This window comes from Streptomyces bambusae, from assembly GCF_020532645.1.
Classification (GTDB): domain Bacteria; phylum Actinomycetota; class Actinomycetes; order Streptomycetales; family Streptomycetaceae; genus Streptomyces; species Streptomyces bambusae.
This window is the reverse complement of sequence record NZ_JAJAUZ010000009.1, coordinates 113,263-170,345: the sequence shown is the minus strand read 5'-3', so window position 1 is coordinate 170,345 and position 57,083 is coordinate 113,263. Positions and strand designations below refer to the sequence as shown.

General features: G+C 73.4%; 53 protein-coding genes and 1 pseudogene (2 of these 54 only partly in view). 34 read left to right on the top strand and 20 right to left on the bottom strand.

Annotated elements, in window-relative coordinates:
* A protein-coding gene (locus tag LG634_RS09505; protein WP_226733234.1) for an ATP-binding protein crosses the window boundary here: on the bottom strand, positions 1–1,061 show its 5' portion. It extends 931 nt beyond the left edge of the window; only the first 1,061 of its 1,992 coding nucleotides appear in the window; the start codon lies at positions 1,059–1,061; its stop codon lies beyond the left edge, outside the window.
* A 242-nt stretch (positions 1,062–1,303) separates the two neighbouring features.
* Between LG634_RS09505 and LG634_RS09500 the strand changes: the two genes are divergently transcribed.
* Positions 1,304–1,756 (top strand): hypothetical protein, encoded by a 453-nt coding sequence (locus LG634_RS09500; RefSeq protein ID WP_226733233.1) that lies wholly within the window; start codon positions 1,304–1,306, stop codon positions 1,754–1,756.
* A gap of 86 nt (positions 1,757–1,842) precedes the next feature.
* Here the strand turns inward: LG634_RS09500 and LG634_RS09495 are convergent, their stop codons facing one another.
* Positions 1,843–3,291 (bottom strand): hypothetical protein, encoded by a 1,449-nt coding sequence (locus LG634_RS09495; protein WP_226733232.1) that lies wholly within the window; start codon positions 3,289–3,291, stop codon positions 1,843–1,845.
* Between the two features lie 542 nt (positions 3,292–3,833).
* Here LG634_RS09495 and LG634_RS09490 point away from each other — a divergent pair.
* Both LG634_RS09490 and LG634_RS09485 read left to right on the top strand, forming a co-directional pair.
* Positions 3,834–4,376, top strand: coding sequence for a hypothetical protein (locus tag LG634_RS09490; protein ID WP_226733231.1), 543 nt, complete (start codon positions 3,834–3,836; stop codon positions 4,374–4,376).
* A gap of 278 nt (positions 4,377–4,654) precedes the next feature.
* Positions 4,655–5,275, top strand: a complete 621-nt coding sequence (locus tag LG634_RS09485) for a GNAT family N-acetyltransferase (RefSeq protein ID WP_226733230.1) — start codon at positions 4,655–4,657, stop codon at positions 5,273–5,275.
* A gap of 7 nt (positions 5,276–5,282) precedes the next feature.
* Here the strand turns inward: LG634_RS09485 and LG634_RS09480 are convergent, their stop codons facing one another.
* Both LG634_RS09480 and LG634_RS09475 read right to left on the bottom strand, forming a co-directional pair.
* Positions 5,283–6,047, bottom strand: a complete 765-nt coding sequence (locus tag LG634_RS09480; RefSeq protein WP_372482397.1) for an NPP1 family protein — start codon at positions 6,045–6,047, stop codon at positions 5,283–5,285.
* Between the two features lie 384 nt (positions 6,048–6,431).
* Positions 6,432–7,349 carry an NAD-dependent protein deacetylase gene (locus LG634_RS09475; protein WP_226733228.1) on the bottom strand — a complete coding sequence of 306 codons (918 nt, stop codon included), beginning with the start codon at positions 7,347–7,349 and terminating at the stop codon, positions 6,432–6,434.
* Positions 7,350–7,396: 47 nt separating this feature from the next.
* On the opposite strand from LG634_RS09475, the gene LG634_RS09470 reads away from it, so the two are divergent.
* The gene (locus tag LG634_RS09470; protein WP_226733227.1) at positions 7,397–7,765 is read left to right on the top strand and encodes a hypothetical protein; all 369 of its coding nucleotides are present in this window, start codon (positions 7,397–7,399) and stop codon (positions 7,763–7,765) included.
* Between the two features lie 6 nt (positions 7,766–7,771).
* Here the strand turns inward: LG634_RS09470 and LG634_RS09465 are convergent, their stop codons facing one another.
* The 3 genes from LG634_RS09465 to LG634_RS09455 all read right to left on the bottom strand — a co-directional run bounded on the left by LG634_RS09465 (position 7,772) and on the right by LG634_RS09455 (position 9,763).
* Positions 7,772–8,287 (bottom strand): hypothetical protein, encoded by a 516-nt coding sequence (locus tag LG634_RS09465; protein WP_264202899.1) that lies wholly within the window; start codon positions 8,285–8,287, stop codon positions 7,772–7,774.
* A gap of 94 nt (positions 8,288–8,381) precedes the next feature.
* Complete coding sequence (locus tag LG634_RS09460) at positions 8,382–8,744, bottom strand: hypothetical protein (protein ID WP_226733225.1); 363 nt, start codon at positions 8,742–8,744, stop codon at positions 8,382–8,384.
* Positions 8,745–8,758: 14 nt separating this feature from the next.
* Complete coding sequence (locus LG634_RS09455) at positions 8,759–9,763, bottom strand: helix-turn-helix transcriptional regulator (RefSeq protein WP_226733224.1); 1,005 nt, start codon at positions 9,761–9,763, stop codon at positions 8,759–8,761.
* 94 nt (positions 9,764–9,857) lie between these two features.
* Between LG634_RS09455 and LG634_RS09450 the strand changes: the two genes are divergently transcribed.
* The 4 genes from LG634_RS09450 to LG634_RS09435 all read left to right on the top strand — a co-directional run bounded on the left by LG634_RS09450 (position 9,858) and on the right by LG634_RS09435 (position 11,578).
* On the top strand, positions 9,858–10,310 hold the full coding sequence (locus LG634_RS09450; RefSeq protein WP_226733223.1) for a DUF3224 domain-containing protein: 453 nt from the start codon (positions 9,858–9,860) through the stop codon (positions 10,308–10,310).
* A 93-nt stretch (positions 10,311–10,403) separates the two neighbouring features.
* Positions 10,404–10,727, top strand: a complete 324-nt coding sequence (locus tag LG634_RS09445; RefSeq protein WP_226733222.1) for a hypothetical protein — start codon at positions 10,404–10,406, stop codon at positions 10,725–10,727.
* A gap of 10 nt (positions 10,728–10,737) precedes the next feature.
* Entirely contained in the window at positions 10,738–11,178 is a 441-nt protein-coding gene (locus LG634_RS09440) for a GNAT family N-acetyltransferase (RefSeq protein WP_226733221.1), read from the top strand.
* 13 nt (positions 11,179–11,191) lie between these two features.
* Positions 11,192–11,578: a hypothetical protein gene (locus tag LG634_RS09435; RefSeq protein ID WP_226733220.1), complete on the top strand. Its 387-nt coding sequence runs from the start codon at positions 11,192–11,194 to the stop codon at positions 11,576–11,578.
* A gap of 28 nt (positions 11,579–11,606) precedes the next feature.
* Here LG634_RS09435 and LG634_RS09430 read toward each other — a convergent pair whose 3' ends face one another.
* The 3 genes from LG634_RS09430 to LG634_RS09420 all read right to left on the bottom strand — a co-directional run bounded on the left by LG634_RS09430 (position 11,607) and on the right by LG634_RS09420 (position 13,698).
* On the bottom strand, positions 11,607–12,149 hold the full coding sequence (locus tag LG634_RS09430) for a Clp protease N-terminal domain-containing protein (RefSeq protein WP_226733219.1): 543 nt from the start codon (positions 12,147–12,149) through the stop codon (positions 11,607–11,609).
* Entirely contained in the window at positions 12,149–12,358 is a 210-nt protein-coding gene (locus tag LG634_RS09425; RefSeq protein ID WP_030315760.1) for a helix-turn-helix domain-containing protein, read from the bottom strand. The genes LG634_RS09430 and LG634_RS09425 overlap by 1 nt, the downstream gene beginning before the upstream one ends.
* Positions 12,359–12,450: 92 nt before the next feature.
* Entirely contained in the window at positions 12,451–13,698 is a 1,248-nt protein-coding gene (locus LG634_RS09420) for a geranylgeranyl reductase family protein (RefSeq protein ID WP_308072387.1), read from the bottom strand.
* A gap of 232 nt (positions 13,699–13,930) precedes the next feature.
* Between LG634_RS09420 and LG634_RS09415 the strand changes: the two genes are divergently transcribed.
* Positions 13,931–14,506 (top strand): hypothetical protein, encoded by a 576-nt coding sequence (locus tag LG634_RS09415; RefSeq protein ID WP_226733218.1) that lies wholly within the window; start codon positions 13,931–13,933, stop codon positions 14,504–14,506.
* 366 nt (positions 14,507–14,872) lie between these two features.
* Positions 14,873–15,229: a hypothetical protein gene (locus LG634_RS09410; RefSeq protein ID WP_226733217.1), complete on the top strand. Its 357-nt coding sequence runs from the start codon at positions 14,873–14,875 to the stop codon at positions 15,227–15,229.
* Between the two features lie 12 nt (positions 15,230–15,241).
* Here LG634_RS09410 and LG634_RS09405 read toward each other — a convergent pair whose 3' ends face one another.
* Entirely contained in the window at positions 15,242–16,174 is a 933-nt protein-coding gene (locus LG634_RS09405; RefSeq protein WP_226733216.1) for an ADP-ribosylglycohydrolase family protein, read from the bottom strand.
* A gap of 203 nt (positions 16,175–16,377) precedes the next feature.
* On the opposite strand from LG634_RS09405, the gene LG634_RS09400 reads away from it, so the two are divergent.
* The 3 genes from LG634_RS09400 (at position 16,378) to LG634_RS09390 (ending at position 18,789) form a co-directional block, all read left to right on the top strand.
* Positions 16,378–16,956: a sigma-70 family RNA polymerase sigma factor gene (locus LG634_RS09400; protein WP_226733215.1), complete on the top strand. Its 579-nt coding sequence runs from the start codon at positions 16,378–16,380 to the stop codon at positions 16,954–16,956.
* On the top strand, positions 16,953–17,681 hold the full coding sequence (locus LG634_RS09395) for a zf-HC2 domain-containing protein (protein ID WP_226733214.1): 729 nt from the start codon (positions 16,953–16,955) through the stop codon (positions 17,679–17,681). The genes LG634_RS09400 and LG634_RS09395 overlap by 4 nt, the downstream gene beginning before the upstream one ends.
* Positions 17,682–17,841: 160 nt before the next feature.
* Positions 17,842–18,789, top strand: coding sequence for an SCO0930 family lipoprotein (locus LG634_RS09390; protein ID WP_226733213.1), 948 nt, complete (start codon positions 17,842–17,844; stop codon positions 18,787–18,789).
* A 12-nt stretch (positions 18,790–18,801) separates the two neighbouring features.
* Here LG634_RS09390 and LG634_RS09385 read toward each other — a convergent pair whose 3' ends face one another.
* From LG634_RS09385 to LG634_RS09375, 3 genes are all read right to left on the bottom strand, one after another.
* Positions 18,802–19,779, bottom strand: a complete 978-nt coding sequence (locus LG634_RS09385) for a hypothetical protein (protein WP_226733212.1) — start codon at positions 19,777–19,779, stop codon at positions 18,802–18,804.
* A gap of 245 nt (positions 19,780–20,024) precedes the next feature.
* A complete protein-coding gene (locus LG634_RS09380; RefSeq protein ID WP_226733211.1) occupies positions 20,025–20,963 on the bottom strand; it encodes a helix-turn-helix domain-containing protein in 939 nt (312 codons plus the stop codon).
* 189 nt (positions 20,964–21,152) lie between these two features.
* Complete coding sequence (locus LG634_RS09375) at positions 21,153–22,247, bottom strand: peptidoglycan recognition protein family protein (RefSeq protein WP_226733210.1); 1,095 nt, start codon at positions 22,245–22,247, stop codon at positions 21,153–21,155.
* 156 nt (positions 22,248–22,403) lie between these two features.
* On the opposite strand from LG634_RS09375, the gene LG634_RS09370 reads away from it, so the two are divergent.
* The 3 genes from LG634_RS09370 (at position 22,404) to LG634_RS09360 (ending at position 23,795) form a co-directional block, all read left to right on the top strand.
* On the top strand, positions 22,404–22,814 hold the full coding sequence (locus LG634_RS09370; RefSeq protein ID WP_226733209.1) for a VOC family protein: 411 nt from the start codon (positions 22,404–22,406) through the stop codon (positions 22,812–22,814).
* Between the two features lie 80 nt (positions 22,815–22,894).
* Positions 22,895–23,308: a VOC family protein gene (locus LG634_RS09365; protein WP_226733208.1), complete on the top strand. Its 414-nt coding sequence runs from the start codon at positions 22,895–22,897 to the stop codon at positions 23,306–23,308.
* A gap of 34 nt (positions 23,309–23,342) precedes the next feature.
* Entirely contained in the window at positions 23,343–23,795 is a 453-nt protein-coding gene (locus LG634_RS09360; RefSeq protein ID WP_226733207.1) for a YdeI/OmpD-associated family protein, read from the top strand.
* Here LG634_RS09360 and LG634_RS09355 read toward each other — a convergent pair.
* Positions 23,788–25,434: a transposase gene (locus LG634_RS09355; protein WP_226733206.1), complete on the bottom strand. Its 1,647-nt coding sequence runs from the start codon at positions 25,432–25,434 to the stop codon at positions 23,788–23,790. The genes LG634_RS09360 and LG634_RS09355 overlap by 8 nt on opposite strands.
* Before the next feature lie 393 nt (positions 25,435–25,827).
* Between LG634_RS09355 and LG634_RS09350 the strand changes: the two genes are divergently transcribed.
* The 5 genes from LG634_RS09350 (at position 25,828) to LG634_RS09330 (ending at position 28,642) form a co-directional block, all read left to right on the top strand.
* A complete protein-coding gene (locus LG634_RS09350; protein WP_226733205.1) occupies positions 25,828–26,382 on the top strand; it encodes a hypothetical protein in 555 nt (184 codons plus the stop codon).
* Positions 26,383–26,530: 148 nt separating this feature from the next.
* Complete coding sequence (locus tag LG634_RS09345) at positions 26,531–27,643, top strand: GNAT family N-acetyltransferase (RefSeq protein ID WP_226733204.1); 1,113 nt, start codon at positions 26,531–26,533, stop codon at positions 27,641–27,643.
* Positions 27,644–27,717: 74 nt separating this feature from the next.
* Positions 27,718–28,104, top strand: a complete 387-nt coding sequence (locus LG634_RS09340) for a hypothetical protein (RefSeq protein ID WP_226733203.1) — start codon at positions 27,718–27,720, stop codon at positions 28,102–28,104.
* An 85-nt stretch (positions 28,105–28,189) separates the two neighbouring features.
* The gene (locus LG634_RS09335) at positions 28,190–28,462 is read left to right on the top strand and encodes a hypothetical protein (protein ID WP_226733202.1); all 273 of its coding nucleotides are present in this window, start codon (positions 28,190–28,192) and stop codon (positions 28,460–28,462) included.
* 21 nt (positions 28,463–28,483) lie between these two features.
* The gene (locus LG634_RS09330) at positions 28,484–28,642 is read left to right on the top strand and encodes a hypothetical protein (RefSeq protein ID WP_226733201.1); all 159 of its coding nucleotides are present in this window, start codon (positions 28,484–28,486) and stop codon (positions 28,640–28,642) included.
* A 13-nt stretch (positions 28,643–28,655) separates the two neighbouring features.
* On the opposite strand, the gene LG634_RS09325 is transcribed toward LG634_RS09330, so the two are convergent.
* Positions 28,656–29,723: a hypothetical protein gene (locus LG634_RS09325; RefSeq protein WP_226733200.1), complete on the bottom strand. Its 1,068-nt coding sequence runs from the start codon at positions 29,721–29,723 to the stop codon at positions 28,656–28,658.
* 153 nt (positions 29,724–29,876) lie between these two features.
* Positions 29,877–32,459, bottom strand: a complete 2,583-nt coding sequence (locus LG634_RS09320; protein ID WP_226733199.1) for an FG-GAP repeat domain-containing protein — start codon at positions 32,457–32,459, stop codon at positions 29,877–29,879.
* Between the two features lie 260 nt (positions 32,460–32,719).
* On the opposite strand from LG634_RS09320, the gene LG634_RS09315 reads away from it, so the two are divergent.
* The 9 genes from LG634_RS09315 to LG634_RS09275 all read left to right on the top strand — a co-directional run bounded on the left by LG634_RS09315 (position 32,720) and on the right by LG634_RS09275 (position 49,547).
* Positions 32,720–36,061 (top strand): S8 family serine peptidase, encoded by a 3,342-nt coding sequence (locus tag LG634_RS09315; protein ID WP_226733198.1) that lies wholly within the window; start codon positions 32,720–32,722, stop codon positions 36,059–36,061.
* 230 nt (positions 36,062–36,291) lie between these two features.
* Positions 36,292–40,767: a tetratricopeptide repeat protein gene (locus LG634_RS09310; RefSeq protein WP_226733197.1), complete on the top strand. Its 4,476-nt coding sequence runs from the start codon at positions 36,292–36,294 to the stop codon at positions 40,765–40,767.
* 162 nt (positions 40,768–40,929) lie between these two features.
* On the top strand, positions 40,930–41,499 hold the full coding sequence (locus LG634_RS09305) for a hypothetical protein (protein WP_226733196.1): 570 nt from the start codon (positions 40,930–40,932) through the stop codon (positions 41,497–41,499).
* Positions 41,500–41,798: 299 nt separating this feature from the next.
* Positions 41,799–43,223, top strand: a complete 1,425-nt coding sequence (locus LG634_RS09300) for an amino acid permease (RefSeq protein ID WP_226733248.1) — start codon at positions 41,799–41,801, stop codon at positions 43,221–43,223.
* A gap of 315 nt (positions 43,224–43,538) precedes the next feature.
* Complete coding sequence (locus tag LG634_RS09295; RefSeq protein ID WP_226733195.1) at positions 43,539–44,360, top strand: helix-turn-helix domain-containing protein; 822 nt, start codon at positions 43,539–43,541, stop codon at positions 44,358–44,360.
* Between the two features lie 343 nt (positions 44,361–44,703).
* Positions 44,704–46,191, top strand: coding sequence for an FAD/NAD(P)-binding protein (locus LG634_RS09290; RefSeq protein ID WP_226733194.1), 1,488 nt, complete (start codon positions 44,704–44,706; stop codon positions 46,189–46,191).
* Positions 46,192–46,298: 107 nt separating this feature from the next.
* Positions 46,299–47,534, top strand: coding sequence for an ATP-grasp domain-containing protein (locus LG634_RS09285; RefSeq protein ID WP_226733193.1), 1,236 nt, complete (start codon positions 46,299–46,301; stop codon positions 47,532–47,534).
* Positions 47,535–47,548: 14 nt separating this feature from the next.
* A complete protein-coding gene (locus LG634_RS09280) occupies positions 47,549–48,505 on the top strand; it encodes an EamA family transporter (protein WP_226733192.1) in 957 nt (318 codons plus the stop codon).
* Between the two features lie 181 nt (positions 48,506–48,686).
* Positions 48,687–49,547, top strand: a complete 861-nt coding sequence (locus LG634_RS09275) for a hypothetical protein (RefSeq protein ID WP_226733191.1) — start codon at positions 48,687–48,689, stop codon at positions 49,545–49,547.
* Positions 49,548–49,598: 51 nt separating this feature from the next.
* Here the strand turns inward: LG634_RS09275 and LG634_RS09270 are convergent, their stop codons facing one another.
* The gene (locus tag LG634_RS09270) at positions 49,599–50,909 is read right to left on the bottom strand and encodes an SgcJ/EcaC family oxidoreductase (RefSeq protein WP_226733190.1); all 1,311 of its coding nucleotides are present in this window, start codon (positions 50,907–50,909) and stop codon (positions 49,599–49,601) included.
* Between the two features lie 97 nt (positions 50,910–51,006).
* On the opposite strand from LG634_RS09270, the gene LG634_RS09265 reads away from it, so the two are divergent.
* Positions 51,007–51,537: a MarR family winged helix-turn-helix transcriptional regulator gene (locus tag LG634_RS09265; RefSeq protein WP_226733189.1), complete on the top strand. Its 531-nt coding sequence runs from the start codon at positions 51,007–51,009 to the stop codon at positions 51,535–51,537.
* A gap of 26 nt (positions 51,538–51,563) precedes the next feature.
* Positions 51,564–52,211 (top strand): hypothetical protein, encoded by a 648-nt coding sequence (locus LG634_RS09260; protein WP_226733188.1) that lies wholly within the window; start codon positions 51,564–51,566, stop codon positions 52,209–52,211.
* A 147-nt stretch (positions 52,212–52,358) separates the two neighbouring features.
* Here LG634_RS09260 and LG634_RS09255 read toward each other — a convergent pair whose 3' ends face one another.
* A complete protein-coding gene (locus LG634_RS09255; RefSeq protein ID WP_226733187.1) occupies positions 52,359–55,706 on the bottom strand; it encodes a hypothetical protein in 3,348 nt (1,115 codons plus the stop codon).
* 101 nt (positions 55,707–55,807) lie between these two features.
* Between LG634_RS09255 and LG634_RS09250 the strand changes: the two genes are divergently transcribed.
* Entirely contained in the window at positions 55,808–56,344 is a 537-nt protein-coding gene (locus LG634_RS09250) for a hypothetical protein (RefSeq protein ID WP_226733186.1), read from the top strand.
* Positions 56,338–56,493: pseudogene (locus LG634_RS38420) on the top strand (orotidine 5'-phosphate decarboxylase / HUMPS family protein); the annotation flags it as partial. The gene LG634_RS09250 and the pseudogene LG634_RS38420, both read left to right, overlap by 7 nt.
* Before the next feature lie 156 nt (positions 56,494–56,649).
* On the opposite strand, the gene LG634_RS09240 reads toward LG634_RS38420, so the two are convergent.
* Positions 56,650–57,083: the 3' portion of a fumarate reductase/succinate dehydrogenase flavoprotein subunit gene (locus LG634_RS09240; protein ID WP_264202913.1), read on the bottom strand. It continues 2,287 nt past the right edge of the window; only the last 434 of its 2,721 coding nucleotides appear in the window; its start codon lies off the right edge, out of view — the gene reads right to left on this strand; its stop codon occupies positions 56,650–56,652.

The following is a 57,083-nucleotide window of genomic DNA, read 5'->3' as shown; positions in this document are numbered from 1 at the left end:
GAGCCGGGGCCCTCGTGGCGTTCGGCCAGCGCGAGGAGGTCCGGCAGGTCGGGTGCCGCGGCCGGGACGATGGTGAGCGCGTCGAGGCCGGCGGGCGCGCTGCCGGCCGCGGTGACGGGCGCCAGCAGCGGGCCCACCAGCGGGCTGTCCCGGTGCAGGTAGGCGAAGTCGGCTAGGACGGTGCGCTGCCGGGCCCGGTCCTCGCCGTCGGTGAACAGCTGCTGGTAGTACGCGCTGGCCCGGCGCCGCAGCTCGGTGCGGCGGGCCGGGTGGCGCCAGCCGAGTTCGGCGTCGAGGACGGACCGGGCCAGGTCGTGCGGGCGGATCCCGCGGCTGCCGTACTCGGTGACCGACAGCGTGCACAGCCACTCGAACAGGCCGCTCGCGTCCGGCACTCCGACCAGCGCCGCGAGCAGCGGCTCGGTCGTGACGAGGACCTGCGCGTACGCCTCCAGGGCCGCCCGGTGCTGCGGGCTCGGCACGACGTCGAGCAGCGCCGCGAGCAGGGTGTTCACGACGCGCGGCGGCGACGCCGGGCCGGTGCCGCCGCGCGCGCCGTGCACGCGTACGTCGGCCATGAGGGCGAGCGCCAGCGGATGCCCGTGCGTGAACGCCAGGACCTGCGGGTGCTCCGCCTCGGGTACGCCGCGTCGTACGAGGAGTTCGGCGCTCTCCACGGCGCCCAGCGGTGCGAGCGGCATCGGGTGCAGCAGGCCGAGCCAGGCCGGGTCGGTGCGCCAGGCCAGCGGCGGCGGTTCGCGGTCGGCGAGGGCCAGCACGGCGTCGTCGGGGACGTGGGCGAGCAGCCGTTCGGCGGCCGGGACGGCGCCGGGCACGTCGACCACGACGAGGCTGCCGGGGGCGATGCGGGGGAGCGGCGGGTCGGCGGCCGGCTCGTGGGCGAGCACGGTCACCGGCCGGCCGGCGCTCCGGGCCAGCCACGCGAACTGGTGCAGCAGCGTCGACTTACCGATGCCCGCCGAGCCGTGCACGTGCACGACCGCGCCGCACCCCTCGGCCAGGATCCGGCGGAACTCCGCCACCTCTGCCTGCCGTCCCACGAAACCCCTGGCCCGTGCCGCGGCAAAACGGTCGGCCATCCGCTGCGGTGCCTGCTGTCCCCCCACGGGACGGTGATACCACCGGGTGGACGGGGAGCGGGCGCAACGAGCGCGATCCGAGCGGAAGTCGGTCACTTTCCGGCGTGTCGGACGGAAGGCGACCGCTCCTACGGTGGGCAGTGCCCGGGGGGAACGAGGCCCGGGGCGAACCGGTCATCACACACCATCAGGAGGGGATCGCCATGTCCACGCCCGCCACCACCACGCCCGCCGCCATCACGCCCGCCGCCACCACGTCCCGCCCCCGCATCCGCGCCCGGCTCACCGCCGCCGCCTCGGTCGCCGCGGCCTGCGCCGCAGTGCTGCTGTCGGCGGCCGGGCCGGCCTCCGCCAGCCAGTTCTTCGGCGGCACCCTGCACCCGGGCGAGCAGCGCTGCGTCCAGCAGTACGCCTCGTACCAGGTCCGTGCCGACGGCCGGGCCACCGGGCAGGGGGCGAAGTTCAAGCTCCAGTACAACGGGGTGACGGTCCCCGGCACCGGCTCCCCGGGCCTGGTCACCTACTGGGCCGCCGACCTGCGCACGGTGTGGGGCACGTTCCCCGGCGCCGGCTACTACACGGCCTGCGTCACCAACAACGGCACGGCCGACACCAACGTCCGGCTCGAACTGAAGACGGACGGCGAGGTCTTCTGACCTCCGCCCGCCCGGGAAACGCACGGGTCCCCGCGCCGTCCTGGCGCGGGGACCCGCACGTGTCCCGCGGACGTCCCGCGGGCGTCTCACGGACGCCGCAGCACGGTGGCGGCGCGCAGTTCGCGGGTCACCGCCTCGATGTCACCGGCCAGTCCGGACCCGAAGACGAGCACGGTGCCGATGCTGTCCGCGTCGGCCCACGTGCAGCTCGCGGCCACGGGCACGGGCACCCCGGGCATCCCGTACGTGCCGCACTCCACCCGGCCGCTGCCGCCGGCTCCGGCCGCGGGCCGCCACGTGCGTTGGCCGACCATCCCGCTCGGCTCCATCCCGCGCCGGAACCGGTCGGCCACGGAGGGGAACGCGCGGCCCGACACCTCGCGCATGTCGCCGAAGGCCCCCGCGACCGTCACGAATCCCTGCACGCCCTCGGGACCGCTCAGCGACTCCTCGGCCCAGGTCCGGCCGAACGGCACGGCATCCTCGCCCGCGATACCCGACACGGTCGACGCCACGTCGCCCCCGAAGAACGCGTCCGGACCCGCCGGCAGCCCCCGGAAGGTCGTAGGCGCCACCACCGTCGCACCGGAAGGCCGTCCCGAGGGCGGCTCCTCGCTCCACAGCACCCCCGCTCCGGTGACGGAACACAGCAGCAGCAAGGCGGCGGACCAGAGGGCGGCCCAGTCGCGGGAGGCGGGCTGCGCGTGCGGGGGGAGTGCGGGCCGCTCAGGCAGCTCCGGCCCCGCGACCGCCTCGCCGGCGCGGCGCCGGGCCCGTACGAGCAGGAAGTCGAGCAGCACGCGCGGCACGGCCGACACCAGCACGGCGAGCGGCACCGGCCAGAACCGTTCGAGGACCGCCGCACCCCAGATCACCGCCGACAGCAGTACGGCATGCCCGAGCGCGGCCGGGAACAGGTGCCGCGACCACAGGACCAGCAGCCGCCGGCCCGGCCGCTCCAGCGCCGTCAGGCTCTCGGCGAGCACGCGCCGCCGCAGGTCGCCGGGCCACCGGCCGGCCTCGGCCCGGGCACGTTCGGCGGCCTGCGGGAGCGGCGCGGCGAGCAGGGCGGTGCGGAGGTCGAGGCGCTGCATCCGAGCCGGCCCGGGCTCCTGTTCGTCGCCCGACCCCGGCAGCCACGGCCTCGCCGCGACCCGCTCCAGCCGCTGCGCGTACGGCGATCCGGGTGCCAGCTCGGCCACCTTCGCGGCGAGTACGGGCCCACGGCCGTGCCTCGCAGGCCGGTCGGCGAAGTTCGCCTTCAGGCACAACTCGGCGTACACGGTGAGCAGGTCGAGCCGGTCCGGGAACGCTTCGAGCCCCTCCCGGTACACCTGCTCGGCGAGGTCGTCGTGATCGTCGTCGTTCTCGGCCACGTGCGTCCAGGCCAGCAGGAGGAACAGCTCGGCATCCGCCCCGTACACGTCCAGCGCCTGCCGGGCCGCACTCCGCGCCTCGCCGAGCCGCCCCGCGGAGGCCAGCCGCCGTGCCTCGTCCACGGCCGCCCGCAGTGCCGCTGCACCGTCGTCGACCACGGGGACCCAGCCCCCACCGGCCCAGGCACCCCCACCCGGACCTGCACACACCCCGCCGAAACCCACGAATCCCCCATCCGGATGCGGCACAGCCGCGCAACCGCGACACTCTCACCCACCACCCGGACGCTGTCAATCCACTTCCGCTCGGCCCCGCCGGCACGGCGGGCGCCCGCTCGGCCCACCGCGCGGCTGCGGTGCACCTCACCCGTCTCCGCGTCCACGTGGAAGTCGTCTCGGAGGCGTCCCCCGGCCGGGATCCGGACGACCCACTCCGCCCGCCAGGAACCGTCCCGCTGAACGGCCGTCAGCGCGATCCCGTGTCCCGTCACCCCGTCGGGCACGGAGACCTCCTCCGGCACCCGCCCCGAAGCGGGACCCCGCGCGGGAGGGAAGCGTTGGGCATATCGGGCTAGCCGGTGGTGCGGCTGCCGGGTGTGCGGGCGCCGGTGGCCCATAGTCGTCCCTGGCAGCCGCCTGGTTGCCGCCCGAGTGCCGCGCGTCCCGCGGCCGGGCGGACGTCTGCGTAGAGGAGCCGGCTCATGCTGAAGCCCACCAGGACCATCCTCACCCTCGTCACCGGAAGCCTGGTGCTCGGCCTGGCCGGCACGGGGGCCGCGGTGGCGGACCGGGGCCCGATGTCCCACCAGCCGTCGCACCAGGTCACGGTGCGCGACGACGGCGACGAGATGGACGGGAACGGTTCCGACGAATACGGGAAGGACCGGCACGCCCGCGGCGTGGTCGTCTCCAAGGGCGCGCTGACCGTGCGCAGCAAGCCGAACACCCACTCCCGCTCGCTCGGCAAGGTCCACCCGCACGACAAGCTCGACATCAAGTGCAAGGAGCGCGGCGAGAACGTCCGCGGGAACAACCTCTGGTACCTGCTGGAGCACGAGAACGGCGACAACGGCAACGGGAACGGCCGCGGCGACGACGACATGGAAGAGAACAACGTCATGCCGGACGACGAGAACGTCTCGAACGGCGACAGCGGCTACGACCACGACCATGGCCGCACCGACCGCTGGGTCGCGGCCCGCTACGTCAAGAACCTCACCCCCGTGAAGTGGTGCCGCTCCTGACGTGCCGCTCCTGACCTGCACCCGGGCGGCCCCTCAGGGGGCCGCCCAGCGGTCCGTCACAGCACGTTCATCAGGATGATCGCCGCGAGGTCCAGCAGGATCACGGTCACGACGAAACCGAGCGCGAACCAGGCTCTGCGTGATTCGTCCATGGGTACGCGTCACCTCCGGGCGGCGGCGGACGGCTGTGCGGATGCGGCCCTTCCGCCATCATGACCCCGTTCGGGGCGGAGCACAGTTCGAGGCGGACCGGGGGCCGGGTCTCCTAGCATGGGCCGATGCCGTCCCTGCCTTCCGCGCCGTCCGCGCAGCCCGAGCCGTCCCTGCCGTCCGCGCAGCCCACGGCCTCCGCGCCGGCCGCGCCGTCACGCGTCGAACTGCGCCCGCTCACCCTCGCCGACCAGGACGAGTTCTGCTCGCTCGTACGGGCCAGCGCCGCCCTCCACACGCCGTGGATGCAGCTGCCCGCGACCGGGGAGGCGTTCCGGGAGTGGATGCACCGCTTCGACGACGGCACCAACCTCGGCTTCCTGATCCGCGTACGCGAGACCGGGGCCGCCGCCGGCATGGTCAACATCAACTCGGTCATCCGGGGCCGCTACCAGGGCGCGTCCCTCGGCTACGCGGCCTTCGCCCCCTCCGCGGGGCGCGGCTACATGGCCGAAGGACTGGCCCTCGTCCTGCGGTACGCCTTCGAGGACCTGCGGCTCCACCGGCTGGAGGCCAACATCCAGCCGGGGAACGAACCCTCCCTCGCCCTGGTCCGGCGCCTGGGCTTCCGCCACGAAGGGCTGTCGCCCGCCTACCTCTACATCGACGGCGCCTGGCGCGACCACGAACGCTGGGCCCTCACCGCGCCGTCCCCGTGGACGCCCGACCCGTCGCTGCCCGAGGTGTAGGGCGGGGTCACGCGTACGGATCGAACGGGATGCCCGCCGGCTTCGCCTTCGCCAGGTGCGAAGCGAACGCGCTGTCCTTCAGCCCGAAGTGCGCACTGCCGAAATCGGCCTGGCTGAGCTTGTCGCGCACGCCCGGCGGGTAGCCGTCCCAGCCCACGAGGGTGGGGAACTGCCAGGTGCCGCGGTGGTTCTCCGGCGGCTCGTCGTTGGTGTTCGCCGCGCGGAAGCAGTGCGTGCTGACGCCGTCCTTGTGGTAGACGACCTTCGGATGGGTGCCGTCCCAGCGGATCCGGTCCCGCGCGTGGACCTCGAAATCGCCGTGGGCGGAGGTGGCCACGTACTTGGCCTCGTTGTTCTGGATCCACACCACGACGTGCTCCCAGTCGTGGCGGTGCCCGCCCAGACTGATGCCGGGGATCGCCTGGTCCTTCTCGAAGTAGAGGCCGTACAGGACCGCGCACCAGCCGTTGTTGCACTTCGCGCGGGAGTAGCCGTTGGTGTTGCCGAGGTCGTAGGCGTCCCGGCAGCTGCCGTTGAGGGCGCCGGTCGGGCTGAGGCCGCCGTTCAGCACGCCGTTCGAGCCGATGGCGGGCGTGGGGTAGCACCCGTCCGTGTCGTAGTCGTAGGCCGGCTGGAACGTCGCCTCCAACGCCGAGGCGTTCCCCGGCAGCGCCGGCGGCGGTGCCGCGAACGCCACGCCCGGCACGGCGACGACCAGCGCGAACGCGGCCGCGACGACGGCCGCCGATCTCCGTATGTGCTGACTCCGCAGCAACGCAGGCCTCCTGAGGCTCCGTCACACACCCTGCCGCACCCCGGCCCGGCCGGCCGGAGCGCCCGGAGCATCATTGGCGAGCGGCGACGACACAGCAAGACCCTGCGCAACTCCCGTCCGGTGTGGGCGGGTTGTCGGGTTGAGGGGTGGCGGCGGTGTGTCGGGGAAGTGGCGGGCGCGCGTCGTGACGGCAGCCGGGCCGCACCGCGCCGGCATGCCGCACCGCGCCGGCATGCCGCACCGCCCCGGCGGGGAGTGGACGTACGGCTCGCCCCGGGGCGGCGGCACGGGCGGAACGGGGCGGAGGACCGCCGGATCACGGACGTGCGCGACCCCTGGCAGGTGTCACCTGCGGTTCGTGGGGGTGCCGGGCGGCCGGGATCAGGCCGTCGTGCGGTCGTTCTCCGTCGGCTCGCCGTCGAGCGGGACGCCCAGCCGGCCGGCCACGGTCGTCAGGGCCGCGCCCAGCGGGAGGGCGACGCGGGTGGTGGCGTGGCGGTCGCCCCGGGTGGCGTCGCGGTTGACGATCACGACCGGCTTGCCGGCCTCGGCGGCCTGGCGGACGAAGCGGAGCCCGGACATCACCGTCAGTGAGGAGCCCAGTACCAGCAGCGAGGCCGCCGAGCCCACCAGATCGCGGCAGTGCGCGACCCGCTGCGGCGGAACGTTCTCCCCGAAGAACACCACGTCCGGCTTCAGTACCCCGCCGCACGCCGCACACGGCACCACGCGGAAGTCCCCGACCTGCTCGTCGGTGAGGTCGGCGTCACCGTCCGGATTCAGCGCGGCCGCCACCGGCGCGAAGCCCGCATTGGCCTCCTCCAGCCGCCCGGCCAGCTCCCGCCGTGACGTCGACGCCCCGCAGGACAGGCAGACCACGCGCGCCAGGCTCCCGTGGAGTTCCACCGCCTCCGCCGTCCCGGCGGCCTGGTGCAGCCCGTCGACGTTCTGCGTGATCACCCCGGCGAGCAGCCCGTGGTGCCCGAACGCGGCCACCGCCCGGTGCCCCGCATTGGGCCGCGCCCGCCCGAACGTCCGCCACCCCAGATGGCTGCGCGCCCAGTACCGCCGCCGGGCCTGCGTGCTCCCGGTGAACTCCTGGTACGTCATCGGCGTGTGCCGCCGCAGGCTCCCGCCCTCGCCCCGGTAGTCCGGGATGCCCGACTCCGTCGACAGGCCCGCCCCGCTCAGCACCAGCACACCCCCCGCCCCCAGCACCTCGGCCACCGGCCCCGGATCCGTCGTACCGGGCGGCAACTCCTCCGACGGAGTCCAGCTCAGAGTGGGACGCATACGCATGCGGCCAGCGTACGACGCCACTGGCGGAACGAGGCGAGACTGTTGGCATGGACCCGACACGCAAGCCGGTGGACCCGGCACGCAACCCGCTCGACGACCTCCTGCACTGGCGGGCCGAGCCCACCGCCGTCGCCCGGGTCGTCCGGCAGAGCGGGGCACGAGGACCGGTGACGTTCACCCGCGGCCATGCCGCCGCCGCTGCGGCGAGGGTTGCCGACGGCTCGGCGCGCCCCGACGAGCTGGCCGGCTGGGCGCACGCCGTCCACCTCGAGGACGAGGTGGTCGTCGAGGACGGCCACCGGGACCTGCTGACCCGGTTCCTCTACGAGGTCTCGACCCCGGAGCTGTTCGGTCCGCCGACCGCACCGGTCTGCCGGGAGTGGGTGCGCGTGCTCCGGGACGGGGCGGCGCCGTAGCCGCGGCTACTTCCGTCGCCGGCGGCGGCCCGGCTCCGCCGGCGGCGTGCGGCACCAGCGGGGCGTGTCGTACGTAGGGTCGTCGGGGGACGGGAAGTGGAACGGTACGCCGAGGTGGGCGGCCAGGGCGCGGCCTGCCCCGGCGGCGGCGGGCCCCGGGGGAGAGCCGGCCCGGCGGTGGTACACGGTCGCCAAGTGCCCTTCGCCGTCCGGGTCTTCGAGGACCGCGACCAGCAGCGCGAACCAGCCGTGGACGGTGTCCCCGTCCCACAGCCCCTCGACAGCGGCCACCCGGCCGGGGAACGCGGCCGCACGGGCCGCCAGCGACGCGACGTCGAGCGGATCGGGCGGCGTCCGCCGCACCCGGTCGCCCAGGGCCTCGTAACGCGCCTGCACCACCAGCTCCGCCTCGTGCAGCCGCACCTCCAGCGGCCGCAGCGCCTCCCACACCACCCGCACGGCCGAAATCCGCCGGTCCCGCACCACCTCGGCATCCACCTCCCGCCGAGTCCCCTCCTCCAAATACCCCCACCACCGACTCACACGCCCCCCACCCCTCCATCAGCCACACCCTGAACGCACGCCCCCGAAGGTACGCAACCCGCCCGCCCGCAGGTCAGCCGCTGACCCCGAAGACGCGCTCGACCCACCGCTCCATCCGCCCCGCGAAGTCGGAAGCGGAAGAGATGTCCGAGGCCGGCAGGCAACCGGCGTCGTACGGGCCGGCCATGAAATCGACATCGGCCCAGCCGCCACGGAACAGCACGACCGACAGCTCGGCCCCCGCGGGATCGACGACGACCACCCCGAGCGAGTCGGGATCCCACACCGCGGCCCGGTCCGTCCCCAACGGCTGCGGCCACTCCGCCTCCGCATCCCGCCAGGTCAACGGCCCCACATCAAGGCCGATGGCCTGCCACCGCGCCGCCGCCCCCACCAGGAGACCGGCCACCTCGTCAAGATCAACGACTCTGTCCACCGGGGGATCATCCCTCACGGGCGGATGCCGCTGCTGTCCCCGCCCCGTCCCACTCCGTACATCTCGGCCAGTCCCGCGGCCGCCTCCGCGAGTGCCGTGCGGAGGTGTTCCGGGTGGAGGACTTCCGCGGTGGGGCCGAGGCGGAGGAGGTCGCTCACGGCCACCGGGTCGTGCTCGACGTCCAGGTCGACCTCCACCCAGCCGTCCGCGTCCGGTGCGCCCGCGCCCGCCAGCGCGCGGGTGCCCGCCGAGCCGAACTGCATCGGGAGGAGGCGGACGGCCCGCGGAGACAGGCGCAGGCGGGCCGTCTGATGGCGGGCCGCCGCCTCCATCCGGCGCGTGGACCGCTCCCAGTGCTCCGCCAGGTCGAAGGACTCGGGGCGGTCGAACACCTCGTCCAGGACGTCCACCGTCAGGAAGCGGGACACCCGGTACGTACGCGGATCCGGAGCCCCGTCGGCCGCCGCGACCAGGTACCAGGCGCCGCCCTTGAGGACCAGCCCCAGCGGATGCAGCTCGCGCCGGACCTCGCCGCGCCACCGCCGGTAGTCCGCCCGTACCGCCCGCTGGTCCCACACCGCCTGTGCGATCGCCGCCAGGTGCGGCACCGGGTCGGCCTCCCGGAACCAGGCCGGTGCATCCAGGTGGAACCGGTCCTGCACCCGCCGCACCCGCCCCGCCAGCGCCACCGGAAGCGCCGCCTCCAGCTTCAGCCGGGCCGTCGCCAGATCCGCCCCGAGGCCCAGGTCGGCCGCCGGGCCGGGCGCGCCGGCGAACAGCAGCGAGTCCGCTTCCGTGCCGGTGAGGCCGGTCAGCCGGGTCCGGTAGCCGTCGAGCAACCGGTAGCCGCCCGCCGGACCACGGTCCGCGCACACCGGGATGCCCGCCGCGCCCAGCGCCTCGACGTCGCGGTGCACTGTGCGAACGGACACCTCCAGTTCGGCGGCGAGTTCGCGGGCGGTGAGGCGGCCGCGGTTCTGGAGGAGCAGGAGGAGGGTGAGGAGGCGGTCGGCGCGCATTCCCTATATATGACACAAGGTGTCAGGTACCGGTCCGAGGATGGGAGACCTCAAGGCCGAGGCCAGGGCCCGGCCCCTATCCCGGAGGGCTCTCATGACCAGCGCGCAGACCACCGCCCGCACCACCGCCCGCACCACCACCACGACCACGACCGGCCGGTTCCGTTTCGCGGACTGGAAGGAGCAGCCGCTCAGCCCCGCCGGCACGCTGCCCCGGCTCGCGGGGGCCTCGGTCCGCAACACCTTCTCCGGCGGCATCGAGGCCGCCGACACCCACTGCGCGTACACGGTCGCGTACCTCGGTGAAACCGACGGCACGTTCGCCGGCATGGAACTCCTCACCGGCACCCTCGACGGCCGCACCGGCACCTTCGTCCTGGCCGAAAACGGCACCTTCGACGCACAGGGCACCCACTGCACCCTGGAGGTCGTCCCCGGCTCCGGCACCGGCGAACTGACCGGTCTGCGCGGCACCGGCCGCTTCTTCTCCCCGCACAGCCCGGAGTCCGTCGAGTACACGTTCACGTACGAGCTGCCGGAGGCGTGACGGGCGTCATCGTCCCGTCCGGCCGCACTGGCTAAAATCCACCCCTGCGTACGCCGTGCGGCGCCGCACGGAAAAGAGAAGGGGGAGCCGCGGATGGAATTCACCGGAGTCCTGGGCCCGCTCCTGCTCCTCCTGTGCGGAGCCGCCGGTGCCGCCTCCGCGCGCGCCTTCGCCGGTGCCTCGCGCCGCCGCACCGGATCCCGTGTCCGTGCGGTGCTGCTGCTCGTGCTGTTCGCGGGCTGGACGACGGCCGTGCTCGGCGGCGTGCTGCTGGCGGCCGGCTGGTGGCCGCTGCTGGTCCTGACTGCGATCCCGTGGTGCGTGGCCGTGCTGGCCGCCGGCGTCCCGGTCGCGTGGCGGGGTCGTCCGACGGGCCGGCACGTACAACCCGGTTGGGGCCACGCACCCGACGTGTGACACTCTCCGCATGGATCATGATCACACCGGTGGGACCCTCAGCGTCGGGCAGCGCGACGCGGACCTCAACGAGCGCCTGTCGCAGGGCCTGGACGAGATCAACTTCCCGGCCACCGGCACCACGGCGGCCGACCAGGGCTCGCTCTCGGTGAAAGCCGTCGACGCGGCCGGCGAACTCATCGGCGGCCTGTCCGCCTGGACCTGGGGCGGCCTGCTCGGCATCGACATGCTGTGGGTCCGCGAGCAGAGCCGCAAGGACGGCTGGGGCACGAAGCTCCTGCTGGCCGCCGAGGAGGAGGCCCGCCGCCGCGGCTGCGACCGCGCCACCGTCTCCTCCTTCACCTTCCAGGCCCCCGCCTTCTACCAGCGCCACGGCTACACGGAAACGGGCCGCACCCTGGGCATCCCCGGCAACGCGGAGGACGTCCACATGTTCAAGCGACTGACGTAAGGCCTGACGCGGCATGCGGTACTTCGGCTTCTACGACGCCACGGGCTACCGGATCGGATCGCGGACCCGGGCGGCAGACCTCCCGCGGGGGCCGGTCGCGGGCGACCGTTCAGCCCCGGCCCGGTACATGGCCGACTGCGAGATCCTCACCGTGGCGATGGGCGTGGAACCCGACCCGTTCGACGAGTCGCACCTGGTCATGGGCGCGTTCAGTGTGTACACCGACGGCACGTGGTGCTGGCCGGGCATGGCCGCGCGGCTGGTCGTCGCGCACGGGCTCGCCGTACCCGCCGATTTCGCCGAGCACGCGGCCCGGGCCGGTCATGCCGCCCCGCGCATCCGCCACGACGAACTCGTGAGGCTGTTCCTGGAGATCAAGGACGAGCTGCTGCCCGGCTGACCCCCGGCGGCGTCACCGGCCCGGCCCGTCACGCCGCCGCACCCTGGGAGACCGCCGAGTCCACCGCCGTGTACGTCACCCCGTGGTCGGCCAGGGTCTCCGACACCGGGCCGGCGGTGGTGGTCAGGGCGAGGAGGAGGTGTTCGTCGCCGATCTCGCGGTCCTTGCGGGCCAGGGCCATGCGCAGGGACTTCTCCAGGACGGCCTTGGCCTCCCGGGAGAAGGGCCGGCGACCACGGCTGCGGCGGACGCCGGCCAGCGCGCCCGCGCCGTGCGCCTCCTCCACCCGCGCCACGATCGCGCCGAGGTCGATGCCGAGCCCCGCGAGGGCCTCCGCATCCGCCCGGGACAGCCCCGCCTGCCGCCGGGCGCCGGCGAGGGCCGCCACCAGGGACGCCCGGCGGTCCGGCGGGCACAGCTCGCGCAGGGCCGCCGCGCCCCGGCCGTCCTGACGGTCGAGGAGGGCCAGCAGCAGGTGCTCCTCGGTCACCGCGGCCGCCCGGCCGCGCTCCGCGTGCTCGACGGCGCCCTTCACCACGGCCCGCGCGGACTTCGTGAATCGCTCGAACATCACTGCCTCCCGTACTTCTTGTGGACGGCCTGCCGGCTGACACCCAGTTCGGTCGCGATCTCCTGCCACGACCAGCCCTGGTTGCGCGCGCTGCGCACCTGTACGGCTTCCAGCTGTTCCAGCAGCCGCCGCAGGGCGGAGACGGCCCGCAGTCCGACCCGGGGGTCGCGGTCGCCCGCTCGTGCGGCGAGATCGGTCGCATCGGTCATGCTGTCAACTTACGTTGACGAGCCTCGCTCGTCAACCTTGGTTGACGAGCGAGGTTGTCCGCAGACCCGTGGCCCCCGCAGACCGCGTACCCCTACCGCCGCGGCCTCGGCACCAGCCGCATCAGCGTGTGCAGTACGGCGTCCAGTCCGTCCTGGGACGGCTCGTCCGCCACGTGGATCAGGAGCCGGGCCAGCGCGCGCAGCAGCCGCGGCGAGGCCATCACCCGCGGGTGCAGGACCGGACGGAAGCCGTACCGGGAGAACAGCAGGTCACCCGCGACGTTCCCCAGCCGGTAGTACCGGCCCCAGCGCCGCAGCAGCTCCACCGGGTACTGCTGCAACGCGTACTCCCGCCGCGGGCCCGCCGGCCGCGCCAGCGCCAGCGCGATCGTCTCCGCCGCCAGCTCGCCCGCCTCCAGCGCCTGCGCGATGCCCTCGCCGGACCACGGGCTGACCATGCCCGCGCTGTCACCGACCAGCAGCAGCCCCCGCCGGTACTGGGGCCGCCGGTTCAACCCCATCGGCAGCGGCGCACTCCGCAGCGGGGACTCGGCGTTCTCCTCCCGCAGCCCCCACTTCTCGGGCGTCCGCGCCAGCCACAGCTCCATCGTCTGCCGCAGGTCCACCGGCCGGCTCCGCCGCTGCTGAGGCAGCGCCCCCAGCCCCACGTTCACGCGCCCGTCGCCGAGCGGGAACACCCAGCCGTAGCCCGGCAGATCGCGCCCCGTGCCCGGACAGCGCAGATCGGCCCACAACTCCAGGTACGGGTCGTGCGTGCGTGCCTCGCTGCGGTAGTAGCGGCGGGCCGCGGCGGCCACCGGCCGGCCGGCGTCCCGCTCCAGCCCCAGCGCCAGCGCGGTCCGCGCCGAGGCCCCGTCCGCCGCGATGACCAGCGGCGCCCGGTGGACGACCGGCTCCCCGCCGGGGCCGTGGACGGCCGTCACCCCGGTGACGCGACCCGCGCCGTCCGTCATCGGACCGGTCACCTTCACCCCGGTCCGCAGCCGCGCCCCGGCCGCCCGGGCATGCGCGGCGAGCAGGTCGTCGAAGTCGTGCCGGGTACGCGTCAGCCCGAAGTCCGGCAGACTGCCCAGCCGCGGCCAGTCCAGCTCCACCTCGTTGCCGTCGCAGACCCACCGCATGCCCTTGTTGCGCACCCACCCCGGCGCGCCCACGTCGATGCCCATCCGCACCAACTGGTGCACGCTCCGCGGCGTCAGCCCGTCACCGCACACCTTCTCGCGCGGGAACCCGCCCTTCTCCAACAGCAGGACGTCCACCCCCGCCCGCGCCAGGTGCAGCGCCGCGGCCGACCCGGCCGGCCCGGCACCGACCACGATGACCTGCGCCTCCTCACCCCCACTGTCCTCCGGCTCCGAAGAGCCTCCGTCAGCGGCCCCGCCGCCTGCCCCGTCGCGTTCGGTGATCACGCCCGTACTTTCCCCGCCGCCGGGGGCCGGACACCTCAAATGTTGCTCAGAGCATCCGGCAACCCCGCCCGCAGTGATCGAAAACGGTTTACCTTCCTGCCACGCCCCTCCACAGCCGAGGGGCCCGACCGGGGGGTGGGGAATGGGCCGACGACTTCACGAGGCGCACCGCGGAGTCGGGTTGCCCCGCGGCGGCAGGTCGTACGGGCTGCTCGCCGCGGGTGTCGCGACGGCGGTGGCGGCGCTGGCGCTGACCGGTTGTACGCAGGACGGCGCGCCGGCGGAGAAACCGACCGCGAAGCCCGCAGGCAAGTCCGCCGGAAATCCCGCCGCACCGACCGCTTCGGCCGTTCAAACGCCCGGGACCCCCCGTCTGGAGGACCAAGTCCGCGACGCCCTGGGCGGACCCGGCGGGTCGGCGGACGACCCGTCGCTCGTGGCGATGGGATCGGAGCGGCTCGCCGACGGCGCCTACACCGTGACGCCCCTGGAGCAGGGTGCCTCGTACCGGCTCCAGGTCGTCTGCGTCGGTGGCGGGCCCGCCACCGTCACCGCGCAGGGCAACGGCCTGCCGCAGTTCTCCGCCCCCTGCGACGGAGGCTCCACGACCGGGCGCATCACCTCGGCCCCCGCCTCGTTCACACTGCACATCAAGCCCACCGGGCCCGCCCCCGGCACGCCCGGAATGATCGGCTGGCGGCTGACCCGGGTCCGATAGCCCCACCCTCCGGCGTGCCGACCTGGGGCGGGGAGCGCACTGTGGTGCCAGAGGCCCCTGCGACAGAGGGCGGACGCCATGGCGAAACAGTCCGGGGAGCAGTATCCGGGGTGGGAGGACAGGCCCTCGCGCCCGGCAGGCCCGACGGGCCCGCCACCGGGCCCGGGACGCACCGGCTCGTGGAGCGGGGGAGGGGTGCCCTCGAACGGTGGCCGCTCCGGCGGCGCACCGAAGCCCCCGCCCGGCAGCCTGCCCCCGCCCGGCAGCCCGCCCCCGCCCGGCAACTGGTCCGGCCCTCCGCCCCCGCCCCGTAAATCCCGCAGCTCCAACCGCACCTGCCTCGTCGTCTTCCTCGCCCTCGCCGGGGTGGCCGTACTGGCCCTGGTCGCCCTCGGGGCGCTGCTCGGAACCGTCGAGGACCCCAACCGGGACGGCCCGCAGGGCCCGGAAGGGGACGTACGGATCTCTGCCTGCGAGGTCGATGCCACCACGAAGTGGCCGCACGCCGAGCTCATCGTCACCAACCGCAGCAGCCGGCCCAGCGACTACCTCGTCAGCGTCGAGTTCCTCGACCCCGACGGCGTCCGCCTCAGCGAGGCCCATGCCGTCCTCACCCGCGTCGGACCCGACCAGGTGGCCCGCGAAACGGCGCAGACCCTCACCCAGGTCGACGTCCCCGTCACCTGCCGCCTCACGGACGTCACCCGCACGGCCTCCCTTTGACGGGGTCAGGGGTCAAGCTCCCGCCAGCCGCTCCGCCAGCCGCACCAGGTCCGCCGCGTCCAGCACCCGCCCCCCGAACCCGGGCAGCGGAACGTGCAGCTCCGGCAGCCAGCGCTCCGGAATCGCATCGGCCCCGTAGTACGCCCCCGCCAGGCCGCCGGTCACCGCGGCCACCGTGTCCGTGTCACCGCCCAGATCGACGGCCGCCCGGACCGCGTCCTCGAAGCTGTCGGTGGTGCGCAGCGCCCAGACGGCAGAGCCCAGACACGGCCACACGGCGCCGTTGAACTCGGTCGCCAGGCCGGGATGCCAGTCCGGCGCGAGGACCGTGGCGTACCGCTCCCGGTGCGCGGGGGCTACGGCGTCCAGGACGCCCGGGAGGGCGGCGAGCGGGTCGCCGTCCTCGAACATCACGCGGACCAGTTCGTGGTGGATCGCCGTCCCTTCCCAGGCCGCCCCGTCGCCATGGGTGAGCGCGGAGATCCGCCGCCCCGCCTCCATGGCCGCCTCCCTGCCGGCGGCGGCGAAGTACACCGCCGAGGTAGACGCCCGCATCAGGGCGCCGTTGCCCGCAGCCCGCCGGTTGACCCGGAAGTGCAGGGCGGCGGCGAGATCCCAGGCCGCGCCGTTCGTCAGCACGTCCTCGGTCTGCAGCCCGATGTCCTTCGGCTCCGCCGCCGCCCACCGCCGGAACCGCTCGAAGACGTCCGGCAGGTCGAGCCCGCCCCGCTCCAGCAGCGACTCCCCGACGAGCACCGCCATCTGCGTGTCGTCGGTGGCCTCCCCCGGCTCCCAGCCACCACCCCCGCACATCTCCCCGCCACCCCCGGCCACGGGAAACCGCGCCGAAAACGCCCCGGCGGCCCCGAACTCGAAAGGCGCTCCCAGCGCGTCCCCCACCGCTGCCCCGACTACCACCCCGACAGCCCGCCGCATCCGCTCCATCCCCGCAGGCTATCCGCGCCTCCGCGCACACGCGGACCCGTCGTGCCAACCCCGTTCGCCACCCCCGTCCTTGGTCTGTGGTGCAGGTCACGTGAACCGGGGCCGGCCGGGCCGCGTGTGAAGAGCAATGCAGGCGACATGGCGTCTGACCTCAGACGCCTGGAGCCGGACATCGGACATCGAACATCGGACGGAGCGTGGGGATGGCCGGACCACTGTGGCCCCGCAGCAGGCGGGGCTCGACGGACGAGGCATTGATCCGGGCGGTGTACGAGGAGCACGGCAACGCGCTGCTCGCGTACGCCACCCGGCTGACCGGTGACCGTGCCACCGCGGAGGACGTCGTACAGGAGGCCCTGATCCGGGCCTGGCGGCACGCGGACGCGCTGGTCAACGGCAAGGGATCGGTACGCGGCTGGCTGCTGACGGTCGTCCGCAACATCATCACCGACCGGTACCGCGCCAAGGCCGCCCGGCCCGCCGAGATCGCCGGTTCCCCGGCGACCCCGCCCGTCGCCGAGGACCACGCCGACGCCGTCGTCGACACCGTGACCGTGCTCGGCGCACTCGACCGGCTGTCCCCGGAACACCGCGACGTGCTCACCGAGCTGTACTACCGGGAACGCAGCGTCGCCGAGGCCGCCGACACCCTCGGCATCCCCGCCGGCACGGTGAAGTCCCGCTCGCACTACGCCCTGAAGGCGCTGCGTGAGACGTTCACAGAAGACCAACGGCCGGGCGCGCCCCGGCAGTCCGCCGGATTCAGGGAGGTGACCGCATGAACCGGCAGCAGCACGACGAGGAGGTGCTGATCGGCCCGTACGTCCTCGGCGTCCTCGACGACGACGAGGTCCGGCGCGTCGAAGCACACGTACGGGACTGCGGGGCGTGCCGACAGGAGGTGTCCGCCTTGCGGGAGATGGAAACGGCACTCGGCGAGGTGCCGCCGGAAGCGTTCCTCGACGGCCCGCCGCCCGGCGGCGACCTCCTCCTCCAGCGCACCCTGCGCCGGGTGCGCACCGAACGGGCCCGCGCCCTGGGCCGCCGCCGCACCCTCGCCGGGATCGCCGCGGCCGCCGCACTGGCCGGTGTGTTCTGGGCCGGTACGGCCGTCTCCGGCGGAGCGGATCCGGTCGCCCTGCCCCCCGTACCGCCCTCGCCCACAGCGACCCCGCCCGTGCCGCCCGGCACCAGGGTCGCCTCGGCCACCGACCCCGCCACCGGCGCCCGCATGACCGTCCGCGTCACCCCGGCCGCCCGCTGGGTCCGGGTGCACGCGGCCGTGGCCGGCCTGCCGCCGGGCGAACGCTGCACGCTCGTCGTCGTGGGCCGCGACGGCAGCCGCACCCCGGCCGGCAGCTGGGTCGTCGGCGAGGCACCGCCCACCGGCAAGGGCAAGGGCGTCTCCCTCGACGGCTCCGCCGCCGTCGACCCGTCCCGGGTGCAGGCGGTCGAGGTCGAGAACGACTCCGGCCGGCGCTTCGTGAGCGTCCCGCTGCCCGCCTGACGGCACCGCCCGCCCGGCGCACGAGCGCCGGGCGGGCGGCCCGGAAAAGAAATCCGGAAACCGTTGAACCCGCTCCCTCCGGGCGACGTGTTTCCAGTGCCCGACAGACAGCGACAGAGGCCCGCAGGGCCCAACGAACCATCTGAAGAGGGAAGTTGTCATGACGAACCTGCGTAATCTCACCCTCGGCACCGCCGCCGCGACCGCCCTGCTCCTCGGCGCCACGGCCTGCGGAACGGCCAAGACCGACTCCGACGCCGCCCAGGCCCCCGCCGGCGCAGCCGCCCCCGCCAAGGCCGGCGACGCCTACGGCAACAGCGACGCCTACGGCAACGGCGGCTCCGACGCCGCCGCCCCCGCCGACGCGGCCACCACCGCCTCCGGCCCCCTCACCACCCGCACCGACCCCGCCCTCGGCCGCATCGTGACCGACGCCAAGGGCTTCACCCTCTACCGCTTCGACAAGGACACCGCCAGGCCGAAGTCCCGCTCCGCCTGCGAAGGCGCCTGCGCCAAGGCCTGGCCGCCGGTCCCCGCGGCCGGCACCAAACCCGGCGGTGTGGACGCCGCCCGCGTCGGCACGGTCGAGCGGGCCGACGGCGCCGGGCAGCTGACCATCGCCGGCTGGCCGGTCTACCGCTTCGCCAAGGACACTGCCCCCGGCCAGACCAACGGGCAGGGCGTCGGCGGCACCTGGTTCGCCGTCACCCCCGAGGGCGGCAAGGCGGGCGCACCGCAGGAAGGCGCCGGCGGCCTGCCCGCCCTCTCCCTCGCCGACGACCCGGCTCTCGGCAGGATCGTGCGCGACGGGAAGGGCCGTACGCTCTACCGCTTCACCAAGGACACCGCCTGGCCGATGAAGTCGAACTGCACCGGCGCCTGCCTGGAGAAGTGGCGCCCCGCCCAGCCCGTGGACCTCGCGGACGTCGAAGGCGTCAATCCGAAGAAGCTGACCACCTACACCCGCCCGGACGGCACCAAGCAGCTCACCCTCGACTGCTGGCCCCTCTACTGGTTCACCGGCGACAAGGCCCCCGGCGACACCAACGGCCAGGGCGTCGGCGGCACCTGGTTCGCGGTGACGGCCGCCGGCAAGCTCGCCAAGTAGCGCCGCCGCCCGTCACGCCCCGGCGAGGACCTCCCCGGCCTTCCGCACGACGGCGTCGAGCGCGCGCCGGTCCGCCGCCAGCTCCTTCGCGTGCCGGGCGACGGACTCCCGCTGGATCGCCGCCTCCGCCGCGTGCCAGGTCTCGGCGACCTGGTGGGTGACCCGGCAGTCGAGGTCCGCGAGCGCCGTCCTGATCTCGGTCGCCGACGGCCCACCGGGGCGCGGACGGAACCGCGGATCGTCGTCCGCCGCCATCGGCACCCCGTACGTGAAGCCCTTCGTCCGCATGCAGGCGGACCAGCGGGCGAACACGGCCCGCACGGACGGCGCGTCCAGCGACTGCGGGTACGAGGAGTTGGCCAGCCGCTGGACCAGCGGGGAGACGCCCTGCGTGGGGCTGCCGAGCGCGCGCCGCGCCTCGCCCGTGCAGCCCCCGGCCGGCACCTTGCGGCCGTTCACGCGACCACGCCGGGCCTCGGGACCGGCCTCCGCCGGCAGCCCGGGCGGCGAACCGGTGCCGCTCAGCGCGACCCGGGCGTCGGCGGACAGCCTCGGCCGCTGCTCCGCCGCGCGCACGGCGGCGTCGTAGCGCGCCTGCTGCAGAGGGTCCACCTGGTAGCCGTACCGCGCGGCCAGGTCCCGGTCGTGGATGCCGTACCGCCGGTCGAGCTCGGTCCGGGGGCCGTCCGCCGGGAGCGCCGGCAGCGGCTTCCAGACGATGCCGAACCCGGCCAGGCACCGCCCGACCAGCGTCGTTTCGGCGCGGGCGATGGTACGGGCCTGCTCGGGCGTCGGCCGGTACGCCTGGAGGGGCAGAGTAAACGCCGAGGGATCCGCGCCGCGGGCCGGCACGGCGGGACCGTCGGCGTGCGGGGGCGTCAGCCCTGCCGGCCGCAGGCCGGAGCCGTCCACCGCCAGGACGACCGCGGCCAGCAGGGCCACGGCGAGCGTCACCACCGGCCCCGGGGTCCTGCGCCGGGCTGTGCTCATCGCGGAGTTCCTCGTACGGGGTGGTCCTCGTGCGGAATGCCCGGCGGCCGGGCCGGACCGGGTGCCGCACCGGAGGGCGGCGAGCCGAAACTAGCAATACGCCCGCCGCCCCGCACGGCCCGTCCGGCCACCCGTCCCGGCCCCTCCCGCCGCTCTCCGCGGGCGTTCCACCGGCTTCCCACGGGGTGTCCCACGGGTGTCCCGCACTCCGTCCCGTCCTGGTGGGACACCCCGGTCCTGCCGGGTCAGGGCTTGATGGCCCCCAGGGGGGAGCATTCCTGCTCCTTCTGGCTGGGGATCGACCCGCACACCGTGACGGTCGCCCAGGGCGCCTCCGGAGTGACCGCGAGCATCCGCGTGTACGTGTCGTGCTCCATCCGGATCGCGGCGTCGTCGGTCTGGTCGTGGATGTCCTTGATCATGACGCGGTCGCCGACGTTGCCGTTCTCGATCCGCCCCCACACCGCCTGGCACGCCTCGCTGTACCGCAGCTGGATGCGCATGCCGCGCAGCCAGGTCTCCCGTACCGTCACGGCGTCCCACTGGCAGTCGTGTGCCGCGGGTTCGCGGCGCAGACAGGTGTCGCTGCGGCAGCTGACCTTCACCGGCTTGCTCGGCCGCGGATCCGCGTGCTCCGCACCGGTGGTCGCACCGGCGGTGGGCGTACCCGCGTCGGCCGGTTCGATGACGAACATGGTCAGCAGGCTGCCCAGCAGCGCCCCCGCCACGATCGCGGCGGCGGTCCGCAGTGTGCCGGCCCAGCGGAAACCGGCGGCGGGCGCACCGGCACTCGCCGGCTGCTGCTGCTCGGGCGCCTGCTCGGGTTCCGGCTCGGCTGCCGTGACGACGGCCGTGGCGGCAGCCGGTGCTGGAGCCGGCGCTGGAGCCTGTACGGTCCCCGCGTCGGCCGTCGGCCGGGTCTCCGCGGCAGGTGCGACGGACGCCGGAGCCCCCGCCGCCCGTCCGGCCACCGTCGCAACGGCCCCGTCCTCCGACGAGACCGCATCCAGCAGGGCGAGCAGGCCCTCCGGCGGCACCCCCGCAGCCGCCGCGAACTGCTCGACCGCCACCCGCGTCGGCACCTGCTTCCCGTTCAGGAAGCGCTCCCACGAGGACCTGCTGTAGTGCGTCTTGTCGGCGAGCCGGTTGTAGCTCAGCTGAGAAGCGTCCTTGATCCGGCGCATCTCGGCGAAAAGGTCTCTGCCTCCCGCCCCGCTGCCCCCCAGGTCCGACTGTCCCCCAGTCATATGGATGAGACCCCCATCTCATGCGTGTACCCGCCATCTGCGGGAACGGCAGCACAAGTATGAGCCACGCAATGGCGTGAGCATGCAGACGCCCCGCAAGGGCCCGGCCCCGGCCGGGAGCCGCCGTCAGACAAGCAGCCGGCTCCACGTCCGGGCGTCCACGACCCCGTCCTGCGGCAGCGAACGGGCCGCCTGGAAGCCGACCACCCGGTCCCGGGTGCCGGGCCCGAACACGCCGTCCGCCGAGGTCGGGAACCCGTACGCGGACAGCCTGCTCTGCACGGCCTTCACGGCTTCCCCGACCGCGCCCTCGGCGAGCGGCGCGCACAGCTGGTTCCACGTCTGCCCGCCGGCCACCCCGTCCACGCCGGCGCCGATCAGCTTCTGGAAGGCGCGTACGGCCTCTTCCGTGGCGGGGCCGAACGCACCGTCCGGAGTGAGAACCGCACCCCGCTGCACGAGCAGGCACTGCAGCACCCGGACCCGCTCGCCCACCTCGCCCCTGCGCACCAGCGGCCACTGCGGAGCGGTCGGGTCCCCGCCGGTCACGGCCGCCACGTCGGCGCGCAGCTGGGGCAGCAGCGCGTACAGGCGGTCGCCCGGGCACTGGGTGCTGTTGAAGTCCCGGTGCCCGTATATCTGGTACGGCCTGATGCCGTACTGGCGGCAGATGTGGGCGCACAGCGCCACCAGGGCGGCGTACTGCTCGGCCGGCGGCACCTCGCTGGTGTAGGTGCCCTCGTTCTCGATGCCGATGGCCACGGTGTTCTGCCCCGAGCAGTGCGCGCCCTCGACCATCCGGTCGCCGTCGCGCAGCGCCGCCAGGCTCTCGTGCCGGCCCTCGGTGACGAACGCACCGCGGCTGAGCGTGAAGTGCTGGCCGGTGTCGATCCAGCCGCCCGTGTCCATCTGGTACGTCTGCATCGCGCGGGCCAGCGCGACGGCCCGGTTCTGTCCGAACTCGGCGAGGTTGGCGGTGGCCGTGTGGTGCACGATGATCCGCTGCGGCCGCGCCGCCAGCACCTTCACCGGCGACTTGGGCGGCCGCGCCCCCCACTCCTCGCACCCCAGCACCGAGGGCCCGGCGGCCGCGGACCCGTCCGCCGCGGCACTGCCCGCGGACAGGACGACGGCGGGCAGCCCCGCCGTGAGGGACAGCGCACCGCCGAGCAGAGTACGTCGGCGCAGCGCGGCAGCGGATCGAACCGCAGGCGTGGTCATGTCAATCCCGTTCATGTGGTCGGTCAACAGTGATGTTGGAAGGGGGGATACGAGGAGTATGCGGGCATCGGACCCCGGGAAAGGGGCGGAAACCGTCCCGTGCCGTCCCACGGGACACGCGGGACGGGGCGCGTCCCGGCAACTAGCCTGCGCAGCATGGACATCACCATCCACACGACTTCACTTCCGCACGACGACCCGGACGCGTCGCTCGCCTTCTACCGCGACGTCCTCGGCTTCGAGGTCCGCAGCGACGTCGGCCAGGGCCGGATGCGCTGGATCACGGTCGGCCCGGCCGGACAGCCGGGCACGTCGATCCTCCTGGCGCCGGCCGCCGCCGATCCCGGCATCACCGAGGACGAGCGCCGCACGATCACCGAGATGATGGCCAAGGGCACCTTCGGCTGGATCCTGCTGGCCACCCCCGACCTCGACGCCGTGTTCGAGAAGGTGCAGGCCGGCGACGCCGAGATCGTCCAGGAACCGACCGACCAGCCGTACGGCATCCGCGACTGCGCCTTCCGCGACCCCGCGGGCAACCTGGTCCGCATCCAGCAGCTGCGCTGACCGGTCAGGAATCGAGAAGCCCCGTCCGCCACGCGGCGCATAGCGTGAGGTCCATCGAAACCGCAGCGCAAGGAGCAGTCATGAAGGCGCACGTCAGCTCGATCCTCCTCGGTGTCCGCGACATGGACCGGGCCAAGGAGTTCTACACCGAGGGACTCGGCTGGAAGATCAAGAACGACTACGGCATCTCCGTGTTCTTCGACTCGGACGGCGCCTCCCCCGTCGGCTTCTACGCCCGCGAGGGCCTGGCCCGTCAGGTCGGCACGGACCCGGCCGGCAGCGGCTTCAGCGGACTGGTCCTGACCTACGTCGTCCGCAGCGAGGCACGCGTCGAGGAGGTCATGGCGGAGGCCCGGAAGGCCGGTGCCACGATCCTCAATCCCGCCGGTGCCCTGCCGTGGGGCGGGTACGGCGGCACCTTCGCCGACCCGGACGGCTACGTCTGGAGCGTCGGCTACAGCGCCCAGGGAAGCGACCAGCCCTACGCCGAGTGACCGGGCCCGACCACAGGAGCACAGGAGGAAGACCATGAAGTTCTCGGCCCAGGTCGAGCCGCCCGAGCCCATGCGGGGCCTGGAAGTCCCGCCCGAGGTGGTGGCGGCGCTCGGCGGCGGCGCGCGGCCGCCGGTGACCATCACGGTCAACGGGCATTCCTGGCAGAGCCGCATCGCCATCCTCCGCGGCCGCCACCTGCTCGGCCTCAGCAACGCCAACCGGCAGGCCGCGGGCGTCGAGATCGGCGAACAGGTCGAGGTCGACGTGGAGCTCGACACCGAGCCCCGCGTCGTCGTCGAACCCCCGGACTTCGCCCGCGCCCTCGACGACGACCCCGCCGCCCGCGCCGCGTACGACGGCCTCTCCCACAGCCGCAAGCGCGAGCACGTCCACGCCATCGAGAGCGCCAAGCGGCCCGACACCCGCCTGCGGCGCATCGAGAAGGCCATCACCACCCTGCGGGGCTGGACCGTTCCAACTAAGTGAGCAGGAGTGGGTTTTGGGCCCATGCCTGGTCACTGCGGGCATCCCGAACGGTTTTGGATGTCCGGCTGGTTGCCCGCGTTCCGGTGTTCTCCGTTCGGGCGCGTGCATCGTGTGCACGTTCCGTGACGGGTGGGCGGGTTCCCTCACGCCCTCGGGTGTCCGGTCCGGCCTGGACGGTCCGATACCCGCGACGATCGCTCTGGTCGTCGCGGGGCGGTGTCGTCCGTCGCCGGATCGGATAGCCGAGGGCGCGTCGCCCGATCGCGATGCCGGCGGCGTCGTGTCGGGAGATGGTGCGGTGGGGGCTGGTGAGCGGTTTGCGCCAGTGCTCATCGCCCCACAGGGAGGTGTAGGCCGGGTCCACGGCCACGATCGACAGGCCCGTCTCGGCGGCCATCGACACGAGCCGGGCCTTGAGCTTGCCGGTGGGGATGCCGGAGACAAGTTGCCGGAACCGTTTGCGGCGTCCGTGGTTCTCGCGGGTCTTGTCCGCCGTGAAGTCGAGGTTCTCCATGGCGATCGCGGTGACGCCGCTGCGCTTGGCCCAGTGCAGGAGTCGGGTGATGGCGTGGCGGACCTGGGCGTCACGGTGATCCGCGGTCCCGGTCAGGTCGTAGGGGAAGCGGCGGGGGTTACCGACGGGGTTGCCGTGCGGGTCGAGGCGGTAGGCGGCGAAGTGGTCGGCGTTGCTGTCCACCCCGACCATGCCGGCCGCGCGGACGGCGTCGAGCGGGACCGTCTTGACCACGGGCTTCTGCCACGAGGCGGTCAGGTACCACCGCACGCGCTCGACGTCGTAGTGGATGCGGTAGGCGACAGCCCGGTTGCCTTCGATGCGGTCGGCCCACTCGGCGCCGCGGTGCGCGAACGCCACCTTCGAGGCCAGCAGAAACCGGCCATGCCCGGCGTTCGCCAGGTGCGCGAGCGGGGCGGGCAGCCTGATCGACACCTCGCCGTCCGGTGTGACGCGGATGGTCTCGTTGCCGTACCGCTTCCCGGACTCGCCGTCAGCGGCCAGGAACCACCGCTCGGCCTCCCACCGCTGGCGCCACTGCTCCTCGGTGAGCTGGGCCGCGGTGAGGTTGTGGCGGGTGTTCAGCAGCCGCCGGCCACCACGCACCACGCGCACGACACCGGCCTCACGCTCCGCACGGGTCACCTCGAGGCGGTGCTCCAGCACGGCCAGCCGCCGGGACTTGTGAAACCACTCCCGCTTGGAGCGATAACCGCCCGGGGCACGCTTGGTGCCCTTCTCCCCGAGAGGCTGGGACAGCCGGTGCATCAGCATCCGGACACCGGCCTCCAGACCGTGGATGTGCGCGAGCTGACACCGCCGCGACAGCGCCCACTGATCGTGCGACGCCTTCGTGATCGACCCGGCCCAGCGGGACGACGACTCCGCTGTCAGCTCCTGCTTGCGGACCGCCCACGTGTCCTTGGTGTGCTCCAGGCCCTGCGCGCACCGCATCGCCAGGTCCCGGGAGGCGAGCCGTCCCAGATGCTCACCCACGGCACGGAGAACCTGCTCGTCGGCCGGGGGAAGTCCCTTGAGACGGGTCCGTACCGCGACACCCGAAGGGCCCAGCGCAACGAACGGCGCGTCGATCACACGCAGTTGCCGTCTTGTGTTCTCCCGCACCGCTCGCCCCCTTACCTGATCAACACTCCGAACCTACCGGCACCCACCGACAACCACCCCCGCCGAGCCCCGGCACCACCATCAGAAGACTCACTCAGAAACCCTCACACTTGCTGCTCACTCAACCCGCAGCAGTTCACCACCCCTGCACGCCCCGCAGGGAGCCGGCCCCCTCCCACCCCGGTCCCCGCCTCCCGACACCCCCCGTTGGGGGCTGTGCTAGCGCGAAGGTTCGGATTGGCGGGTCCTCGGATTCCGCCGCGCGGGGGCGGTGGGGTCGCCGAGGATGGGGGAGTCATGACGACGCGCGTCCGTTTGTGTTCGTTGCCTTCCCTTCCCCGTTCGACCGCGGGGTCCGGAGGAGGAGCGGCGCGGGCTGCCGCGTTTGCAGTGGTGGCGACCGCGCTGGCGGCCGTCGGGAACCGGCTGGTGTTCGGCGGCACCCTGTCGGCGACCGCGTGCCTGGTCGCCGTGCTCGCCCTGTTCGCCGTGGCACTGCCGCGCGCCGGGCGGCCCCGGTCGCTGAGCACCGGCCTGAGCGCCATGGTCCTCGCCCAGGCGGCCACCTGCTGGTGGCTCGGGCACCTCGGCGACGCCCCGACCCCCTCCGTGGCCCTCGCCCACGACGGGCCGTGGGGCGTGTCGTACGCCGCGCTGACCCTCGTCGTCGGCTGGACCCTGCACGCCGCCGAGATCTCCTGCACATGGGTGGGGACCGCGGTCCACGACCGGCTCGGCGACCTCGCCGTACGGCTGCGCTCCCTGTTCGTCCCGTGGCCGACGTCGTACGGCCCGCAGAGCCCTCGGCCCCCCGTCGGCCGCCAGCGCCGGGACGCGGGCCCCTCGCCGTACGAACTCCTCCTGGCCGACGCGGTGGTGCGCCGCGGCCCGCCCACCCGACCCACCGGCCCGCGCCTCCCCGAGGCCCCGGCCGCCGTCGGGCCCTAGGGCCTGTCCGACCCTCCCGCCGTCACCCCCCCGCCGGGCCCGTCCGCCGATCACGGACGGACGACCGGGAGAGGACGGCGCCCCGCCCGCGCGCCCGCCCCGGCTGCACGCCGCGCGCCGCGGGCCATTCGAGCATCCAGGAGCCACCGTGACCGTACAACGCATCGACGTGACGCACCCCGCCGACCTGAGCGCGGCGGACGTCGCCCGGTGGGGCGAGCTGCGGGACCGCACGGCACCCGTGGCCAACCCCTTCATGAGCCCGGAGTTCTGCCGGGCCGTCGGCAGCGTCCGGCCCGGCGCCCGGGTCGCGGTGGTGCGCCAGAACGGCGAACCGGCCGGCTTCTTCCCCTTCGAACGCGGCCGCTGGGGCCGCGGCCGCGCCATCGGCCTCGGCGTGTCCGACTGCCAGGGCGCCGTCATGCGCCCCGGCGTGACCCTGGACCCCCACGCCCTGCTGCGCGCCAGTGCGCTGTCCGTCTGGGAGTTCAACCACCTGGAGGGCGGGCAGGACCTGTTCCTCCCCTTCGCCACCGGCCGGTTCGCCTCACCCGTCGTCGAACTCGCCGACGGCTATGCCGCGTACGAGACCCGGCTGCGGGCGGGATCCCGTACGTTCCTCAAGTCGGCCCGTGCTCAGGAGCGCCGCCTCGCCCGGGAGGTCGGGCCGCTCCGCTTCGTCTTCGACGACCGGAACCCGGCGGTCCTGCACACGCTCATGGCGTGGAAGTCCGCCCAGTACCGGCGCACGGGACGGCGCGACCGGTTCGCGCAGGAGTGGATCAGCGGCCTCGTGCGCACCCTCGCCGGCACGGACGCGCCCGGCTGCGCGGGCCTGCTGTCGGTGCTGTACGCCGGCGAGCGGCCCGTCGCCGCACACTTCGGCCTGCGCTCGCGCACCGTCCTGTCCTACTGGTTCCCCGCGTACGACCGGGACTTCGCCACCTTCTCGCCGGGCCGGCTGCTCGTCCTCCGCGTGATCGCCGCGGCGGCCGACGCCGGCATCGTCCTGCTCGACCTCGGCCGCGGCGACGCCCCGTACAAGGACTCCCTGAAGACCGGCGACCTGACCGTCCACGAAGGCGCGGTCGTCCTGCGCGCCCGCCCCGGCGCGGCCCTCCACTGGCTCAGCCGCGAACCGTCCGGTGCCGTCCGCCGCTTCGTCCGCGAACGCCCCCGCCTCAAGACGGCCGCCGTACGCACCCTCCACTCGGTCGGCAGGATCCGCGACCGTGACCGCGACCGCGACCGTGACCGCTGACACGGCGGGCAGCCCGCAGAGTCGGAAGTGTGACGATCCGACTATCCTGGCCGGAATCGACGAGGGGGCCCGTGGTGACATCCGCATCCGCAACGCCATCGGACGGCACCTGGTTCGTCCTCATAGAGCAGGACGACGAGGTGGCCTACGCCGACGGTCACGACATCTTCCGCTGGCAGCTCGCCGCCGAGCACGAGGCGCGGGACGAGGCACACGCCCGCGAGTGGGCGAAGGACCTCCTCCAGACCCACCTGCCCACCCGCCGCCACGCGCCCGCGGACCGACCGCACACCCGCCGGATCTACCAGTCCTCGGAGAACGTCTGGCTGGTCGTCATCCAGGAGAGCTGGCGGACCCAGCACTTCCGCCTCTCCGTGGCCCGGCTCGTCGGCAGGAGCAAGGTCGCTGCGCCCCCCGAACCCGCACAGCCGGAGAAGCGCCGCCGCAGACTCTTCGGCTGAGCGGGGCGGCTGCGGTCAGTCGCGCGCCCCACCCCCGTGGTAGCTTCCGGCGACATCACAGGGCGCAGGACGGGCGGGCAGGCACGTGGACAAGGAGCTGCGGCTCGCTGCCGTGGAGGCCCTCGGCAGGCTCGGGCGGAGTGACGACTACCGGGACCGGGCCGCCGCCGGTCAAGGCCTGGCAGGTCTCGCCGAGGAACCGGAGGCCTTCGGACTGCTGCTCGACCTCATGCTCGACTCCGGCGACACGTACGTCACCAGGGTGACCGCGCAGGCCCTGCTCCGGCGCATGGACCGGTCCGGACTGGCGGCAGTCGCGTCCGCGCTGGCGGACGGCTACCCGCGGCACGGCGACTGAATCCACACCGCGGTCTCCGACGTGTTCGGCATCTTCGCCACGGACCTGGCCACAGCCGTGGGCCTCTGTGAGGAGATGGCGCAAGGTCCCGACGACCGCCTTGCCCGCGGGGCCCGCGCCCTGCTGGAGCACCTCGTCGAAATCGACCCCGTCCTGCACCCCGCACCGCCGTCCTCGTAGCCGGCTGGCGCCCCTACCGCGCCCCCGGCAGCACGATCCCGTGCGCATTGGCCGTGGCCCCCGGGCGGAGGGTCCACGGGACGGGGGAGGTGCTCGTCAGCCAGCCGTCGGCCAGGAGCTCGCCCACGATCAGGCTGCGCACCCGCCTGCGTGCCTTCCAGCGCAACCCGGCGCACAGCTGTCCGTACGACGGCCCGTGCCCGTGCTCCGCACGGAACTCGATCGTGAACCGGGCCGCCTGCTCGCCGCGGTCGGGGTGCTTCTCCTGCCACGCGGCGTACTTGTCCAGCACGGACCGCGGCGACGGCAGCGCGGGCTGCCGGAACGTGAAGGCCGTCGCCACCCGGACGAACGGCAGCGAGCACAGCGCGCAGGTCTCGACGACCTCGGCGTGCCGCCGCAGACCGGGGCGGGCCGCGGCCTTCCACTCCTCCCAGTCGCCCGGCGTGACCTCCGGCGGAACCGGGCGCGCCGACTTCTCGGGCTCGGTCACGTCGTCCGGGCCGGGGAGCAGGCCGGACAGGTGCTGCACCTTCTCGTCGAGGAGGTACCGATCGCCGTCGAGTTCCGCCAGGAACATCCGCTCCAGCAGCTCCGGCAGCGCCGCCCGCCCGGCCTCCGGAAGGTCCGTGGGCACAGTGCCGTCGAGCCGGGGCGAACTGTGCGCGGCGAGGTACAGCGCCGCGAGCCGTGCCGCCGGCCCGGCCTTGCGCAACGGCTTGGAGGCCAGCGTCCGGATGATCCACCCCGACACCCGGGAACGCTTCCCCTTGCCGAACGGCAGCGGATGGTCCGGCCCGAAGACCAGCGCCGGCACCGTGACCGGCCTCGGGATCTCCGGTGGCCCGTCGACCAGTTCACCGGGAACGCCCCACCCCAGTTCGTCCAGTGCGGCGACCGCCTCCCCGGGATCCGTCAGCCGCAGCGACCGCAGGTCCTGGCCCGACACGTTCCCCGCGCCACCCCGTGCCGACCGGATCGCCACGACCACCGCCAGCAACTGCGCATCCGGCGAAGCCAGGGGCAGCGCAGCCACGTACGACAGCAACTGGCGCGCGGCCGCGCCCTGCGTGGTCGTCATGAGGAACGAAAGCTGAGGAGCCGAAGTGGCGACAGTCGTTTGCACATCCACCACAACGATCCGAGGGCCGGATCCGTTACGCCCTTCGGTGACGCCGTCCGACGCGGACCGGCCGGTTCCCGCGCCCCGGGAACCGGCCGGCCGCTCCTCGTACTAGTGGATGCCCGCGTACGCCTGCCAGCCGATGGCGATCTTCACGCGCTTGTCGAGGGTCCCGCGGCCCGTGCCGCTGTAGCGCCACAGGCCGCCGGAGCGGTCGCGGGCGATCAGGTCGGCGCGGCCGTCGCCGGTCAGGTCGCCCACGCCCACGACGGCGTTGTACGACGCGCCCCACTCGCGCGCGACCAGGCCGCGGGCGCCGAACTTGCCGGCCCCCGTGCCGTAGCTGCGCCACAGGTTGTCGAGCTGGTCCTGGAGGAGCAGGTCACCGATGCCGTCACCGTTGAGGTCACCGGCACCGACGATCTTCTTGTACGACTTGAAGCCGGTGCCCAGCGAGACCCGCGGAGCCAGCGCACCCGTCTTGGTGGTGGTGTAGAGGTACAGCGCACCGGACTTCGGATCGCGGGCGACCAGATCGGGGCGGCCGTCCTTGGTGACGTCGCCGGGCGAGGTGAGGACGTCGTAGATGGTCCAGCCCTTGCCCAGGACCTTGTACGGGCCGGCCGGCTTGAGCGCCGTCCCGCAGGCGGGCGTGTACGCGCGCATCTCGCCGGTGGCGAGCCGCACCAGGGTGTCGTTGCAGCGGTCGCCGTTCATGTCGCCCATCGGGACCGGACGGAAGCCCTTCGACCAGCCCGTCGTGGTGACGCTGCCGCTGAAGTTGCCGGCACCTGTGGACCCGTACGCGGTGCGCAGGCCGGTGGCGGTGGTCTGGAGCAGGTCGCCCAGCCCGTCCGGACGGCCCGCGCGGCTGCCGAAGTCCCGCGGAGCCGGGGCGCCGCCGGTGACCGTGACCTTGCCCGAGCCCAGGGTGACCGGCGCCGGGGCGTTGACGGCGGTGGCCTTGAGGGTCCAGGTCAGAGGGCCGTTCACGGGCAGTGCGCCGGTCTGCGTACGGCCCTTCCAGGCCGGGGCGGCCTTCTCGGTCGGGCCGGTCCCGGCCAGATTCGCGACGGTCCTGCCCGCGGAGTCGGTGAGGACCACGGACCAGGCGGACACCGGCCGGGTGAGGTTCCAGACCGGCGCCCACACGGTGTTCGAGCCGGTGCTCCCGGCCAGCGGCACGGTCGCGGGCACGGTCGACGAGCCGATCCCGAGCGGGACCTCGGCGGTGGCCCGGGCGGAGATCAGGGAGCTGAACTCCTCGCGCTGGTTGATGTTGGCGAGCAGGGTGGCCGAGCCGTACGGGCCCGCCGAGACCACGCCGCGCAGCCGGAAGCCCGTGGTACCGGGGATCACCTCGCCGGCCCCGGTCCACTGGTCGTCGGAGGAGGTGCGGGCGGAGTGCCGCAGGTGCCAGCCCTTCTCGCTGCTCACCCACTCCGACCACATCACGCGCACGGTGCCGTCGGGGCCGATGGCCGCTTCGGGGGCCCAGGGGTCCGATGCGTTGTCGGACAGCTGCTGCTTCTGCCAGGTGCCGTCGGCCGTACGGAGCGTACTGCCGAAGTAGACGTACTTCGTGCCGCCGCCGACGCGGTCCTGGACCTCCGGCCAGACGACGGTCACGTCGCCGTCGCCGGCGATGAGCGGCTCCGGCGAGGCCGCCTGGGCCTTCGAGGTGCCGGGCGTCTTGGCCGGAGCGCCCCAGCCCGCGGCCGCGGAGGGCCGTACGGCGATGTTCACGGACTCCAGCGCGGAGCTGTCGTCCGCGCTCTTCGTCCAGCTCAGGGCCATCATGCCGGTCGGGCCCGAGGCGATCCGGGGAGCGCTGAGGCTGCGGGACTGCGGGGTGTGGGCGACCGGGGTCCCCCAGGCTGCGCCGGGGGCGGTGCGGGTGACGGTCTCGACGGCCGAGATGGTGTCGTTGATGCGGCCGCTGTCGCCCTTCACGGTGGTGCGCAGGAAGGCGACCACGGCCGTGCCCTGCGGGTCCACGGCCACGTCGGCGCCGCTGACGAAGCCGCCGCCGACGGCCGAGGAGGCCACGGTGGCGGGCTTGGACCAGGTGCCGTCCGCGGTGCGGTCGGCGGCGTTGACCTTCCACACGTCGGCGTCGGTGGGGCGGGAGGTCCAGACGGCGGTGGCCGTGCCGCGCGGGCCCGCGGCGAGCTCCACGGTGCCGACGTACTCGTCGGCCGGGAGGTCGAGCAGGGTCGCCGGCTGCGACCAGGTGCCCTGGGAGAGGGTGGCGGACTTCAGGAGCGAGGCCATGGGCGGCGAGTCCGTGCCCTGGTCGGAGGGGTACTCGGGCCAGATCGCGGTGACCCGGCCGTCGGTGTCCGGGACCAGCTTGAACGATTCGTCACCGCGGCTGGTGGGGACGGTCGCGAGCTTGGTCGACGGGCCCCAGTGGTCGGTGCCGGCCGGCCGCACGGCCACGCGGATTTCCATGCCCATGCCCGACATGACGTACCAGCCGGCGACCGCACTGCCGTCGGCGGCCGTGGTCACGCGCAGGTCGCCGAAGTCGCCCGTGGGGCCGACCTTGAGCGGCTCCTGCCACGGCGGCAGCGGAGCGGCCACGGCCGTTCCCGCGGCGAGCAGGGGTGTGACGGCCCCGCCGGACACGACGAGTGCGGCGGTGGCCACGGCGGCGGCCAGGCTGCGTTGCGAACGGGCGCGCTTGCCCATGGAGTTGATCCCTTCCCCGTCGAGCGTGTTGCTCGCATCTGATCAATTGCCGATCAGGGGTTTGACACCGCAGGCCGGCCAAGGGTTGTACGGGACGGCGAAGATTTCATGATCGACACCCCTGTGTCCGTGCGCTCCCGGGCGTACGTGACAATGCGTCAACGACGAAGATCGTCGGACCAGTTCATCTTCATCCTGCACGGCCGCGCGAAGCGTGCCCGGGTGCAGGACAGGTACGGGGGAGTACACGGGTGGGACCCATGTCGAGAGCGGGGGCGGCCGTCGTGGCCGCCGCCGTGGCCGGAACGCTGCTGGCGGGCACGCCCGCCGGTGCGGCACCGGAGCAGCGGACCGCCGCCGGAGCACCGGCGCAGCAGGGCCGCACGGCGACCGTCACGCTGATCACCGGCGACCGCGTGACCGTCGCCGCGGACGGCACGGTGGTACGGCTGGTCCGCGGCCAGGGCCGCAAGGGGACGCCGATCGCGATCCGGCGCGAGGCCGGGCACACGCACGTCATTCCGCTGGACGCGCAGCGCCTCGTCGACCAAGGGGTGCTGGACCGGGCACTGTTCGACGTCACCCGGCTGATCGCCGACGGCTACGACGACGCCCGGCACGGCTCGGTGCCGCTGATCGTCGGATACCGCAAGGGCACCGGCCGGGCCGAGGGCATGACCGCCGGCCCCGACCGCTTCGAAGGCCTGGCCCGGCAGCGCCGCGCCCTGCCGGCCGTAGCCGGCGAGGCGTTCAGCACGCCGAAGCACGATGCCGGTCGCCTCTGGTCGGCCGTCACCGCAGGAACCGGCACGGGGACGGGCACCGGCTCGGGCGCCGCCCGCACGCCCGCCGCCTTCGCCACCGCCGCCCCCGAGATCAGCCGCGTCTGGCTCGACGCGAAGGTGTGGCCGTCGCTGGACGTCAGCGTTCCGCAGATCGGTACGAAGGCCGCCTGGCAGGCCGGTTTCACCGGCAAGGGCGTCAAGGTCGCGGTCCTCGACACCGGTGTCGACCAGACCCACCCGGACCTCAAGGGCACGGAGGTCGTGGAGAAGAACTTCACCGACTCGCCCGACACGAAGGACCGGCACGGCCACGGCACCCACGTGGCGTCCATCCTGGCCGGCTCCGGCGCCCGGTCCGCGGGCCGCCTCAAGGGAGTCGCCCCCGGCGTCCGGATCATCGACGCCAAGGTGCTCGGCGACAAGGGCCCCGGCACCACGTCCGGCATCGTCGCCGGCATGCAGTGGGCCGTCGACCAGGGCGCCACCGTCGTCAACATGAGCCTGGGCGCGCCGGACGGGCCGGGCGAGGACGCGAAGGAGGCCGCGATCGCGCGCCTCTCCGCCAAGGCCCTCTTCGTCGTCGGCGCGGGCAACGAGGGCGAGCAGGGCGAGGGGAGCATCACCTCGCCGGGCTCCGCCCCGGCCGCCCTGACCGTCGCCAGCTCGGACAAGAAGGGCGTACGCGCGGCCAACAGCAGCATCGGCCCGACGGCCTCCGGAGCGGCGAAGCCGGACATCAGCGCCACCGGCGTGGCCATCATGGCCGCCGCCTCCACCTCCCTGGCCGCGCCGCCGGCCAGCGGCTACACCAGCAAGAGCGGCACCTCGATGGCCACCCCGCACGTGGCGGGCGCGGCCGCCCTCCTCAAGCAGCAGCACCCCACCTGGACCGGCGCCCGCCTCAAGGCCGTCCTGACCGGCTCGGCCTCGGCGGCCTCGGAGGTGCACCCGTACCGGCTCGGCTCCGGCCGGGTCGACATCGCGCGGGCCGTCAAGGCCACCGTGGTCCCCGAGTCCGGCACCGTGGACTTCGGCACCACCCTGTACCCGCACGCGGACGACGCCCCGGTCACCCGGACCGTGACCTACCGCAACCTCGGCACGGCCCCGGTCACCCTCAGCCTCGGCACCGCGGCCGCCGACCCGGCGGGCAGGCCCGCCCCGTCCGGCATGTTCACCGTCAAGGACACCAAGCTGACGGTGCCCGCCGGAGGCACCGCCTCCACCAAGGTCACCGCGAACACCCGCCTCGGCTCCCTCGACGGCGCGTACGGCGGCTCCGTGGTCGCGACCGGCGGCGGCCAGGCCGTGCGCACGGCCTTCGTGGTCTACCGCGAAGGGCCGGGCTACAACCTGACGGTCAAGCACATCGGCCTGGACGGCGCCCCCACGAAGGGCTACAACACCAGCGTCGTCGTCCTCTCCGACATGTCGCGCCGCCCGCTGGCCAATGCCGGCAGCGCCTCCGCCACCGTGCGCCTGCCGCGCGGCAGGTACATGCTGGAGAGCACGATCAGCGGCTCCAAGTACGCCCACTTCGTCCAGCCGACCGTGAACCTCAACGCCAACACCACGATCGTCGTGGACGCGCGCAAGGCCAAGCCGTTCAAGGTCACCGCCCCGGATCCGGCCGTCCGGCTGACCGACGCCGTCATCGGCTACCAGGACCACCTGGGCATGATCTCGAACTCCTGGTCCGTCGGCGACGCCTCCCGGCTGCTCACCGCCCACCTCGGCCCGGAGACCCCGACCTTCCGGACGCACTTCGGCGGCGTGTGGCAGGTCCCCGGCAAGGAGGGCCGCAGCGCCGAGTACCGGATGTTCTTCCCGCAGTCCGGCCGCTACTTCACCGGCCTGACCCGCGCCGTCGCGGCGAAGGACCTCGCCGAGGTGAACTTCGGCCTGGCCGCCTCCGTACCCGGACTGACGGCGACCGTCTCCGCCCGCCCGGAGGCCGCCGACGACGGCTGGAGCGCCGACTACCAGCTGGGGACCGAGTACGCCCTGCCCGCCACGGCCCGCCAGTACGTCACCACCGCCGGCCAGCGCTGGACATGGCGCGTGAGCCAGCTCTCCCCGGACCTCACCGAGCGCCTGAGCCACACCCTGGGCCCGGAGACGTACGCACCCGGCAGCCGGCACGCCACCACGGTCGGCGGCGCCGTCGTCGGCCCCGACCTCAGCGCCCAGGGCGGCACCGGCGCCCGCCGTACGTACGACACCATCGAGGTGTCGGTGCCGATGTTCGCCGACGGCGCCGGACACCGCAGCCGGCCCGTCGTGGCCGGCGGCTTCACCCGGCTGACCAGCGGCAGCACCCTGATCGCGGAGGGGAAGCCGGGTGTGCTCGGCGCCGTGGTCCCGGCCGGGAAGGCGCCGTACACCCTGACCATGGAGGCCACGCGGGTCGCCCAGGACACGGCCACCAGCACCAAGGTCGCCGTCACCTGGACCTTCACCTCGGCCCGCCCGGCCGGTGACGCCGCCCAGCCGCTGCCGCTGTCCACCGTCCGGCTGGCCCCGGCCGTCCCGCTGAACGGCGCCGTGAAGACGGGCACGGCCCTGACCGTCCCCCTCGTCCTCAGCGGCCCGGCCGCCACGCCCGGCAACCTGGCCGCCCTCACGGTGAAGGCCACCTTCGACAACGGCCGGACCTGGGTGAACCTCCCGGTCGCCACCGACGCGAAGGGCGCCCGCTCCGTCAGCGTCACCGGCCCGGCCGGCGCGAAGGCCGTGTCCTTCACGGTCTCCCTGAAGGACAAGTCCGGCAACACCACCACCGAAACCCTCACCAACGCCTACCGCCTGACCCCCTGACCACGCCCCCGACACCACACACCCGACGCCCCGGCCGGATCATCCGGCCGGGGCGTCGGGCGTTTCGCCGAGCCTGATCGGTCCGGTCCCCGGCGGTCGGGAGCCGGCCCCTCCGGGCTGGTGTGGCCGGGCCGGGTGCGCGGGTAGGAGGGTGGCGGGGCGGGCGCCCGCCGACGGGCGGGGGTGCCGGTGGCTGCGCACGGGACGGGGGGCCGGTGGAGCGGCTGTACGTGGATCTGTCGGAGCAGGGCCGGGTGTGGGTCACGCTTTCCGGACCGGGGAACGCGGGCGCGCCGTCCGTGCGGGCGGGGGACGGGGTGCCGTTGCGGTGGTCCTTGTCCGCCCAGGAGGCGGAGGAGCTCCGCTGGTACCTGGAGGACTACCTGGACTCGCCGTACGGTGTGTACGAGGAGCGCGGGGCGCGGGTGGCCGCAGCGCTGCGGGGGTGGGGTGAGGCCGCCTTCTCGGCGCTCGTCGGCCCGGGGGCCGGACGCGAGGCGTTCCGGAGGGTCCGCAACCGGGCCTCCGCAGCAGGGCAAGGACTCGAAGTGGTCATCCGCTCGGAGTCCGCCAGGCTGCTGGCGCAGCCCTGGGAGCTGTTGGCCGAGCCGGAGCGACCGCGCCCGCTGGCGCTGGACGGGGTGTCGTTCAGGCGCGTGGTACCGGGCGGCCCGCCACGCGGCGTGATCCCGGTGGCGGGCGGGCGGCTGCGGGTCCTGATGGTGATCGCCCGTCCGGGAGGGGTGCGGGACGTCGGCTACCGGATGGTCGCCCGGCCGCTGCTGGAGCGGCTGGAGGCGGTACGCGGCCAGGTGGAACTCGTGGTCCTGCGCCCTCCGTCGCTGGCCCGGCTGCGGCAGGTGCTGCAGCAGGAGCTGGCGGCGGGCGAGCCGTTCCAGGTGGTGCACTTCGACGGGCACGGCACGTTCGAAGCCCCCGGGCCGTCGCCCGCAGACGGCTCGGCCCCGCAGGGAATGCTGATCTTCGAAGGGGAGCGCGGCGGCCGGGACCCGGTGCCGGCCGGGGAGCTCGCGCAGGTGCTCTCCGAGGGGCGCGTACCGGTGGTGGTCCTCAATGCCTGCCGGTCGGCGGCCATGGGCGCACAGGTGGAGGCGGCGGTGGCCACCCGGCTGCTCCAGGCCGGGACGGGCGCGGTGGTGGCGATGGCCTACAGCGTCTACGCCGTGGCGGCCGCCGAGTTCACGGCCGCCTTCTACGAGCGGCTGTTCGCGGGCGAGCCGGTCGCCGGCGCGGTGGCCGCGGGGCGTCTGCAACTGGGCCGGGAGAACCTGCGGCCTTCGCCGAGGGGCCCGTTGCCGCTGGCGGACTGGATGGTTCCGGTGTTGTACGCCCGTCACGACGTCTCTTTTCCCGGCCTGCGTCCGGTGGTCCCGCCGGAGCAGCCCGGCCCGCCCGCCGGCAGCCGGGGCGAGGGCGGTTCCGGCGACGGTGAGCCGGCCTCCGGGACGGATGACATGTGGGCGGCGGACGGGCACTTCGTCGGGCGCGACGGACTGCTGTACAGGCTGGACGCCGCCGCCCGGCTGGGGCGGGTGGTGGTCGTCCACGGGCTCGCCGGGATCGGCAAGTCCCAGCTGGCCAAGGCCTTCGGCCGCTGGTGCCGCGAGACCGGTGCCGTGGACGGTCCGGAATGCCTGGTGTGGCACTCCTTCGAACCGGGCTCTGCCCCCTCGGCGTTGGAAGACCTCGTCGACGGCATCGCCGCCGCGCTGGACGGCCCCGACGGCTTCGCAAGCCCCGATGGTTTCGACCGCACCGCCCGCACCGCCCGCACCGACTGTGCCCGCACGGACCCCGGTGCCCGCCTGCGCGCGGTGGAGCGGGCACTGGAGACACGGCGCGTGCTGGTGGTGTGCGACAACTTCGAAGCCCTGTACTCGATGTACGGCGGGGAAGGCGGGGACCGCGCGGCAGGCGTGCCGCCACCACCTGACGCGTCCGGGCTGTGGGCCCTGCGCGACTTCCTGCAGCGCGCCGCCGCCGGCCGCAGCACGGTGGTGGTCACGAGCCGAGCCGACGAGTCGTGGCTGGACCGGGACGTGACCGGGCAACCGCGCGCCCCCCGCAGGGACGACCACCGCATCCTCGTGACCGGGCTCACCACAGGAGAGGCCTCCCAGTACGCGGACCACCTGCTCGCCCGGTCCCCGCAGGCGCGGGAGCGCCGCGCACACCGGGTGTTCGGCGAGCTGATGGAATGGCTGGACGGCCACCCCCTGAGCATGCGGCTGGTCCTCCGGCACCTCGACGACCGTCCGGCCGCCGCCCTGCTGGAAACCCTGCGCGACACCCCCGCCGGCGCCGCGGGCGGTGGCTTGCTGGGCACCGTCCGGCCGGGGGCGGACGGACGGACCCGGTCGCTGGCCGCCAGTATCGCGTATTCCTTCTCCCACCTGCCTGCGGCCGACCGGGAGTTGCTGCCGGTGCTCGCCCTGCTGCACGGCACGGCCTCGGCGCAGGCCCTGGCCCTCTTCTCGGCCGAGCCGGGGGTGCCCGGCCGGTTCGCCGGCCGCACCGAAGACCAGTGGAACACGGTGCTGGGACGGGCTGCCTCGGCCGGGCTGCTCACCGCATGGGGGTCCGGCATCTTCGGCATCCCGCCCGCCCTGCCCGCCTACCTGGCGGAGGAGTGGTGCCCCCGGGGCTGCCTCCGCCACGCCGAAGAGCGGCAGGCCGCCCGCCTGGCCCTGCTCCATGCCCACGCGGCGCTCTGCGCCTGGCTGGACGGCCTCCTGTCCGGTGGCGGGACCGGCACGGCCCTGGAGTTGATCGCCGCCCAGCGACGCACGCTGACCAGTCTGCTCGACCACGCTCTGGGGCTCGGTATGTGGGCCGAGGCCCACATCGTTCTCCAGCCCCTCCACACCTTCTGGGACATGCGCGGATCTGCCGCGGAGGCACGCAGGTGGACGGACCGCGCACTGGCGGCGGTGGAGGCCGTGGCGGGGGCCGAACCCGACCCTGACAGCGACGCGGGCAGCCTCTGGATGACCCTCGTCGGCGCCCAGGCCGCCCGGGACATGGAGACGGGTCGCCTGGACCGGGCACACCGGTTGCACACGCGCCTCCTCCACTTCGTTCGTTCCCAGTCGCCGGGCCGTGACCGGCAGAGCAACCTCGCCGCCTGCCATTACCTGCTCGGCCGGATCGCCCAGGAGCGGGGCAGACTGACGGAGGCGGAGCTCTGGTACCGCCAGGCCTTCGACCTGGCCGAACGGCTCGGCGATCCGCTGAGGGCCGCCATCAGCGGGGCCCAGCTCGGTCTGCTCGCCCAGATGCGCGAGGACGCGGACGGCGCCGAAGCCTGGTACAAGAGGGCCTACGACGTCTTCGACGCCGCCAGGGACCGCCACAAGGTCGCCGTCGTCGCGACCATGCTCGGCACGCTCGCGTGGCAGCGCGACGACCACAGCGGCGCCGCATCGTGGTACCACCGTGCCCGCGCCCACTTCGAGGCCCTCGGCGATCCTTCCCGCCTGGCCGGCGTGTACCAGCAGCTGGGCGCACTCGCGCACGTGCGTGACGACCTGGAGGACGCCGAGCGGTCGTACCGCCAGGCCCTCACGATCCGGGAGCAGCTCCAGGACCGCCGTGGCACGGCAGCCTGCTACCACCAGCTCGGGATGGTCGCCCGCAGGCTCACCGGTCCGGCGGAGGCCGAGGACTGGTTCCGCAAGGCCGCCGCGATTCTGCAGGGGCTCCGGGACCGCCCCCGCCTCGCCCTCACACAGCACATGCTCGGAGTGGTCACCCACCTTCAGGGCGATCTGGACGGAGCACAGGCGTGGTTGGAGCAGTCCGTGCGGATCGGCGAGGACCTCGGCGACCGCCGGGGCACCGCCGAGGGGTGCCTCCGGCTCGGCATGGTCGCGCGGGAGCGCGGGGATCTGGACGAGGCAGCCGCCCGGGTGCGCCGCTCCCTCGACCTCAACGGCGAGCTCGACAACCGCCGCGGCACGGCGAAGTGCTACGAACAGCTCGGCATGATCGCGCACCGGCGCGAGCGGCTCACGGAGGCGGCGGCCTGGCTGCGGAGCGCGCTGATGATCTTGGAGGAGCTCGGCGTCTCTGCCGACAAGGGCGATGTGCTGCACGTGCTCGGCGCGGTCCTGCACGAGGGCGGCGACCCGGACGGAGCCGAGCAGTGCCACCTCGAAGCCCTGGAGATCTTCGTGGCGGAGGACGACCGGGCGAAGTCCGCCACGACTTCCTGCATGCTCGGGAAGGTGGCGGAGGATCGAGGGGATCCTGGGCGTGCCGAGACCTGGTACCGCCGTGCCCTCGACCTCTTCGACGCCCTTCCCGACGGCCGTGAGCCGGCCTTGTGCAGGCAACTCCTCGGAGTGCTCCTGATACACGGGCAACCGGACGAGGCCGCATCGCTGTGCCGCCGGGCGTTCACCGGCTTCAAGGCCTTCGACGTCCCTGTCGGCACGGCGAAGTCGGCTGCGGCCCTGGGGGTCTTGGCGTGGCAGCGTCGGCGGCTGCGGGAGGCGACGGAGTGGGCGGTGCACTGTGTGACGTCCTTCGAGGAGTTCCCGCACCCGGCCACCGTGACCGGCTCGGAGCTGCTGGCCGCGACGGCCGGACTGCTCGGGACGGAAGCAGTCGCGACGGTGTGGAGGTCGGTGACGGGTGATGACCTGCCGCGGGTGGTACGGGCCTTCCTGGAGGGACCGAGGTGAGCCGGGCGGGTATCGGTGGTGCCGTTCGGGTAGGGGTACGCACGCCGGACGGGGCGGGCTGCGCGGGGCAGGGGCCGGTGACGGACCGGCAGCGCGAGCGTGATCGGGACCTGGTCGAAGGGCCGCAAGGTTGTCGGAGACGGCTCAGGGGAGGGCGTAGCGGTGGCAGCGTACGAGGGTGCACGGGCGGCGGCGGTCGAGGGGGCGGTCCGGGCGGCGGCGAAGCGGCTGGCGGCCGAACACGGCCCGCGGGTCGTCGAACAGGTGGAAGGCGCGCTCTGTGACCTCGAATGGGGCGAGGCGGACGCGGGCCTGACCGGTTGGCGAACAGGTGGCGACGGGGCCGGAGCGCACGGGGACGAGCGCGCTCCGGGGAAGTACTTCCCGGACCCCATTGCCTTGGGCTCCTTCATCGTGTCGGTGGCCACGCTGGCATGGACCGTGTACTGGGACCTCGCGCGGGGCCGGCGCACCGAGCCGGCACCTGCACCGGTGCCGCACGCGACCGTCACACTGCGGGTGCGCATGGAGCTCGAACGCGAGGACCGCACCGGCCTCGGAGAGCTGTCGCCCGCGCAGCGGGAACGGCTGGTCGAGGTCGTCGTGGAGGAGGTGCTGCGTGCGGCCCCGCCTGCACCCCCGGAGCCCGGACCCGGCCCGCAGCACCGGCCGGCACCCGCGGCCCGCCGGCAGGAGCCCGAGGCAGGACCAACCGCCCACCGGACGACGTGAGGCCGCGGAGGCGGCGCCACCCGCTCCGGGAGGCGCCGTCCCTTGCCCGCTGAGTCGGCCGTCATGCCCGTCGCCTGCTTTGGCGGATGACGATGCCCGGCAAATAATTGCCGCTTGACAGTCAAGATGCCGATTGGCAGCATCCTGTTCACCGGCAATTTATTTCGTTCATATGAAACCGGTGGGGCCGCAGTCCTCCCGGTCGCGTATTTTCGGTGGCGAGAAACCCACGAGGTTTCTCGCTGCTTCTGTGTGAGGCTACTTTGAAACAACTGAATTCCGATCCCGTCGCGGGCGCCGTGGAAGAGGGCGGGCCGCAGAGCCCTCCCGGAGAAGGGGGCGGCGAATACCAGCGCAGGCTCGGTACGCGGCAGACGCAGATGATCGCCATCGGTGGGACCATCGGTACCGGGCTTTTCCTGGGTGCCGGGACCGCCATTTCCAAGGCGGGTCCCAGTCTGCTCGTCTGGTACGCGGTCGCGGGCGCCGTGGTGTTCCTCGTCGTCCGCGCCCTGGGCGAACTGCTGATGTACCGCCCGGTCTCCGGGAGCTTCGCCGACTACGCGCGGGAATTCCTCGGACCGTTCTGGGGGTACGCCACCACCTGGACGTACTGGATCATGTGGGTGACCACCGGCATGGCGGAGATCACCGCGGCCGGGCAGTTCGTCCGCTACTGGTACCCGGATTTCGACCAGTGGAAGACCGCGCTCATCGCGCTCGTGGTGCTCACCTGCGCCAACCTCATCTCGGTCAAGATCTTCGGTGAGCTGGAGTTCTGGTTCGCCATGGTCAAGGTGACGGCCATCATCGGCATGATCCTCATCGGCCTCGGGGTGCTCATCCTCGGCTTCGGCGACGCCGGCGACACCGCCTCCGTGAGCCACCTGTGGGCGGACGGGGGAGTCGCCCCGCACGGCGTCTGGAACTCCCTCATGACCCTGCAGATCGTGCTCTTCGCCTACCTCGGCGTGGAGCTGGTCGGTGTCACGGCGGGGGAGACCAAGGACCCGGAGAAGAACCTGCCGCGGGCGATCAACACCCTGCCCTTCCGCTTCGGCCTGTTCTACATCGGTGCCCTCACCGTCATCCTGTCCGTCGTCAGCTGGAGCGAATTCCAGCCCGGCACGAGCCCCTTCGTCGCCGCCTTCACGAAGATCGGCATCCCCGCGGCCGCCGGCATCGTCAACTTCGTCGTCCTGACCTCCGCCCTCTCCTCCTGCAACGCGGGCGGCCTGTACGCCACGGCCCGCATGCTGCGGACCGCGGGCCTCAACGGCGACGGCCCCAAGGGCCTCGCGCGGCTCACGGCCAACGGCGTGCCGAGGACCGCCCTCTTCGCGTCCGCCCTGGTCATGGCCAGTGGAGTCGCGATCAATGCGATCGACCCGGAGCACGCCTTCACCTACATCACCAGCGTCTCCACGGGAGGCGCGGTCCTGGTCTGGAGCGTCATCCTCGTCACGCACATGCGCTACCGCGCGGCCGTACGCGACGGACGGGCCGCCGCATCGCCGTACCGGATGCCGGGCGCCCCGTACACCAACTGGCTGGCGCTGGCGGCCTTCGCCTTCGTCACGGTCCTGATCGCCTGGAACGCCGACACCCGGGTGTCCCTGTACGTGATCGGGGCGTGGATCCTCCTGCTGGTGGCCGGCTACGGCCTGCGGCGCACCCGCACGCCGGGCAGCCCGGAAGCGGCCGCCCCCGGCCGACCGGCCTGACGGCCACCCGACGGCCCGTGGCGTACCCCCTCGGGCGGGGTACGCCACGGGCCGTCGGCATGCCTGCGGGGAGTCCTGTTGCACTTGCAGACATCCGGAGGGGAGAAATCGCCGCATGCCACTCAAGTCGCATCTAAGGCTGCTATCTGGATTCATTTCGCCCATGACTGCCTTAGAGGTGATAACAATCACCGCCCTACGGCTTCGAACTGAAGGAAGCTGCCCCCAGCCGCGGGGAAAATGATCAGCGAGGGGTGCGTGAGCGATGAGGAGTTCGCTTCGCTGCTGGGAACGCTGAGGAAGAGGGGCCCTTCCGTGCAACCGGTCGGACTTGAGGACGAGACGTATCCGCACGCGGCCTCGGCGCCGCTCCAGGTCTTCCTGAGAGCGTGGCGGGCGTCCGCCGGCGCCAAGCTGGGCCGCGACAAGCCGATCTCCCAGAAGGAGGTCGCCGAGCGGATGCAGGTGAGCGAGCGCTGGTACCGCAGCCTGGAAGCCGGTGACCCGGTACCGCTGTCCGGCGAACGGCTCGGCCAGCTCGCCTCCGCACTGGTCCTCGGAGCCGACGAGCAGATGGCGCTCTACGCCCATGCGCTGGGCGGGGAGCCGGAGCCGCAGGCGGACGCCGGCGAAGCGCTGGACGCGCTGACGCTGCTCGTGGAGCAGGCCGGACCGCTCCCCATGTACCTGGCCGACCGGGCGTGGAACGTCATCGCGTACAACGCGACCGCGGCCGAGTGGTTCCCCTGGTTCCGCGCGCCCTCACCCAACGTCCTGCGATGGGCGCTGACCACGCCCGAGGCCCGCGAACAGCTGGTGGACTGGCGGCACAACGCCGAGATGTACCTGGCCCAGCTGCGCTTCACCATGCTGAGCGGCCACGACGACGCCGAGGTGCGGCGCCTCCTCGGCGAGGTCCTCGCCGTTCCGGAGTGCCGCCGGCTCTGGGATCAGGGCACGCAGATCATCGCGTACCGGCAGGGGCACCGGTTCGGCCTGCGGCTGCCGTGGGTCTCGGACCGGAACATCGCCGTCACGGCGCAGGTCCTCCTGCCCGCGTACGTCCCCGGCATCCGCAGCGTGGTCCTCATGCCGGACGCCGAGGCCGGCCCGGCGCCGGGCGCGCCCGGGAACTGAGCGCGCCCCGACGGCCCGGACGGCCGACCGCATCCGACGGTACCGACGGACCATTTGAGGCCCGGGTGAATTCTCGCCCGGGCCTGCCTATTGTTGCATGGCGGCACCGGCATTTTCCTGCCGCCCGCCACCGGCGCCGCACAGGCATGCGGAAATTAATTGCCGGTCGGCCGAGGGCGTTCTCCGGGCGGATATGCGGCACTTTTTTGCCTCTTGACGGCCGATGGTGATCACGGCAGCATTCCTCCTGGTCAAAGGCCGCCCTCCCACCGAGATTGGGCGGTAGCTCTTCAGCCGGAGAGGTACTCACGAGGAACTCTCCCGGCTCCGTCAGAGGACTGCAGTGAAATTCGCTATTATCGGCGGCGGCGCCACCAGTGTGAGTCTTGTTGATGCACTCGATCGCCGCGGCCTGACACAGGAAATCGACCTGGCCGTCTATGAGCCGGAAAAGGAGATCGGACGGGGAAACGCCTACCGCGTGGACGCCGGATCAGCGCTCCTGAACCGGCAGGCGGAATTCATGTCGATCCGGTGGAACGAACCGAGGCACTTCCTCGGCTGGCTGGAAAAGCACCCGGACCCGGAAGTCCGCGCGTACGCACATCCCGGCACCTTCCCGCCGCGGTACCTCTTCGGTGATTACACCTCCGAGTCCTTCGCCCGCCTCAGGGATTCCTGGGGCGACCACGGCCGGTCGATCGAGGTGTTCCACGACACCGCGGTCTCGATGACCCGCGGCCACGAAGGCCGAGGGATCGGCATCACCACCGCCTCCGGCACCACGCACACGTACGACGGTGCCGCGCTGTGCGTCGGAACCGCCGAGCCGGTGGACTGCTACGGGCTCGCCGGAAACCCCCGGTACACGAACGACCCCTACCCCCTGTGGGTCACCGTGGAGACGGTCGACCCGGACGACCACGTCGCCGTGCTCGGAACGAGCCTGACGGCAGTCGACATCGTCATGGCGCTCCTCGACCGAGGACACCGCGGGCCGATCACCATGGTGTCGCGCCGCGGACTGCTGCCCGGCGTACGGCAGCAGCACCGCGACACCACCTCCGCGGTCCTCACCGAGACCGCCGTCCGCCGCGCGGCCGACGCCCCGGAAGGGCTGACGCTCGCAGCCGTCCTGGAGCTGATGCGCGCCGAACTCGCCGCGCACGGCATCGACCCCGGGATCCTGGACGGCGAGGCCGACCCGGGCGAGGAACCGGCCGCCCGCCTCGCCCGCCACCTGGACCTGGCCGAACGCGCAGAGCTGTGGCAGCCGCTGCTCATCACCGCGGCCAACGACCTGATCGAACTCGTCTGGTCGCTGTGGTCCGACACCGAACGCGCCACCTACCTGCGCGACTACCACCACATCTTCCAGAGCCTGTGCAACCCCATGCCGCTGCGCACCGCGCAGAGGCTGCTCGCGGCAGCCGGCGCCGGGCAACTGCGCATGCTCGGCGGGATCGTGGACGTACGGACGCAGGGCGAGGCGTTCGACCTCGTCTGCAGGGACGAGACGTTCCGGGCCGACGCCGTCATCAACTCCGCCAAGCGCGAGACGGCACCCTCCCCGGCTGCGGCGACCGCCCTGTGCGCCTCGCTCGTGAACGCCGGCCTCGGGCAGTACGACGACTTCGGCGGCCTGACCGTCAGCACCGCCGACAACCGGCTCGTCACGGCCGGACCCGCTGCGCCCTCGCCCGTCTTCGCCCTGGGCCAGCTCTCGGCAGGCTCCCTCTACTACACCAGCTCCCTCGCGATGATCGCCCGCCGCGTCGAGCTGGTCGCCGACCGCATCGCCGAAGCGGTCGCCCTCACGAAGCAGCAGTGACCCCGGCCGAACCAGGAACCCCAGTAGACCCGGTAACGCGAGCAAGCCCCATGGCCGCAGCAGCGTCGTCGGTAATCCCTCCCCTCTCTACAGAAGTGCACGAAGCAATGAACTCTCCTGTCGTCATCGTCGTCGATCCCACCTCCACCGGCATCAGCCTCAGCGCCGCCTGCGCCGAGTACGGCGCCCACGTCGTCCACCTCTGGCAGAGCGGCCTCAAGGACACCTACAGCGCGGACCCCCACCCGCACAAGCTGCTGTGCACCGGGACCGAGGACGCGCTCGACGCCCTCACCGGACTCGCCCCGGTGGCGGTCTGCCCGGGCAGCGAATACGGCGTGACCTTCGCCAACCAGCTCTCCGCCGAACTCGGCCTGCCCCACAACGACCTCGCCCTCGCCGGCGCCCGCCGGGACAAGAACGAGATGCTCGGCGCGGTCTCCGCCGCGGGCCTGCCCACCGGGTGGAGCAAGGAGCTGTACAGCGCGGCGGAGGTCGAGGAATTCCTCACCGGCCTCGACGCCTACCCCGTCGTCGTCAAGCCCGCCAACAGCGCCGGCAGCGACGGCTGCGCGGTCTGCTACAGCGCCGACGACCTCCGCACGGCCTACGAGGCGATCGCCGGCCAGGAGAACTACCTGGGCGAGACCAACTCCCGCGTGCTCGTCCAGGAGTTCATCGACGGCCCGCAGTACATCGTCGACACCGTCAGCATCGGCGGCCGCCACCTCCTGTCCGACGTGTTCCTCTACCGCATCGACGAGGTCGACGGAAGGCCGCTCATCCGCGACGCCGTCCTCCTCAAGGAGCTGAACGAGGCCGAGCAGGACGCCGTACGGTACGTCATGTCCTGCCTCGACGCGCTCGGCCTCAAGGAGGGCGCGGCCCACACCGAGGTCCGGCTCACCACCCGCGGCCCGCGGCTCATCGAGGTCAACGCCCGCCTGATGGGCCCGATCCAGCCCGCCGACGTGTACACCGCTGCCCTCGGATACAGCCACGCCACGCTCCTCGCGGAGAGCCTGCTCGACCGGCCGCGCTTCGAGCAGCGCTTCGACCAGGCCTACCGCCCCCAGCAGGCCCTGGCCATGGTCCTGCTGCGCATCTACCGCGAGGGCACCATCACGGCCATGCCCGGCCTGGCGGAGATCCGGCGACTGCCCGGCTTCCACAGCTTCCTCAAGCTCCCTGCCCTCGGCACCGCCGTTTCCCCGGCGAACCCGCTCACCGTCGGCACGACCGGTCTGGCGTTCTTCGCGCACGTCGAACCCGACGTCGTCGACAAGGCGCTGGCCGAACTGCACGTGATGGAAGACGCCGACGCCGTCTTCACCGTCGGCTGATCGCGAGGTTCACCGTGCACACTCCGCCCTCCCCGACGAGCGCGTACGGGCTGAGCTGCGTCGCCGTCGCGGTCGTCCTGCAGGCCATCGGAAACGGTGTCTTCGACGGCCGGATCAGTTCGACCGACAGCTTCCTCATCTCGTTCCTCGCGTTCTTCTCGGCCGCGGTGATCTTCAACGTCGTCCAGGCCGTGCGGCGGCGCGCCGACCCCGGCACCCACGTGCCGCTCGGCCGGCGGGGGCGAAGCCTCCTGGTGCAGCTGAACGTGGCCACGGCGGTGACGTTCCTGGGCTTCTACCTGGCCCTGAGCCTCATGCCCTCCGGAGCGGCCAGCTTCCTCGAAGCCGGTGTGGTCCCCCTGGTGATCTTCGTGCTCCTTGCACTGCCGCGGGGCGCCCGCCCCGCCTGGCGCGACCTGCCGGTGGCCGTACTGGTCTTCGGACTGGCCTGCGTCAGCGCGTGGCGCTTCTACCAGGACAGCAGCCCGGGGCACGCCGGTGACCTGCTGACCGGTGCGATCCTCGCGCTCGTCGCGGGCGCCGGCGCCGGATGCATCGGACTGATCTCGCGCCGTCTGGGCGAGGCGCGGGTGGCACCCGTGACGGTCAGTGCCCACCGGTTCCACCTGACGTACCTCATCGCGCTGGGCGTCCTGGTGTTCAGGGCGGACCAGCTGGGCTCGCCCGCCCACATCGGACAGCTCTGGCTGATATCGCTGCTCACGGTCACCATCCCGTTGTTCGTGCTGCAGATCGGGCTGCAGCGGTCCGACACCTTCCGTGCGGGCATGGTCATGTCGTGCCTGCCCGCGGGCACCTACCTCAGCGCCGTGGCGCTGGGCGGGGAGTTCGACGTGCCGACGATGGCCCTCATGGCCGCCGCGATCGCCGTGCCCGCGCTGTTCACCGTCTTCACCCGCCGCCGGGCCCCGCTGCCCGACAGCTCGGCGAAGGCGCCGTCGCCCGCCTGACACGGCGACGGACCGGGTCCGCAGGGCCGCCGGGACACCTTCCCGGCGGCCCTGCGGCGTCCCACCGGTCTGTGCGGCCCCCGGGCGCCAGGAACCGAGCACCCGGCCCGCCCGTCATCTCCACAGGAGGTCACCCCGCGCACCACCCGCCTCCCTCTCACACCGACGTCCGAGGAGTCCCATGGCCGACACCGTCAGCGCGCTGGCTGCCCGCACCCATGAAATACTCGTGGCACTCCTGACCGACGGCCCGTCAGGGAGCGCAGCCGCCACCTCCGGCATCCAGGACGTCATGGCGCGAGCCGCGGCCCTCGGCCCGGACGGCGCGTGGCTCGTCGCCTCCGGCCACGCGACCTTCGCCGGCCTGGCCGTCGCCCGAGGAGAGGCCGATCAGGCGATCTTCCACTTCGACGCCGCGGTGACTTCCGGGTTCAACGACTGCGTGGCCCTCCACATGGCCCCCCTGCGCCCGCTGCACCACGACCCCCGCTTCCAGGCGCTGTACCAGCGGATGCGCATCACCTCCACCGATCTCGACGAACTCTTCTGGCTGCACCGGGAGATGCAGACCGCGATGAAGGAGGCCCAGCAGGCGAGCGTCGACAACGTCGGCCGCCTCGACACAGGGGTGTCCCTGCTGCCGCAGGTCCCCATGCCGACCCGCGAGCCCCACACCGCCGGCGTCCTCATCACCCGCATCGACCTCGCCGCGACCCAGACCGCCCTCCGGCAGGCCGCCCTGAGGGCGGACTTCCAGCGCACTCCGGGAACACCAGCCTCAGCCTCATCGACGACACCTGGGACTACACCCGCGCCACGCGGGACGCCTGGGACGCCGACGCCCGGGAGACCCGCCGTCACCAGGCCGCCCAGTCCCGCGCTTTCACCGAACCGCCCGGCGCCGACCCCACCCTCCTTCCCTGCCCTCCTCTGGGCTCACTCGCCTACCCGGCCTGACGAGCACCGCGGCGACGCCCGGCCAGAACCGTCCGACGGATGCCACCAAGGGCGCTGTGCGCAAGCAGCAGTTCGGCGGCTGTAAGTGAAGGTGTCCTCCCCGCGCCGCCCGCGCGGGGAGGACACGCGGGGGCGGTCAGTCGACCGCGACGGTGTTCTGGGCTGCGCCGACGCGCCAGGCGCCGTCCTCCTTGACCACTATGTAGAACGGCCTGCCCTCGGGCCTGTCGGCGATCCGGGTCCCGTCGTGGCGGACCGGCTGCTGACGGACGTTCACCGCGGCGACGTCGGGCCGCAGGAACAGCACGCGCTCGACGTCGTACACGGCGGTGCCGTCGGCCGTCGCCCCGGGCAGCACCTTCTGGGTGAAGGCCGCTATCTCCTCGAAGCCCGACAGCCGCTTGCCGTGGCCGGTGGTCCACACCGGGTCCTCCCGGCGGAAGAGGCTCAGGAACCGGTCGACCAGCTCGTGCTGCTGGGCGTGCTCCACCTCGGCGACCAGGGCGCGTATCGCTGCCACGTCGACGTCCGTCGCCGGGCCGTCGGGGGCGCCGAACACCTCGACCGGCCGGTACGAACCCGACGTCAGCTCGGCCACCGCGCCCGGCCGGCGGGGCCGCCAGCCGAGGGCCGTACGGGCGGCGGCGCCGCTGACGCTCTGGTCGAGGGCGAGCGCCTCCGCGAAGGGTGCGCCGAACACATCGGCCGCCTGCTCCACCGGCACCGTGTGCGGTGCGGCGAGCACTCCGGCGGCGCGGCCGGCGGCCCGGGCGAGGTCGCGGACCGGCACGGCAGACTCGCCGACGCCGTGCCACACGGTCCCGGCCTCGGCCCGCTCGACGGCGGCCACGAACAGCTCGGCGAGATCGTCCACATGGACGGTCGGCCAGCGCACGCCTTCCTCGCCGTAGTACTCGGGCACGCCTCCCTGGCGGGCCCGGTCGACCAGGATCGCGGGGATTCCGCCGCCGCGGCCGTACACGATGCCGGGCCGCACGACGACGGCGCGTATGCCATCGGCGGTCCCGGCCAGCACCTGCTGCTCTATCTGCGGCCGGTAGCCGACGATGTCGATCGGGTGGGTCGGGGCGTCTTCGCCGACTTCCTGGGCCGCGCCGGTGGCGCCGAGGACCCAGATGCCGCTGGTGTAGACGAAAGGCCGGCCGGTGCCGCGCAGGGGAGCGGCGAGTGCTTCCACGGCGGCGCTGTCCACGTCGGCGTCTCCGCTCGGGGGCGCAAGGTGGATCACGGCTTCGATGTCCGGGGTCACCGCACCGGCAAGGGAGCCCGGATCTGCGGTGTCGCCGACGACCTGGGCCTGCCAGGTCCGGCCGGGACGGGGCTCGGCGCCACGGGTGAGCGCGACGACCTGGTGGCCTGCGGCGGCGAGGTGGTCGGTGACGGCGGAGCCGATGTAGCCGGTGGCGCCGGTGACTAAGACCTTCATGGTGTTCCCCCTAAGGCGAAAATTTCGATGTCGAAACTATAGATCCGGGTGATCCGAGATGTCAAACAGTTCCACGTGGAAATGTTAGACTCGGAGCATGACGGAACAGCAGCCCCAGCACGACGGCGTCGACCGCATCACCGAACAGTGGCGTGCGGTCCGCCCTGACCTGGACACCTCTCCCATGGCCGTCATAGGCCGCCTCTCCCGCGCCTCGCGCCTGCTGGAGCGCGGAATCAAAGAGAACCTGGCCGTCCAGGACGTCGAGCCCTGGGAGTTCGACGTCCTCGCCACCCTGCTGCGCGCCGGCCCGTCGTCCGCCCTGACCGCCGGCGAGCTCAGCCTGGCCGTCATGGTCAGCTCCGCGGCGCTCACCAACCGCATCGACCACCTCGTGAAGAAGGGCCTGGTCGACCGGGCCGTCGACCCCACCCACCGCCGCCGGGTCCTGATCTCCCTGACCGACACGGGCCGCGAACTGACCGACCGGCTCGTCGAACACCACCTCGCCGGCGAGGAACGCCAGCTCGCCGGCCTCACCCCCGCCGAACGCGACCAACTCGCCGTCCTCCTCCGCCGGGTCCTCATCACCCTCGGCGACCACGCTGAGGACCCGGCCGCGCAATGAACGGGACATGGGAAAGGAGCACGCCGGTGACCGGTGACGGGACCGAAGCGGTGCAGATCGTGGGATACGACGACGTCCCGGTCGTGCCGGGCGAGTCACTGCTGGACCGCCCGGGCTTCTGGCCGGTCCACCTGCTGGCGATGTGCGGCGACGGAGCGTGTGACGAGCGGCCGGATCCGGAGTGGTTCGGTGACGACGGGGCCGATGTCGACGCCCTGTCCGAGGTCCTCTTCGACCCCGAACACTGGCCGGCGTTCCGCGTTCCGGCCGCAGACGGCCCCGGAGTCGTGGTGCTCTACCGCAACCTGGACGGCGACTGCGACACGGACTACCTCCCCATGAGCCCCGGCGGAAGCGACGGCCGTCAGACCGCCGGCCGGGGCAGTGAGCCCTCCGCAACCGGGCTGACCTGGAACGAACTGATCCGCCTCGCCGACAACCCGCCCTCCGATGCCGAGGGGGTCCAGGACCCGGCCTGCCGCCTCCTGCTCCTCCTGCCCCTGTGCGCGGAAGCGGAGGTTCCCGAAGCGGCACCGGAAAGACTCACCGCCGCCCTGACCGCGGTCGGTGCGCCCGAGGACACGGTCTCCACCACGGTGCAGCACCTGCTCTTCCACCTCACCGGGAGCCCCCAGCACGATCCCGCCTGGACGTCCCCGCTCACCGGAACCTGAGGGCCGGCCTGCGCCGCCGGCAGCCGCCGGCGGACCGACCGCCCGGTCACGTCACCCCGTCCCATCGACCGGAATGCGGAATGCGACGGACCCCCGGGCCGGCGGTGTGCCGTCCCGGGGGTCCGTCGTGCTGATCCGAAGACAGGGTCAGCGGGTGACCTTCGCCGTCGCGGCGCTCGTCGCGGTCCCGGACGCGTGGCCCGGGCGATGGGCGGTCACCGTCACGGTGATCCGCTTGCCGAGCTGCGCCGAGGCCGGCTTGAACGTCGTCCTGGTGGCACCCGAGACCGCCTGGCCGTTCGCGTACCACTGGTACGTGTACGAGGCCGCGGCCGGCGTCCACGTGCCCGGCTTGGCCGTCAGCACGCTGCCGACCTTTGCCGTCCCCGAGATGGTCGGGGCCTTCGTCGCCTTCGGCGCGGCGCCCTTGACGACCACGCCACTGCTGCGGGCGGGCACCGCCGGGTGACCCGCCTTGCGGGCGGTCACCACCACGCTGAGCTTCTTGCCCAGAAGCGCCGCCGGCACGGCGTACGAGGAAGCCGTCGCACCCGCGATCGCGGTCCCGTCCGCCCGCCACTGGTACGCGTAGGAGTCGGCCGCCGGCGACCACGAACCGGTCGTCGCCGTCACCGTGGAACCGACGACCGCGGCGCCCCTGACGGTGGGCGCGGCGGTCGAGCGGATCGGGGCGACGACGGTGACCGAACCCTTCATGTACGACATGCCGTGCGCGTTCACGTACACGGACAGGGCGCCGAGAGGGGCCTTCGTGAGGTCCAGGGCGACCGTCATGCTGCGGCGGTCGGGAGCGACGGAGACGGTCCTCGACCGTGCGCTGAAGCCCTCGCCGCGCACCTCGACGACAGCGTCCTCACGCAGTGCGCTGCCGGTCACGGACATGTTGATCTTGCCCTGGCCGACCGTGCCCGGGCTCACCGTGCCGACGGTCCGCTCGTCGGTTCCGCAGACCGAACCGACGCACACCGCGTCGACCTTGACCGCCGTGGAGGCTGCCGCGGGCTTCTCCGGCAGGCCGATCACGAGCGTGCTCGGCCGGGCGGCCTTCGGGAAGCTCCCCGGCAGGGAGCACTTGTAGTTCTGCCCCTGGCTGGACGTGGACCCGTAGCAGCCGTTCTTCAGCCCGGAACGGTCGTACAACCAGGGGGTCGGCGACTGCTCGAAGGTCCCGCCCGGTGTGAACTTCAGGGCGAAGAGGTCACCGTCGGCGGACGGCAGCGCGGCGCAGACCGCCGACTTCTTCTCGCTCAGGGTCGCGGTCAGCGGCCCGAAGCCGTAGCTGACGTTGGGGACCTTGACGCACTCGGGCGCCGGGCCGGTCGGGGTGCCGATGCGGAGCGCGTCCAGCCGGTAGGAGGGAGCCGCGGCCTTGTCCGCCGGGACCTGGACGAGCACCTGGTAGCGCGTGGCGCCGGAGGCGGCGCAGCCGGGGCTGAAGTAGTCGCAGACGACCTGGCCGTCGGCGCGGAAGGCCATCACCCGTGCGGACTCCAGGGCGTCACGGACGTTCAGGTGCAGGGTGTCCTTCGCGCTCGCCGTCGTCACCTGGTGGCACAGGAAGGTGCCGGGCGCGGCCGGAACCCCGCCCGTGGACGGGCCGCCGACTGCGACGGCCGGGGTCGGGACACACCCGCGCGCGGTGGCCGTGACGTCCAGGCGGGTCAGCGCGAACTCGGCGGGCACGTTGCGTCCCTGGACGAGGACGGTGTGCGCCACCCCGGGCGTCAGGGAGCAGCTGGAGAAGGTCCCGTAGTACGACCTGATAGCGCAGATCTGCTTGCCGGTCGCATCGAGGACGCTGACCTCGGCGCCCGCCTCGCCCGAAACACGCTGGATCTGGAAGAGCTCACGGGCGGAGTGGCCGTCCGCCGGAACGGACAGGCAGTCGCCGAACGCGTCCGCGCCGTTCTTCACGCTCATGCGGACCGGCTTGCCGGAGAAGTCGCCCGGCAGGAAGGTGCGGCAGGCACTCGGCCCGTCGGTGCGGTGGACGACGAACCCGTAGGTGCTCTCCTTCTCGGACGGGTCCCGCTGGGAGACGAGCGCGCGGTAGGGAGCGGTGCCGCCCAGCACGCAGGTGCCGTCCGTCATTCCTTCGCTGCAGAAGGCGGTGCCCTTGGCATCGACGAGGGCGATCTCGCCGACGCGGTCGGACAGGACCGCGACGTGGGCGCCCTTCGGCAGCGGCAGCTTGACGCAGTCGACCTCACCGGGGGCGGCGAACGTTCCCCGGTGGTCGCCCGCCAGGACCAGGCCGGTGCCGCAGCCCGCCGTGGCGGTGCGGTCGAGGATGCGTACGGCACCGTCGGTGAGCAGGGTGTACCGGGTGCCGGCAGTGAGCGCACAGTCCTGCCCTGCGGCGCACACGGTGGAGCCGTCCGTCCGGAAGACGCCGATGCCGGAGACCTCGCCCTGTGCATTGACGGCGTCGGCGCTGTAGCGACCGGTAGCAGGCGCCGTGAACGTCCTGCACCCGGTCTGCGGAGCGGCCTTGGCGGGCGCGGAGCCGTACGCGGTCAGGCCGACGGGAACGCAACCCTCCGGGTCGGACAGCCGGCGGACCTTCAGCTCGTACCCGGCGGGGAAGCCCCCGTCCTGCCGGCTGACCGACGCCAGAACGCGGTAGTCCGTGCCGCCGCCCGCGGGAAGGACGCAGCTGGTGCCGCCGTTCTCGTCGCGGACGGGGCAGATGCGCTTGCCGGTGGCGTCGGTGATCCAGTGGTGGGAGTCGCCGTAGGCGTCCCGCGTGAAGTCTGCGGTGATCCGCTGGCCTGGCGCCGCGGTGAACGCATGGCAGACGACGGCCACGTTGCTCGGGGCGCTCGCCCTGGTCGGGGCCACGTCGTAGCCGGTCCCGGCGAGGGGCGGACACACGGGTCCCGGCATCAGCGGGACGAGGGAGACCCGGTTCTCGACGGGCTCCCAGTGGGTGTTGTAGACGGACAGGGTGTACGTTCCGGCCGCCAGGTCGCACCAGGAGTTCTGGTGGCCCTGGGGTCCGCATTCGACCTGGGTCTCACCGGCGGCGAGCGAAGGGTAGGCGTACTGGTCGGAGGCGAGGAGCCGGTGCATGCCCGGCTTCGTCACGGTCACCGTGAAGCACGCCGTGCCCTTGGGCGGGACCGTGGCCGTGCCGACCGCGTCCCCCGGGTCGCCGAGTGGCGCGAGCGCGAGCGGGCGGCACTCCTCGCCGTCTGCCGCGGCCCGCTCGGCGGCCGCGTCCGCCTCCGCGCGCCGCCGCTCGGCATCCGCCATAGGTGCGGGCTTCGGTGCGGGCTTCGGTGCGGCCTTCGGTCCGGCCTTCGACTCGGGCGAAGGTGCCACGGCAGCGGTCGGTGCGGTGGCTGCCGGCGGTGCCGCGGCGAGCGCGTTCCCGACCGGTGCGACGGGCGCCAGCAGCGCCGCCAGCAGAACGGGGCCCAGCAGCCGGACGGCTCTTCTGGACCGTGCGCGCGAACGCGCGAATGTGAGCATGTCGTTCCCCCGGAGCGATCTTGGCCATCTGCGCGCCACACTCTACGGCCGCCCCCGGACCAGTGCGCAGCGACGGCCTGCCACCCGGCAGAACGACCTCCATGACCGACCCCCTGGGTTCGATACCCGCCGTCCGCCGCACCGGAGACGAAGCCCTCCACCTGCGCGGCACCGCGCACGGCACCGTCGCCGGAATCTGGTCCTGGGCGTACTCGGGGCTGGTGGGGAACACGCTGCGGGGGGCGCTCGCCGAGTACATCGTCGCGCTCGCACTCGGCTTGGCGGAGGGCACACGGGTGGAATGGGACACCGTGGACCTCCGTCTGCCCGACGATCCGCGGGTGGAGGTCAGGTCCGCGGCGTACCTGCAGGAGTGGGCCCAATCCAGGCCGTCGCAGATCACGTTCTCGATCGCCGCGACGGAGGGCTGGGATCCGCAGACGGGAGCGATCGACACGGAGCGGTCGATCGGCCTGTCCGCCCTGTCCGCCCTGTCCGCACTGGAGCCGGCGGTCACCGACTTCGACGGCCTGCGCGCGGCGGTGGCGGCGGCCGGGGCGGCGGTACCCGGCTCGAGACCCCCAACTCGGTTGCCGGTGCGGTCCGCGCCGCGGGAGCCCTGGAGGTCTCCATGGTGACGGTGCACGCCATGGGCGGGGTGGGCATCATGGCCGCCGCGGTCGAGGCCGCCCGCGCCTTCCCCGGTTTGCAGGTCCTCGCCGTGACCGTGGTCACCAGCATGACCGACGCGGATCTCGACGACGTCGGCGTCGGCCGTCCGGCGCAGGAGCAGGTGCTCCGGCTGGCCCGGTTGGCGGCCAAGGCCGGCTGCTCCGGACCCGGCTGCCGCATTCCGCCTCGTGCGCGCCGACCTCGGCTCGTAAGAGGACCGGTCCGTCGGCCGACGGTGCTGCGGGCCCGGGAGCCGGCCCGTCTCTCGTCGTCACGACCCCCCGCGCGACGCGTAGGCCCTGATGTCCGCGTCCGGGTCGGTTGCTGCTGCGGTGGCCAGGGTGGTGCGGGCTTCGGGGACGGAGCGGTGGGGGAGGAGGGAGAGGACGGCGGCCTTGCGGACGTCTGCGTTCGGATCGGACACGGTCCGGCCGAGGGCGCGGACGGACAGGTCGGCGGGGGCGGCCCGGAGAGCGGTGGCGGCTCCGGCGCGGACCTGCCAGGCCGGGTCGGCGAGGGCGGCCGTGGCCCGTGCGGCGTACGGGGGCGGGCAGCCGGTGGTGGCCAGGGCCGTCAGGGCGGCGGCCCGGACGAGGGGGTCGGAGTCGTCGAGCAGCGGGTCGAGGGGGGCCGGAACCGGGGCGTGCACGGCGGCGAGACCGCGGGCCACGGCGACGCGGACCTCGCGGGCCGGGTCGGCGGCGG

Bases quoted from the DNA above. Each gene is read 5' to 3' on its own strand.
- LG634_RS09380 (WP_226733211.1), bottom strand. From the start codon at position 20,963: ATGCGCCGGATCAAGGACGCTTCTCAGCTGAGCTACAACCGGCTCGCC.
- LG634_RS09265 (WP_226733189.1), top strand. From the start codon at position 51,007: ATGACGGAACAGCAGCCCCAGCACGACGGCGTCGACCGCATCACCGAA.
- LG634_RS09395 (WP_226733214.1), top strand. From the start codon at position 16,953: ATGAACCGGCAGCAGCACGACGAGGAGGTGCTGATCGGCCCGTACGTC.
- LG634_RS09325 (WP_226733200.1), bottom strand. From the start codon at position 29,723: ATGACGACCACGCAGGGCGCGGCCGCGCGCCAGTTGCTGTCGTACGTG.
- LG634_RS09440 (WP_226733221.1), top strand. From the start codon at position 10,738: ATGGATCATGATCACACCGGTGGGACCCTCAGCGTCGGGCAGCGCGAC.
- LG634_RS09405 (WP_226733216.1), bottom strand. From the start codon at position 16,174: ATGGAGCGGATGCGGCGGGCTGTCGGGGTGGTAGTCGGGGCAGCGGTG.
- LG634_RS09275 (WP_226733191.1), top strand. From the start codon at position 48,687: ATGGCCGACACCGTCAGCGCGCTGGCTGCCCGCACCCATGAAATACTC.
- LG634_RS09270 (WP_226733190.1), bottom strand. From the start codon at position 50,909: ATGAAGGTCTTAGTCACCGGCGCCACCGGCTACATCGGCTCCGCCGTC.
- LG634_RS09450 (WP_226733223.1), top strand. From the start codon at position 9,858: ATGACCAGCGCGCAGACCACCGCCCGCACCACCGCCCGCACCACCACC.
- LG634_RS09370 (WP_226733209.1), top strand. From the start codon at position 22,404: ATGGACATCACCATCCACACGACTTCACTTCCGCACGACGACCCGGAC.
- LG634_RS09375 (WP_226733210.1), bottom strand. From the start codon at position 22,247: ATGACCACGCCTGCGGTTCGATCCGCTGCCGCGCTGCGCCGACGTACT.
- LG634_RS09250 (WP_226733186.1), top strand. From the start codon at position 55,808: ATGACCGACCCCCTGGGTTCGATACCCGCCGTCCGCCGCACCGGAGAC.
- LG634_RS09470 (WP_226733227.1), top strand. From the start codon at position 7,397: ATGGACCCGACACGCAAGCCGGTGGACCCGGCACGCAACCCGCTCGAC.
- LG634_RS09475 (WP_226733228.1), bottom strand. From the start codon at position 7,349: ATGCGTATGCGTCCCACTCTGAGCTGGACTCCGTCGGAGGAGTTGCCG.
- LG634_RS09360 (WP_226733207.1), top strand. From the start codon at position 23,343: ATGAAGTTCTCGGCCCAGGTCGAGCCGCCCGAGCCCATGCGGGGCCTG.
- LG634_RS09365 (WP_226733208.1), top strand. From the start codon at position 22,895: ATGAAGGCGCACGTCAGCTCGATCCTCCTCGGTGTCCGCGACATGGAC.
- LG634_RS09315 (WP_226733198.1), top strand. From the start codon at position 32,720: ATGTCGAGAGCGGGGGCGGCCGTCGTGGCCGCCGCCGTGGCCGGAACG.
- LG634_RS09445 (WP_226733222.1), top strand. From the start codon at position 10,404: ATGGAATTCACCGGAGTCCTGGGCCCGCTCCTGCTCCTCCTGTGCGGA.
- LG634_RS09320 (WP_226733199.1), bottom strand. From the start codon at position 32,459: ATGGGCAAGCGCGCCCGTTCGCAACGCAGCCTGGCCGCCGCCGTGGCC.
- LG634_RS09255 (WP_226733187.1), bottom strand. From the start codon at position 55,706: ATGCTCACATTCGCGCGTTCGCGCGCACGGTCCAGAAGAGCCGTCCGG.
- LG634_RS09415 (WP_226733218.1), top strand. From the start codon at position 13,931: ATGGGCCGACGACTTCACGAGGCGCACCGCGGAGTCGGGTTGCCCCGC.
- LG634_RS09485 (WP_226733230.1), top strand. From the start codon at position 4,655: ATGCCGTCCCTGCCTTCCGCGCCGTCCGCGCAGCCCGAGCCGTCCCTG.
- LG634_RS09455 (WP_226733224.1), bottom strand. From the start codon at position 9,763: ATGCGCGCCGACCGCCTCCTCACCCTCCTCCTGCTCCTCCAGAACCGC.
- LG634_RS09435 (WP_226733220.1), top strand. From the start codon at position 11,192: ATGCGGTACTTCGGCTTCTACGACGCCACGGGCTACCGGATCGGATCG.
- LG634_RS09500 (WP_226733233.1), top strand. From the start codon at position 1,304: ATGTCCACGCCCGCCACCACCACGCCCGCCGCCATCACGCCCGCCGCC.
- LG634_RS09385 (WP_226733212.1), bottom strand. From the start codon at position 19,779: ATGAGCACAGCCCGGCGCAGGACCCCGGGGCCGGTGGTGACGCTCGCC.
- LG634_RS09400 (WP_226733215.1), top strand. From the start codon at position 16,378: ATGGCCGGACCACTGTGGCCCCGCAGCAGGCGGGGCTCGACGGACGAG.
- LG634_RS09490 (WP_226733231.1), top strand. From the start codon at position 3,834: ATGCTGAAGCCCACCAGGACCATCCTCACCCTCGTCACCGGAAGCCTG.
- LG634_RS09390 (WP_226733213.1), top strand. From the start codon at position 17,842: ATGACGAACCTGCGTAATCTCACCCTCGGCACCGCCGCCGCGACCGCC.
- LG634_RS09425 (WP_030315760.1), bottom strand. From the start codon at position 12,358: ATGACCGATGCGACCGATCTCGCCGCACGAGCGGGCGACCGCGACCCC.
- LG634_RS09430 (WP_226733219.1), bottom strand. From the start codon at position 12,149: ATGTTCGAGCGATTCACGAAGTCCGCGCGGGCCGTGGTGAAGGGCGCC.
- LG634_RS09285 (WP_226733193.1), top strand. From the start codon at position 46,299: ATGAACTCTCCTGTCGTCATCGTCGTCGATCCCACCTCCACCGGCATC.